This is a genomic window from Erythrobacter sp. HKB08, assembly GCF_004114695.1.
Lineage (GTDB): Bacteria > Pseudomonadota > Alphaproteobacteria > Sphingomonadales > Sphingomonadaceae > Parerythrobacter_A.
Map to the genome: position 1 here is coordinate 2,045,437 of NZ_CP035310.1, position 55,851 is coordinate 2,101,287.

56 protein-coding genes (2 of these 56 cut by a window edge) are annotated in these 55,851 nt (G+C 64.9%); 19 read left to right on the plus strand and 37 right to left on the minus strand.

Annotated features, from left to right (window positions below; translation table 11 throughout):
• The 4 genes from EO245_RS09855 to EO245_RS09870 all read right to left on the minus strand — a co-directional run.
• Positions 1–282 carry the 5' portion of a pyrophosphate--fructose-6-phosphate 1-phosphotransferase gene (locus EO245_RS09855; RefSeq protein WP_128892764.1) on the minus strand. Its footprint begins 918 nt before the window's first position, so 282 of the gene's 1,200 nt are visible here — the first part of the coding sequence; the start codon lies at positions 280–282; its stop codon lies off the left edge, out of view.
• Between the two features lie 64 nt (positions 283–346).
• Positions 347–781 carry a DUF1330 domain-containing protein gene (locus EO245_RS09860; RefSeq protein ID WP_128892765.1) on the minus strand — a complete coding sequence of 145 codons (435 nt, stop codon included), beginning with the start codon at positions 779–781 and terminating at the stop codon, positions 347–349.
• Positions 778–1,116, minus strand: coding sequence for a hypothetical protein (locus EO245_RS09865; RefSeq protein WP_128892766.1), 339 nt, complete (start codon positions 1,114–1,116; stop codon positions 778–780). Before EO245_RS09865 ends, EO245_RS09860 begins: the two co-directional genes overlap by 4 nt.
• Positions 1,113–2,723 carry a long-chain fatty acid--CoA ligase gene (locus EO245_RS09870; protein ID WP_128892767.1) on the minus strand — a complete coding sequence of 537 codons (1,611 nt, stop codon included), beginning with the start codon at positions 2,721–2,723 and terminating at the stop codon, positions 1,113–1,115. Before EO245_RS09870 ends, EO245_RS09865 begins: the two co-directional genes overlap by 4 nt.
• Positions 2,724–2,803: 80 nt before the next feature.
• Between EO245_RS09870 and EO245_RS09875 the strand changes: the two genes are divergently transcribed.
• A complete protein-coding gene (locus EO245_RS09875) occupies positions 2,804–3,145 on the plus strand; it encodes a hypothetical protein (protein WP_128892768.1) in 342 nt (113 codons plus the stop codon).
• Here EO245_RS09875 and dnaE read toward each other — a convergent pair.
• From dnaE to EO245_RS09910, 7 genes are all read right to left on the minus strand, one after another.
• Positions 3,128–6,601: a DNA polymerase III subunit alpha gene (dnaE, locus tag EO245_RS09880; RefSeq protein ID WP_128892769.1), complete on the minus strand. Its 3,474-nt coding sequence runs from the start codon at positions 6,599–6,601 to the stop codon at positions 3,128–3,130. The two genes, EO245_RS09875 and dnaE, sit on opposite strands and share 18 nt — an antisense overlap.
• 64 nt (positions 6,602–6,665) lie before the next feature.
• Entirely contained in the window at positions 6,666–7,016 is a 351-nt protein-coding gene (locus tag EO245_RS09885; RefSeq protein ID WP_128892770.1) for a hypothetical protein, read from the minus strand.
• 49 nt (positions 7,017–7,065) lie between these two features.
• Positions 7,066–7,545, minus strand: a complete 480-nt coding sequence (locus tag EO245_RS09890; protein ID WP_128892771.1) for a glutathione peroxidase — start codon at positions 7,543–7,545, stop codon at positions 7,066–7,068.
• Complete coding sequence (locus EO245_RS09895) at positions 7,542–8,075, minus strand: hypothetical protein (RefSeq protein WP_128892772.1); 534 nt, start codon at positions 8,073–8,075, stop codon at positions 7,542–7,544. The genes EO245_RS09890 and EO245_RS09895 overlap by 4 nt, the downstream gene beginning before the upstream one ends.
• A 94-nt stretch (positions 8,076–8,169) precedes the next feature.
• Complete coding sequence (locus EO245_RS09900) at positions 8,170–8,445, minus strand: hypothetical protein (protein ID WP_128892773.1); 276 nt, start codon at positions 8,443–8,445, stop codon at positions 8,170–8,172.
• Between the two features lie 51 nt (positions 8,446–8,496).
• A complete protein-coding gene (locus EO245_RS09905) occupies positions 8,497–9,171 on the minus strand; it encodes an ABC transporter ATP-binding protein (RefSeq protein WP_128892774.1) in 675 nt (224 codons plus the stop codon).
• On the minus strand, positions 9,164–10,405 hold the full coding sequence (locus EO245_RS09910; protein ID WP_128892775.1) for a lipoprotein-releasing ABC transporter permease subunit: 1,242 nt from the start codon (positions 10,403–10,405) through the stop codon (positions 9,164–9,166). Before EO245_RS09910 ends, EO245_RS09905 begins: the two co-directional genes overlap by 8 nt.
• A 176-nt stretch (positions 10,406–10,581) precedes the next feature.
• Here EO245_RS09910 and purF point away from each other — a divergent pair, with 176 nt between their 5' ends.
• The 3 genes from purF (at position 10,582) to EO245_RS09925 (ending at position 13,249) form a co-directional block, all read left to right on the plus strand.
• Positions 10,582–12,048, plus strand: coding sequence for an amidophosphoribosyltransferase (gene purF / locus EO245_RS09915; protein WP_128892776.1), 1,467 nt, complete (start codon positions 10,582–10,584; stop codon positions 12,046–12,048).
• A complete protein-coding gene (locus tag EO245_RS09920; protein ID WP_128892777.1) occupies positions 12,049–12,771 on the plus strand; it encodes an SDR family NAD(P)-dependent oxidoreductase in 723 nt (240 codons plus the stop codon). It abuts the gene before it with no gap.
• Positions 12,772–12,901: 130 nt separating this feature from the next.
• The gene (locus EO245_RS09925; RefSeq protein ID WP_128893533.1) at positions 12,902–13,249 is read left to right on the plus strand and encodes a PilZ domain-containing protein; all 348 of its coding nucleotides are present in this window, start codon (positions 12,902–12,904) and stop codon (positions 13,247–13,249) included.
• A 6-nt stretch (positions 13,250–13,255) separates the two neighbouring features.
• Here the strand turns inward: EO245_RS09925 and EO245_RS09930 are convergent, their stop codons facing one another.
• From EO245_RS09930 to EO245_RS09955, 6 genes are read right to left on the minus strand one after another with little or no spacing between them, the layout of a single operon-like run.
• Entirely contained in the window at positions 13,256–14,458 is a 1,203-nt protein-coding gene (locus EO245_RS09930; protein ID WP_128892778.1) for a serine hydrolase, read from the minus strand.
• A 10-nt stretch (positions 14,459–14,468) separates the two neighbouring features.
• On the minus strand, positions 14,469–15,707 hold the full coding sequence (locus EO245_RS09935; protein ID WP_128892779.1) for a cyclopropane-fatty-acyl-phospholipid synthase family protein: 1,239 nt from the start codon (positions 15,705–15,707) through the stop codon (positions 14,469–14,471).
• A 37-nt stretch (positions 15,708–15,744) separates the two neighbouring features.
• Positions 15,745–17,136 carry a deoxyribodipyrimidine photo-lyase gene (locus tag EO245_RS09940; RefSeq protein ID WP_128892780.1) on the minus strand — a complete coding sequence of 464 codons (1,392 nt, stop codon included), beginning with the start codon at positions 17,134–17,136 and terminating at the stop codon, positions 15,745–15,747.
• Positions 17,137–17,163: 27 nt separating this feature from the next.
• Positions 17,164–18,126 (minus strand): metal-dependent hydrolase, encoded by a 963-nt coding sequence (locus tag EO245_RS09945; RefSeq protein ID WP_128892781.1) that lies wholly within the window; start codon positions 18,124–18,126, stop codon positions 17,164–17,166.
• A gap of 25 nt (positions 18,127–18,151) precedes the next feature.
• Positions 18,152–19,186 (minus strand): 2-oxoacid:ferredoxin oxidoreductase subunit beta, encoded by a 1,035-nt coding sequence (locus EO245_RS09950; protein WP_128892782.1) that lies wholly within the window; start codon positions 19,184–19,186, stop codon positions 18,152–18,154.
• On the minus strand, positions 19,183–21,042 hold the full coding sequence (locus EO245_RS09955) for a 2-oxoacid:acceptor oxidoreductase subunit alpha (protein ID WP_234026871.1): 1,860 nt from the start codon (positions 21,040–21,042) through the stop codon (positions 19,183–19,185). Before EO245_RS09955 ends, EO245_RS09950 begins: the two co-directional genes overlap by 4 nt.
• 170 nt (positions 21,043–21,212) lie before the next feature.
• Between EO245_RS09955 and EO245_RS09960 the strand changes: the two genes are divergently transcribed.
• A complete protein-coding gene (locus EO245_RS09960) occupies positions 21,213–22,163 on the plus strand; it encodes an alpha/beta hydrolase (protein WP_128892784.1) in 951 nt (316 codons plus the stop codon).
• A gap of 14 nt (positions 22,164–22,177) precedes the next feature.
• Positions 22,178–22,651 (plus strand): RNA pyrophosphohydrolase, encoded by a 474-nt coding sequence (locus EO245_RS09965; RefSeq protein WP_128892785.1) that lies wholly within the window; start codon positions 22,178–22,180, stop codon positions 22,649–22,651.
• A gap of 4 nt (positions 22,652–22,655) precedes the next feature.
• Here EO245_RS09965 and EO245_RS09970 read toward each other — a convergent pair whose 3' ends face one another.
• The 4 genes from EO245_RS09970 to EO245_RS09990 form a co-directional block, all read right to left on the minus strand.
• Positions 22,656–23,207 (minus strand): tetratricopeptide repeat protein, encoded by a 552-nt coding sequence (locus EO245_RS09970; RefSeq protein ID WP_128892786.1) that lies wholly within the window; start codon positions 23,205–23,207, stop codon positions 22,656–22,658.
• An 11-nt stretch (positions 23,208–23,218) separates the two neighbouring features.
• Positions 23,219–24,400, minus strand: coding sequence for an RsmB/NOP family class I SAM-dependent RNA methyltransferase (locus tag EO245_RS09975; protein WP_128892787.1), 1,182 nt, complete (start codon positions 24,398–24,400; stop codon positions 23,219–23,221).
• A 120-nt stretch (positions 24,401–24,520) separates the two neighbouring features.
• Positions 24,521–25,975: an IMP dehydrogenase gene (gene guaB / locus EO245_RS09985; protein ID WP_128892789.1), complete on the minus strand. Its 1,455-nt coding sequence runs from the start codon at positions 25,973–25,975 to the stop codon at positions 24,521–24,523.
• 96 nt (positions 25,976–26,071) lie between these two features.
• Positions 26,072–26,827, minus strand: a complete 756-nt coding sequence (locus EO245_RS09990; protein WP_128892790.1) for a 3-hydroxybutyrate dehydrogenase — start codon at positions 26,825–26,827, stop codon at positions 26,072–26,074.
• A gap of 118 nt (positions 26,828–26,945) precedes the next feature.
• On the opposite strand from EO245_RS09990, the gene EO245_RS09995 reads away from it, so the two are divergent.
• Positions 26,946–27,821 carry a neutral zinc metallopeptidase gene (locus tag EO245_RS09995; RefSeq protein ID WP_128892791.1) on the plus strand — a complete coding sequence of 292 codons (876 nt, stop codon included), beginning with the start codon at positions 26,946–26,948 and terminating at the stop codon, positions 27,819–27,821.
• On the plus strand, positions 27,805–28,416 hold the full coding sequence (locus EO245_RS10000; protein ID WP_199798646.1) for a hypothetical protein: 612 nt from the start codon (positions 27,805–27,807) through the stop codon (positions 28,414–28,416). The genes EO245_RS09995 and EO245_RS10000 overlap by 17 nt, the downstream gene beginning before the upstream one ends.
• A gap of 36 nt (positions 28,417–28,452) precedes the next feature.
• On the opposite strand, the gene creD is transcribed toward EO245_RS10000, so the two are convergent.
• The 7 genes from creD to sdhC form a co-directional block, all read right to left on the minus strand.
• Positions 28,453–29,859 carry a cell envelope integrity protein CreD gene (creD, locus tag EO245_RS10005; RefSeq protein WP_234026872.1) on the minus strand — a complete coding sequence of 469 codons (1,407 nt, stop codon included), beginning with the start codon at positions 29,857–29,859 and terminating at the stop codon, positions 28,453–28,455.
• A gap of 194 nt (positions 29,860–30,053) precedes the next feature.
• A complete protein-coding gene (locus tag EO245_RS10010; protein WP_128892793.1) occupies positions 30,054–31,601 on the minus strand; it encodes a M56 family metallopeptidase in 1,548 nt (515 codons plus the stop codon).
• Positions 31,598–31,987 carry a BlaI/MecI/CopY family transcriptional regulator gene (locus EO245_RS10015; protein WP_128892794.1) on the minus strand — a complete coding sequence of 130 codons (390 nt, stop codon included), beginning with the start codon at positions 31,985–31,987 and terminating at the stop codon, positions 31,598–31,600. Before EO245_RS10015 ends, EO245_RS10010 begins: the two co-directional genes overlap by 4 nt.
• Before the next feature lie 132 nt (positions 31,988–32,119).
• Positions 32,120–32,650, minus strand: a complete 531-nt coding sequence (locus tag EO245_RS10020) for a hypothetical protein (RefSeq protein ID WP_128892795.1) — start codon at positions 32,648–32,650, stop codon at positions 32,120–32,122.
• 68 nt (positions 32,651–32,718) lie between these two features.
• Complete coding sequence (gene sdhA / locus EO245_RS10025; RefSeq protein ID WP_128892796.1) at positions 32,719–34,554, minus strand: succinate dehydrogenase flavoprotein subunit; 1,836 nt, start codon at positions 34,552–34,554, stop codon at positions 32,719–32,721.
• The gene (gene sdhD / locus EO245_RS10030; protein ID WP_128892797.1) at positions 34,554–34,940 is read right to left on the minus strand and encodes a succinate dehydrogenase, hydrophobic membrane anchor protein; all 387 of its coding nucleotides are present in this window, start codon (positions 34,938–34,940) and stop codon (positions 34,554–34,556) included. Before sdhD ends, sdhA begins: the two co-directional genes overlap by 1 nt.
• Before the next feature lie 11 nt (positions 34,941–34,951).
• A complete protein-coding gene (gene sdhC, locus EO245_RS10035) occupies positions 34,952–35,332 on the minus strand; it encodes a succinate dehydrogenase, cytochrome b556 subunit (RefSeq protein ID WP_128892798.1) in 381 nt (126 codons plus the stop codon).
• Positions 35,333–35,442: 110 nt separating this feature from the next.
• Here sdhC and EO245_RS10040 point away from each other — a divergent pair, with 110 nt between their 5' ends.
• The 6 genes from EO245_RS10040 to EO245_RS10065 all read left to right on the plus strand — a co-directional run bounded on the left by EO245_RS10040 (position 35,443) and on the right by EO245_RS10065 (position 40,218).
• Positions 35,443–36,153 carry an SDR family NAD(P)-dependent oxidoreductase gene (locus tag EO245_RS10040; RefSeq protein ID WP_128892799.1) on the plus strand — a complete coding sequence of 237 codons (711 nt, stop codon included), beginning with the start codon at positions 35,443–35,445 and terminating at the stop codon, positions 36,151–36,153.
• 49 nt (positions 36,154–36,202) lie between these two features.
• Positions 36,203–37,036, plus strand: coding sequence for a subclass B3 metallo-beta-lactamase (bla, locus tag EO245_RS10045; protein ID WP_199798647.1), 834 nt, complete (start codon positions 36,203–36,205; stop codon positions 37,034–37,036).
• A complete protein-coding gene (locus EO245_RS10050; protein ID WP_128892801.1) occupies positions 37,033–37,941 on the plus strand; it encodes a 50S ribosomal protein L11 methyltransferase in 909 nt (302 codons plus the stop codon). The genes bla and EO245_RS10050 overlap by 4 nt, the downstream gene beginning before the upstream one ends.
• Positions 37,938–38,609: a DUF2459 domain-containing protein gene (locus EO245_RS10055; RefSeq protein WP_128892802.1), complete on the plus strand. Its 672-nt coding sequence runs from the start codon at positions 37,938–37,940 to the stop codon at positions 38,607–38,609. The genes EO245_RS10050 and EO245_RS10055 overlap by 4 nt, the downstream gene beginning before the upstream one ends.
• A gap of 68 nt (positions 38,610–38,677) precedes the next feature.
• Positions 38,678–39,349, plus strand: coding sequence for an SDR family oxidoreductase (locus EO245_RS10060; protein WP_128892803.1), 672 nt, complete (start codon positions 38,678–38,680; stop codon positions 39,347–39,349).
• 65 nt (positions 39,350–39,414) lie between these two features.
• Positions 39,415–40,218 carry an enoyl-CoA hydratase/isomerase family protein gene (locus tag EO245_RS10065; RefSeq protein ID WP_128892804.1) on the plus strand — a complete coding sequence of 268 codons (804 nt, stop codon included), beginning with the start codon at positions 39,415–39,417 and terminating at the stop codon, positions 40,216–40,218.
• Here EO245_RS10065 and EO245_RS10070 read toward each other — a convergent pair.
• Genes EO245_RS10070 through ligA form a run of 3 tightly spaced genes read right to left on the minus strand, consistent with a single transcriptional unit; the run spans position 40,203 to position 43,449 of the window.
• Positions 40,203–40,718, minus strand: a complete 516-nt coding sequence (locus EO245_RS10070) for a CinA family protein (RefSeq protein ID WP_128892805.1) — start codon at positions 40,716–40,718, stop codon at positions 40,203–40,205. The genes EO245_RS10065 and EO245_RS10070 overlap by 16 nt on opposite strands.
• On the minus strand, positions 40,718–41,362 hold the full coding sequence (locus EO245_RS10075; protein ID WP_128892806.1) for a hypothetical protein: 645 nt from the start codon (positions 41,360–41,362) through the stop codon (positions 40,718–40,720). The genes EO245_RS10070 and EO245_RS10075 overlap by 1 nt, the downstream gene beginning before the upstream one ends.
• Positions 41,363–41,370: 8 nt before the next feature.
• A complete protein-coding gene (gene ligA, locus EO245_RS10080) occupies positions 41,371–43,449 on the minus strand; it encodes an NAD-dependent DNA ligase LigA (RefSeq protein ID WP_128892807.1) in 2,079 nt (692 codons plus the stop codon).
• A 77-nt stretch (positions 43,450–43,526) separates the two neighbouring features.
• Between ligA and EO245_RS10085 the strand changes: the two genes are divergently transcribed.
• Entirely contained in the window at positions 43,527–44,024 is a 498-nt protein-coding gene (locus tag EO245_RS10085) for a DUF2165 family protein (RefSeq protein WP_128892808.1), read from the plus strand.
• On the opposite strand, the gene EO245_RS10090 is transcribed toward EO245_RS10085, so the two are convergent.
• From EO245_RS10090 to EO245_RS10105, 4 genes are all read right to left on the minus strand, one after another.
• Positions 44,021–44,566, minus strand: coding sequence for a hypothetical protein (locus tag EO245_RS10090; protein WP_128892809.1), 546 nt, complete (start codon positions 44,564–44,566; stop codon positions 44,021–44,023). The two genes, EO245_RS10085 and EO245_RS10090, sit on opposite strands and share 4 nt — an antisense overlap.
• Before the next feature lie 38 nt (positions 44,567–44,604).
• Positions 44,605–46,269: a DNA repair protein RecN gene (gene recN / locus EO245_RS10095; protein WP_128892810.1), complete on the minus strand. Its 1,665-nt coding sequence runs from the start codon at positions 46,267–46,269 to the stop codon at positions 44,605–44,607.
• A 39-nt stretch (positions 46,270–46,308) separates the two neighbouring features.
• Positions 46,309–48,363 (minus strand): CapA family protein, encoded by a 2,055-nt coding sequence (locus EO245_RS10100; protein ID WP_128892811.1) that lies wholly within the window; start codon positions 48,361–48,363, stop codon positions 46,309–46,311.
• Between the two features lie 70 nt (positions 48,364–48,433).
• Entirely contained in the window at positions 48,434–49,231 is a 798-nt protein-coding gene (locus EO245_RS10105) for an outer membrane protein assembly factor BamD (RefSeq protein WP_128893534.1), read from the minus strand.
• Between the two features lie 126 nt (positions 49,232–49,357).
• Between EO245_RS10105 and EO245_RS10110 the strand changes: the two genes are divergently transcribed.
• Together EO245_RS10110 and EO245_RS10115 are read left to right on the plus strand one after the other, a co-directional pair.
• Entirely contained in the window at positions 49,358–50,638 is a 1,281-nt protein-coding gene (locus EO245_RS10110; protein ID WP_370246182.1) for a glutamate-5-semialdehyde dehydrogenase, read from the plus strand.
• Between the two features lie 122 nt (positions 50,639–50,760).
• Complete coding sequence (locus EO245_RS10115) at positions 50,761–50,931, plus strand: Flp family type IVb pilin (protein ID WP_128892813.1); 171 nt, start codon at positions 50,761–50,763, stop codon at positions 50,929–50,931.
• Between the two features lie 49 nt (positions 50,932–50,980).
• On the opposite strand, the gene EO245_RS10120 is transcribed toward EO245_RS10115, so the two are convergent.
• Positions 50,981–52,918 carry a lipoxygenase family protein gene (locus tag EO245_RS10120; protein ID WP_128892814.1) on the minus strand — a complete coding sequence of 646 codons (1,938 nt, stop codon included), beginning with the start codon at positions 52,916–52,918 and terminating at the stop codon, positions 50,981–50,983.
• Positions 52,919–53,120: 202 nt separating this feature from the next.
• Here EO245_RS10120 and EO245_RS10125 point away from each other — a divergent pair, with 202 nt between their 5' ends.
• Positions 53,121–54,236, plus strand: a complete 1,116-nt coding sequence (locus EO245_RS10125) for a diguanylate cyclase (RefSeq protein WP_164931302.1) — start codon at positions 53,121–53,123, stop codon at positions 54,234–54,236.
• 42 nt (positions 54,237–54,278) lie between these two features.
• The gene (locus EO245_RS10130) at positions 54,279–55,190 is read left to right on the plus strand and encodes a hypothetical protein (protein ID WP_128892816.1); all 912 of its coding nucleotides are present in this window, start codon (positions 54,279–54,281) and stop codon (positions 55,188–55,190) included.
• A 160-nt stretch (positions 55,191–55,350) separates the two neighbouring features.
• Here the strand turns inward: EO245_RS10130 and EO245_RS10135 are convergent, their stop codons facing one another.
• Positions 55,351–55,851 carry the 3' portion of an HNH endonuclease gene (locus EO245_RS10135; protein ID WP_128892817.1) on the minus strand. The gene runs 396 nt beyond the window's last position, so 501 of the gene's 897 nt are visible here — the last part of the coding sequence; the start codon falls outside the window, past its right edge; the stop codon is at positions 55,351–55,353.

Consider the following 55,851-nt stretch of genomic DNA (forward strand, 5'->3'; position numbering starts at 1 on the left):
GACCAAGCCGCGCTTCACGCAATCCTCGACATTGGTCAGCTTGACCCGGCTGTTGCCGATCGGACTGCCCCCGAAGGCGTGCAAGCGCCCCGCCTCGGCACGCACCTGCGGCGAGGCTTCGACCCAGTTGCCGGTGAGCAGCCCGGCATAGCCATTGCGGTAGGCGATGATGCGCACATCGGGCGCGACCGCCGTGTAACGCTCGATCAGCCCGCCCACGGCAGAGCTGAGGCAAGGCGCGAGGCCGCCGGCGGTAAGCATGGCAACGGTTTTCACTGGCATGGCGCGATAATGGACTTGCGAACGCGCCTTAGCCAGCGCGAGCGGCAAGCATACGTATGCCCGGTCAGCCGAAGCCTTCGCCCGCATCACCCGGCTTGAAGCGGATGAGGCGGCTGTCGACCAGCGCGGCTGTGCGGTTCACCACTGCCTTCTGGTAGTCAGGATCCTTGATCATCTCGAAGAAAGCGCCGCTGTTGGGATATTGCGCGACGAAGCCGTCGTGCCAGCGCTTGTCCTCCGGCCCGGTGACCATCGTCTGGAACGCCCCCCGCCAGACGATCGAGCCACCGACACGCCGGAAGATCGGCCCGCTCGTCTTGCCATATTCCTCGTAGGCGCGGCGCCCGCTCCAGCCATTGCCGTGATGCTCGTGCCCCTCGGGATATTCCGCGTGGTCGCGATAGAGCAGCAGGTTGAGCATGTGGATCGGCTCGTCGCGCGGCAGGTCCTTGAACGCCTCGAAATTGGCGCGGCTCGGATCGATATAGAAATTGCTCATGTCGGCGTCTCCTCAGGGCGGCGGATAATTGCGCTCAGTATCCTTGCGAGCAGCACAATGGGCAGCCCAGCAAGAAGTGGCAGTCCGATCGGCGAAAACAGCAAGAGGACGAAGCCGAATTGCTGCATCGGATCTTCCGGGTCATGCCCGTACATCTGCCAACCTGTCAGCCCGGATCCGTAAACGCCCGCGATACCGATTGCGGCGAGCAGGACGTAGACGGACAGGCTGGCAAATGGCGTCCGGGCCTTGATGACCCACCGCTTCAGCGCATACCTCCAAAGCGCTGCGACGGTGACGGCCCAGACGAACCAGAGGGCAATTTCCGCGCTCACGTTTCCAGCTTGTAGTCGGCGAACTGGTCGCGCAGGTCCTTCTTGCTGATCTTGCCGGTCGCGGTGTGCGGGATTTCGTCGATGAACTCGATCGCATCAGGCATCCACCACTTGGCGATCTGCGGACGCAGGTGGTCGAGGATGTCGTCGGCGGTCACGTCCGAGCCTTCCTTCTTGACCACGAACAGCACGGGGCGCTCATCCCACTTCGGGTGGTACATGCCGACGCAGGCCGCTTCGGCCACGCCTTCATGGCCGACCGCCGCGTTCTCCAGCTCGACCGAGCTGATCCACTCGCCGCCGGACTTGATCACGTCCTTGGTGCGGTCGGTCAGCTGCAGCGTGCCGTCGGGATGGATGATGCCGACATCGCCGGTGTCGAACCAGCCTTCGTTGTTCACCGCATCCTGTTCGGCCTTGAAGTAGCGCTTGATGATCCACGGACCGCGGATCTGCAGCGCACCCGAGCTTTCGCCGTCGCGCGGCAGTTCGGTCATCATGTCGTCGAGCGCGACCGTACGCAGTTCGACGCCGAATACCGGGCGGCCCTGCATCGCGGTCTTGTCGACCTTTTCCTCGAAGCTGAGCTGGTCCCAGTCCCAGGTCGGGCCGCCGACCGTGCCGATGGGCGAGGTTTCGGTCATGCCCCAGGCGTGCTGCACGCGCGTGCCGTTCTTCATCAGCCGCTCGATCATGAAGCGCGGACAGGCCGAGCCGCCGATCGTGGCAGCCTTGAGCGGCGGAAGGTCGATGCCTTCCTTGTCGCAATACTGGAAATGCGCGAGCCAGACGGTCGGGACGCCGGCGCTATCGGTCACGCCCTCGTCGATCATCAGCTTGTGCAGCACGGCCGGATCGTTGACCGCCGAGAAGACGAACTTGATGCCCGCCATCGCGCCTGCATAGGGCAGGCCCCAGCTGGCCGCGTGGAACATCGGGACCACCGGTAGCATGCAGGACGCCGAGCTGAAGTTGAACGCGGCGGGCTGGAGGCCGGCAAGCGCGTGCATCACGGTCGAGCGGTGCTCGTACTGGACACCCTTGGGATTGCCGGTCGTACCGGAAGTGTAGCAGATCATGCACGGATCGGTTTCGGCACCGGTGACCCATTCGAAATCGCCGTCCTGCTCGCCGATCCAGTCCTCGAAGGACTGAGAGTGCTCGCCGCTGTCGTAGCAGATGTAGTGTTCGACCGTGGTCCAGCGCTCTTTCATCCGGTCGATGATCGGCTGGAAAGCCGCATCGTACAGCATCACGCGGTCCTCGGCGTGGTTGACGATGTACTCGAGCTGGTCGTCGAACAGGCGCGGGTTCACCGTGTGGAGCACGCCGCCCATGCCGGCGACGCCGTACCAGCTGACGAGGTGGCGCGAGTGGTTCATCGCGAGGCTCGCGACGCGCTCACCCTTCTTGATGCCGAGCGCCTGCAACGCCTGCGCCATCTTCAGCGCGTCTGTACGAATACCGGCCCAGGTGGTGCGGGTTTCAGTCCCGTCGGCCCACCGCGTCACGATTTCGCGGGTGCCGGCTTCGCGGGCTGCGTGGTCGATCACGTGGGTCACGCGCATCGTCCATTCCTGCATCGCGCCCAAAGATCCTAGTGCCATTGTCATCCTCTCCGGTTGTTCTTTGCGACCTTTCATGCCCGCGCTTGCGCGCCAAGGCAATCGGTCTAAGGGCTTGGGAGATGGATTGGCTATATGATCTCAAGCTCCTCGCGGTCGATGTGACCGGGCTCGAGAAGGACGCGCTGCATATCTATGTCGGGGTGATCGTGCTCCTCGCGAGCGCATGGCTCTTTCGCTGGGGACTGGCGAGCTTCAAGGGGTTGCTGCTGGTCCTCGCAGTCGCGCTGGTGAACGAGTTTTTCGACGTGCGGCACAATCTCGAAATCGAGAAACAGCCTTACCTGCTGAGCAGCGTCCACGACATCGTCAACACCATGCTGCTGCCGACGGCGCTGGTCATGCTGGCGCGCTGGACAGGCCTTTTCGCCAAGCCAGAAACAGGTTCAGGCGACGAGGCGTAGGTGCGAGGAGCCCCTGCGGGTCGTCAGCGAGACTTTCGCCAGCCCTTCGATCGTCGACAGCCGTTCGGCAACATCCCCGTCGAGCGCGAAATCGCGGCCGAGCCTCAGCTTCGGTTCGATCTCGTCACCTGTCCGCAGGTGGATGACGACTTCGCCCTGACCCGGCGGGCCCGGTGCGAGTTCCATCTTGAGGTCGTTCAGCGCGGCAAGGTCGTGCACATCGAGCGTAAGCAGCATGCGCGCGCCGCCCTTCACCTCGTCGAGCGGACGCGCCCCGCGCACGGTCACGCGCGGCGGCTCGTCGGGACTGGGTGAGTCGAGTTCCACGGTCAGGAGGACGCAGGTCCCTTCCTCGGCCCATTTCTGGAAACTCTCGACCAGGGCTTCCTCGAAACAGGCGGCGCTGAACTGGCCCGTCTGGTCGGAGAAATCCGCGCGGATGAAGTCCTTCCCGCGGCGGGTCTTCCCCTTGTTCACCTTCTCGACCATCGCGGCCATGACCGCGCCCTGTCGTCCGCCGGGCGGAGCGCCGCCTTCCATCAGGCTCTGGAAGGTGCGTGCTCCATTGGCAGAGGCGACGGGCCAGAACTGCTGGACCGGATGGGCAGAGAAGTAGAAGCCGAAATTCTCGCGTTCCTTCGCCATCTTGTCGGCACGCGGCCATTCGTCGGCAGGCTTGAGGCGCAGCGTGTCTTGGCTCGCATCCTCGCCGCCGAACAGCCCGCCCTGCCCGCTCTCGCGCTCGCGCGCGGCGCTGTCGGCGATGGCGAGCAGCATGTCGACATTGGCGAGCAGCATCGCACGGTTCGGCTCAAGGGTATCGAGCGCACCGGCACAGATCAGCCCTTCGAGCTGGCGCGAATTCATGCTGCCCTTGGGCAAGCGCTCGAACATGTCCTTCAGGCTTTCGAATGGCCCCTTCGCCTCGCGCTCGGCGACAATCGCTTCCATCGCCTTCTCGCCGACGTTGCGGATGCCTGCGAGCGCATAGCGCACGGCATAGCCATGGTCGGTCCGTTCGACGGTGAACTCGGCTTCGGATGCATTCACGTCCGGCGGCGCGACCTCGATCCCGTGGCGGCGCGCATCGTCGACGAACAGCGCTAGCTTCTCCGACTGGTGCATGTCGAAGCACATCGAGGCGGCGTAGAATTCTTCCGGGTAATGCGCCTTCAGCCACGCCGTCTGGTAGGCGAGCAACGCATAGGCGGCGGCGTGCGACTTGTTGAAGCCGTAACCGGCGAACTTGTCGATCAAGTCGAACAGCTCGTTCGCCTTGGCCGCGTCGATACCGGAGACTTCCTTGCAGCCGTCGACGAAGCGCTGACGCTGCGCGTCCATTTCGGCCTGCACCTTCTTGCCCATCGCGCGGCGCAGCAGGTCTGCATCACCGAGCGAATATCCGGCGAGGATCTGCGCGGCCTGCATGACCTGTTCCTGGTAGACGAAAATGCCGTAGGTTTCCTCGAGAATGCCCTCCAGCTTGGGATGCGGATACTCGATCGCGACCTCGCCCGCCTTGCGCTTGCCGAACAGCGGGATGTTGTCCATCGGGCCCGGACGGTAGAGCGAGACGAGGGCAATGATGTCCTCGAACTTGGTCGGCTTCACCGCAGTAAGCGTGCGCCGCATGCCTTCCGATTCCAGCTGGAAGACGCCGACCGTGTTACCTTCCTTGAGCAGCTTGAAGACTGCCGGATCGTCCCACGCGAGCCCGCCGAGATCGACCTCGATCCCGCGCTTTTCGAGCAGTTTTACAGCCTTCTGCAGGACCGACAGCGTCTTGAGGCCGAGGAAGTCGAATTTGACGAGGCCGGAGCTTTCGACATTCTTCATGTCGTATTGCGTCACCGGCATGTCCGAGCGCGGATCGCGGTAGAGCGGGACGAGCTGGGCAAGCGGACGGTCGCCGATCACCACGCCCGCCGCGTGGGTCGAGCTGTTGCGCGGGAAACCTTCGAGCTGCATCGCGAGGTCAACGAGGCGCTTCACCTCGTTGTCGTTGTCATATTCGCGCTTGAAATCCGCTGCGCCATTGAGCGCGCGCGGGAGGGTCCACGGGTCGGTCGGATGGTTCGGGACCATCTTGCACAGCCGGTCGACGTGGCCGTAGCTCATCTGCAGGATACGTCCGCAATCGCGCAGCACTGCGCGGGCCTTCAGCTTACCGAAGGTGATGATCTGCGCGACGTGGTCGTGGCCGTATTTCTGCTGGACGTAGCGAATGACCTCGCCGCGGCGGGTTTCGCAGAAGTCGATATCGAAGTCGGGCATCGAGACGCGTTCCGGGTTGAGGAAGCGTTCGAACAGCAGGCCGAGCTTGATGGGGTCGAGATCGGTGATCGTCAGCGCCCATGCGACGAGGCTGCCTGCACCCGAACCACGGCCCGGGCCGACCGGGATATCGTGGTCCTTGGCCCATTTGATGAAGTCGGCGACGATCAGGAAGTAGCCGGGAAAGCCCATCTGGTTGATGATGCCGACTTCGTAGTCGAGCCGGTCGAAATAGACCTTGCGCTCTTCCTCCGACATCTCGCCATAGGGTTCGAGCCGCGCTTCGAGGCCCTTGCGCGCGTCCTCTTCAAGCATGCGCGCCTCGCCCTCGAGGTCGCCTGCAAGGCTGGGCAGGATCGGATCGCGGTAGGGCGGCGCATAGGCACAGCGCTGCGCGATGACGAGCGTGTTGGCGGTGGCTTCGGGAATGTCCGCAAAAGCCTCTTCCATCATCGAGGCGGGCTTGACCCAGGCTTCGGCGTTGGACTTCGCGCGGTCTTCGGCCTCGATATGGGTCGAGCCGGCAATGCACAGCATGGCGTCATGCGCCTTGTGCATATGCGCTTCGGCGAAGTTCGCGGGATTGGTCGCCACCAGCGGCAAGTCGCGCGCATAGGCGAGATCGATCAGCGCCTCTTCGGCGGCTTCCTCTTCCGCATTCCCGCGCCGGGCAAGCTCGAGATAGAGCCGCCCCGGAAAGAGCGCTTCCAGCTTCGTCAGCAGTGCCTCGGCAGCAGTCTGCTGGCCGTTGGCGAGAAGGTCGGTCAGCGCGCCCTCGCCCGCGCCAGTGAGCGCAATCAGCCCGTCGCTATGCCCCTCGATATCTTCCAGCCGGACATGCGGATCGAATTCCAGCGGGCGATCGAGATGCGCTTTCGAGACGAGGTGGCACAGATTGTCGTAGCCCTTCTCGTCCTGCGCGAAGAGGGGCAGGTAATCGACCTGCTTGCCCGCCTCGTCGCGCGCGACGCCGAGCAGCGTGCCGATGATGGGCTGCACCCCTTCGCCCATGCAGGCGCCGGCGAACATGACCGCGCCGTAGAGCCCGTTGCGGTCGCAAATCGCGATTGCCGGGTAGCCGCGCTCCTTCGCCAGCTTGGCGATCTGCTTCGGGTCGATCGCCCCTTCGAGCATCGAATAGGAAGACAGGACTCTTAAAGGGACGAAAGGCGCGTGCGGCATGCCGCCAAATTAGGATTTCACCCGCCCGAACGCAAAGGCTTGGGGAGCGAAATTCTCCACAGGGTCACTCCTGCGTCGGCTCGCCCGTTTCGGCCTTGGCATCGGCGATTTTCCTGCGCGTGTCGCGGATCGTCGACCACGCGCCGTAGACGACCAGCACGGCGAGGAAGAACCACACCCAGACCGGGATATTGCGCCCGGCAATCGCGAGGTAGAGATAGGCAGAAACGAAGCAGAAGCCCGCGCAAAGCGTCGGCACCACAGTCGAGCGCCCGTCCCTCGCGCGGCGGACCAGCCAGCCGATCGACAAGAGGAAGAACGGCACCGCACCCACGTAGATGCCGCCGAAGATATAGGGGTTCACCCCGTATTCCGCGCCGAGCGCGAGAAACCAGTCGTTGATCGAAGCGAGCATGCCGCCCTCCTAGGCTATGGCGGGCTATTCTGGAAATCGGGCTGCAGGGTTACAGCAGCTTCTCGATGTCCTTCTTGATGCGCGCGGGCGTATCCTGCGGGGCATAACGTTTCACGACATTGCCCTCGCGATCGATCAGGAACTTGGTGAAGTTCCACTTGATCGATTTCGAGCCCATCAGGCCCGGCGCCTCGCCCTTCATCCAGTCGAACAGCGGGCTGGCGTTGTCGCCGTTGACGTCGATCTTCTTCATCAGCGGGAAGGTGACGCCGAAATTGACCTTGCAGAACTGCTCGATCTCGTCGGCATCGCCCGGTTCCTGCCCGCCGAACTGGTTGCAGGGGAAGCCGAGCACCTCGAAGCCCTGCTCCTTGTATTCCTTGAACAGCTCTTCGAGCCCGTCGTACTGCGGCGTAAAGCCGCATTTGCTCGCGGTGTTCACGACGAGGAGGACCTTGCCCTTCTTCTCGGACAGGTCGACCGGCTGGCCGTTGGAAGCTTCGACGGTGAAATCGGCAATCGTGGTCATTCGCGAGTCTCTTTCGGACGGTAGATGAAATCGAACGATGTCTGCCACGTCAGGCCATGGTCCGTCGAGGCCTCTCCGTGTTGGCGGACGCTGCCGTCCTCATTTGGCGTGTAGCTCATGCGGATCAACTGGTGCGGTGCATTCGGGCTCGGCCAGTTGCCGGTCAGCACCATCTTTCCGTCGGTAAATCCGCCGGTGAACTCCACAGCGCCAGGTGCCGAGCCAACCCATTTCTGGTGCCAGATCCCGGTTTGAGGATCGACATGGTTGAGGCTGGTTCCGCCCAGTCCGCGCAGGGGCATCCATGTTTCGACGACCGCGCAGCCGCCGTGCTTCTTCTCGATTCTGCTATGCGCGACGAGCGTGTCGCGCCCGTTCGGCTCGACCTCCCACTCGCCGACCCAGAAGTCGAACTGGCCATGCAATTCGCTGGTGCAAGCCGGCGCGGGCGCCGGGTGTGGCGGTGTGGGTTCGGTCGGCGGAGCTTGCGCCGCCTGCTGCGCGAGAAGCGCGAGAATTGTCGTCAGCATGATTACCCCCTCTCGCTGCGCTTATCGCGCGCAAGCTCGCCTGCCCTCAAGCTGGCATCGACGAAGCGCGATCCTGCGCCGCCGACAGGGCCTGTCAGCCCGGGAAATCGTCCCGCTTGGAAAGCTGCGCGATCTCTTCGGCGGTGAACTTGCGGTCGCCCGCCTTCTGGATGACGTAGTCGCCCCGCTCGCTTTCCGGCATGGCCATGACGTGGTTGACCAGTTCGGCAAAACTGCCGCGGCGCAGGCCTTTCATCGCATCGAGAACCCCGCCGCCATCGTCTGCGCGGTGGAGCGAGGCGCGGTCGTCCCAGTCGAACTTGCCGTCGTCTTCGGGTTGGGCGTGAAACGTGCTCGGATGGTCGGTCATGAAGAAAAATCCTCCTGTTCCGACAACGCCGTGAAGCCGGTTTGGGTCCGGCTATTCGAGCACGCCTTCGTGCAGGCGCACCACGCGGTCCATCCTCGCAGCGAGCCGCTCGTTATGCGTCGCGACAAGCGCAGCGCTGCCTTCGCCGCGTACCAGTTCGAGGAACTGGGCGAGAACCGCATCGGAGGTATGCTCGTCGAGATTGCCGGTCGGCTCGTCCGCCAGCACCAGCTTGGGGCTGTTGGCGAGCGCGCGGGCCACGGCAACGCGCTGCTGCTCGCCGCCGGAGAGCTGGCTTGGGCGATGATCGAGGCGATGACCGAGGCCGAGGGCCGAGAGCAGGTCGCGCGAGCGTTCCTCCGCTTCCGGTGTCGATTTGCCGACAATCAACTGCGGCAGGTTCACGTTCTCGACCGCCGTGAAATCGGGCAGCAGGTGGTGGAACTGGTAGACGAAACCGAGATGGCTGCGGCGCAGTTCGGTCCGCCCGTCGGACGGCAGCTTGCTGGCCTCGTTCCCGTCGATCGCAATCGAGCCGCCGAAGCCGCCTTCGAGCAGGCCGACCGCCTGCAGCAAGGTCGATTTACCCGAACCGGACGGACCGAGAAGCGCGACGATCTCGCCCGGCTCGACGGTCAGGTCGACGCCGCGCAGGACGTCGATGGTTTCGCCGCCCTGCTTGAAGCTGCGGGTCAGCTTGGTGAGTTTGACGACCGGATTACTCATAGCGCAGCACCTGCACCGGATCGGTCTTGGACGCCTTGTAAGCCGGATAGAGCGTGGCGAGCAGGCTGAGGCCCAGGGCCAGGCCGACGATGCCGACCACCTCCCACGGATCGACCCGGGCCGGCAGCTCGGTGAGGATACGCACCTCCGGATTCCAGATCTGCGCGCCGGTCGTAAGCTGGATGAAGGAAACGATCGGCTGACGGAATGCGAGGATCAGGAAGCCGAGCGCCAGCCCCGCCCCAGATCCGATCGCGCCGACTGTGAAGCCGGTCGTCACGAAGATTTTCATCATGTTCTTCCGCGTCGCGCCCATCGTGCGCATGATCGCGATGTCGCGCGTCTTCGCCCGCACCAGCATGACCAGCGAGGACAGGATGTTGAACGCGGCAACCACGACGATGATCGATAGCGCGAAGAACATCGCGACGCGCTCGATCTCCAGCGCCTCGAATATCGAGCTGTTGATCTGCTTCCACGTCGAGATGACCGCCCTGCCCTCGAGCTTTTCCTCGATCGGAGCGATGATTTCCTCGACGTTCTCCGCATCCTCGGTCTTCAGCTCGATCATGCCGATCTTGTCACCTGTCAGCAGCAGGGTCTGCGCATCGGGGATCGGCATGATGACGAAGGCCTTGTCGAATTCGTAGACGCCGGTTTCGAACAGCGCCGAAACTTCGTAGCCGATCTGGCGCGGAACGGTTCCGAAAGGCGTCGAGCGGCCCTGCGGATTGATGATCGTGATGGTGTCGCCCACGCGAGCACCGATATTCTCGGCGAGCCGCGCGCCGATGGCGACCTTGCCCTCGTTCGGCTTGAGCTGCGAGAGATTGCCGACCACCAGCTCGTCGCTCAGTTCGGCGATGTCCTCGGCGGTATTGCCGCGCATCACCACGCCTTCGACCCGGCCATTGAAGCTCGCCAGCAGAGGCTGCTCGATCAACGGAGAGGCATCTGTGACGCCCTCGGTCTCGCGAATGTCTTTCAGCAGTTCCTGCCAGTTGTCGAGCCGCCCGCCATAGGCCTGCACGATCGCATGGCCGTTGAGGCCGACGATCCGGTCGAGAAGCTCGCCGCGAAAGCCGTTCATGACGCTCATCACCGTCACCAGCATGGCAACCGAGAGCATGACGACGACGACGCTGATCCCTGCGACTAGCGCGATGAAAGCCTCGCTCCTACCCGGGAGCAGGTAGCGTTTAACGATGGTGCGTTCGAAATTGGAAAGGAACAAGCTGCGTGAATCCGCTGTAACGTCCGGAGGTCGGGCGGGTTTAGGCAGGCTTTCCCTTCGCTGCAATGAATTCGGGCGCTCCCATCCACCGACGGGGACTGCGCGCCCTTGTAATCTGGCTGCAACATCGCCAATGACGCGCGCAGGGCAGGCGTTGGCATCGGGCGGTCGTGCATATGAACCTTACTCACCCCTATCGAGACGAGGACGGCGACAAGCTGCGCGAAGAGTGCGGCGTGTTCGGCGCTATCAATGCGCAGGACGCAGCGGCCGTTACCGCGCTAGGCCTCCACGCCTTGCAGCATCGCGGGCAGGAAGCTGCCGGCATCACCAGCTTCGACGGCACGACCTTCTTCACCCGCCGCGGCCTCGGCCATGTGGCGGAGAACTTCTCCTCGCAGGAACAACTCGCCGAACTGCCGGGCTTCATGGCGGCGGGCCACGTGCGCTATTCGACCACCGGCGGCGCGGGGCTTCGCAACGTGCAGCCGCTCTATGCCGATCTTGCGAGCGGCGGCTTCGCGGTTGCGCATAACGGTAATATTTCCAATGCGATGACGCTGCGAAACGATCTCGTCAGCCGCGGCGCGATCTTCCAGTCGACCTCCGATACCGAGGTCATCATCCACCTCGTCGCGACGAGCCGCTATCCGACGATGATCGACCGGCTGGTCGACGCGCTTCGCCTCGTCGAAGGTGCCTATTCGCTGATCGTCACCACGCCCGAAGGCATGATCGCCTGCCGCGATCCGCTCGGCATCCGCCCGCTCGTCATGGGCCGGATGGGCGATGCCGTGCTGTTCGCGAGCGAGAGCGTCGCCTTCGATGTCGTCGGCGCCGAATTCATCCGCCAGGTCGAGCCGGGCGAGATGGTCAAGGTCGGCTTCGACGGCGAGATCGAATCGCTCCACCCGTTCGGCCGCCATGCCGCGCGGCCCTGCATCTTCGAGCACGTCTATTTCAGCCGCCCGGATTCGATTTTCGACGGCCGCAGCGTCTACGCCGCGCGCAAGGCGATCGGCGAGCAGCTGGCGATCGAAAGCCCGTGCGACGTCGACCTCGTGGTGCCGGTACCCGACAGCGGCGTCCCGGCGGCAATCGGCTACGCCCAGCAATCGGGCGTACCCTTCGAGCTCGGCATCATTCGCTCGCACTATGTCGGGCGCACTTTCATCCAGCCTTCGGACGGCGCGCGCCATTCGGGCGTCAGGCGCAAGCACAATGCGAACCGCGGCCTCGTCGAAGGCAAGCGCATCGTCCTCATCGACGATTCCATCGTGCGCGGGACGACGAGCATGAAGATCGTCCAGATGATGCGCGATGCAGGGGCGAGCGAAGTGCATTTTCGCGTCGCCAGCCCGCCGACCGCGCATAGCTGCTTCTATGGCGTCGATACGCCGGAACGTTCCAAGCTGCTCGCCGCGCGCATGGACATCGAGCCGATGCGCGAGTTCATCAAGGCGGACAGCCTCGCCTTCGTCTCGATCGACGGCCTTTATCGCGCCGTCGGCCAGGAAAAGCGCAAGACCTCCTGCCCGCAATTCTGCGATGCCTGTTTCACGGGCGATTATCCGACGTCGCTGACCGATCTTTCGCAGCGCGAAGCAAGCGACGCACAACTTTCCTTCGACAAGGTAGCCTGAATGACTGACGCCAAACCGCTCGAGGGGCGCCTTGCGCTCGTCACCGGTGCGAGCAAGGGTATCGGGGCCGCGACCGCCAAGGCGCTCGCTGCTGCCGGTGCGCATGTCGTCCTCACCGCGCGCGACGTCCGCGCGCTGGAAGGGGTCGAAGACGAAATCCACGCGGCCGGCGGTCAATCCACTATCGCGCCGGTCGACCTGACCGAGGGCGATGGTATCGCCCGGCTTGCACAGGCTATTGCGGGCCGGTGGGACAAGCTCGATATTCTCGTGATTTCAGCGGCCTACCTGCCGACCCTCACACCGGTCACGCAGATCGATCCCAAGCAGTTCAACACCGCGCTGACGACCAATGTCCTTGCGACACAGGCTCTGCTCGCCGGGTTCGATGCGCTGCTCAAGCGCAGCGGCCAGGGCCGCGTCATTGGCCTGACCAGCTCGGTCGGGGCGAGCCCACGCGCCTACTGGTCGGCCTATGGCGCGAGCAAGGCGGCGTTCGAGAACCTGCTCGACAGCTATGCCGCCGAAGTCGAGAAAGTCGGCAATGTGAAGGTCGCCATTGTCGATCCGGGCGCCACCCGCACCGCCATGCGCGCCAAGGCCTATCCGGGCGAAGATCCCTCGACGGTCAAGGAGCCGGTCCGAGTCGCAGAGCGCCTCGTCGAGCTTCTCGCGGGCGATTTCGAAACCGGCCACCGCGAAAGGGTCGCGGAAACCGCCTGAGACGGTGGTAAATATTCCTTAGGCATCCTGCGAAACCAACCGGAAACCAGACATGGCGAGGCTGTGCAAAGCCTGACGCGTATGCGCGCGGCAGGGATTTGGTCAGTTTTGAACGGGGAATCGCACCATGATGGTCGACACGCACGAGAGCTATGACGTTGCAGCACAAGAAGATCGCTGCAGCCCGCGCACCAAGATCACCATTCCGGCGCAGCTGCGCGCCTCGGGTGGCCGCGCATTCCAGACCGTAGTCCACGACCTGTCGATTTCTGGCTTTTCGGCATCGGCCATCAGCCGCATGCATCCGGGCCAGATCTGCTGGATCAGCCTGCCCGGCCTCGAATCGCTCCAGGCCGAAGTCGTCTGGTGGGAAAACTCGATCGTCGGCTGCGCCTTCATGGAGCTGCTGAGCCCCATCGTGCACGACAACATCCTGCAGAATTACAGCCCTTCGTCGGTCTACCGCAGCGCCCTCTGACCGCGCTTATTCGGCTGCAGGCGCGCTCGCCTTGTCGACCGCTGCCTGCACCGATTTGTAGAACCGCTCACGCTCTGCGCCGACGCCGTCGTAATCCGTCGCCGTCGGCCAATTGCTGTTCGAGGCAATGACGAGCTTGCGGGCCGGGTCGATGAAGATGCCCTGCCCGAAGATGCCCTGGGCGGCGTAGCTGCCGTCGTCATTGGTCCACCATTGGTAGCCATAGCCGCGCCCGTCGATCCCGATGGGAGCCTGCTTCGTCGTGGCATCCGCGATCCAGCCTTCGGGCAGGATACTCACCCCGTCGATCTGCGCCCCGCCGAGCATGAACAGGCCGAAACGCGCGAAGTCGCGGGTCGATGCCTGGATGCAGCACCCGCTGATCTCGTGATCGGTCGCGCCGAGCAGCCAGGTCGCATCCTGCTGCATGCCAAAGGGCTTCCAGACCTTCTCCGAAAGGTACTCGGCAAGCGGCTTGCCCGTCGCCTCGCTCACCAGCACGCCGATGAGGTTCGTCTCACCGGTCTTGTAGACCCACTTCTCGCCAGCAGGCGCCTCGCGCGGGAGGGTGCGCATGTAGCTCACCGTCACGTCGAGGCCGTCCTCCGGTTGGTGTTCGTTGAACAAGGCCACATCGGAGTTCGGATCGGTATAATCCTCGTTCCATTTGACGCCCGACGTCATGGTGAGAAGCTGGCGAACCGTCACGTCGTCATAGGCAGAACCCTTCAGCCCCGCGATGTAGTCGGTCACCTTGTCGTCGAGGCTCCTGATCGCCCCGTCCTTCACCGCGGCGCCGACCATGGTCGAAGTCAGGCTCTTGGCGACCGAGAAGCTGGTCCACTTGCCGTCGGCATCGAAGCCGAGGCCGTATTTCTCGAACACCACCTTGCCGTCATGCACGATGACCAGCGCGGCAGTGCGCTGGCTGTCCATGTAGGCATCGATATCGGTATCGATCGCCAGCGGCTCGCCTGCGGGCAGCGGATACACGCTGTCGCCCGCTTCGATCACTCTCGCATCGGCGAGGATCGAAATCGCGTCGAGCGAGCGGAAGGCCGCATCGCGCTGTTCGGTCGACCAGAACAGGACATTGCGATCGGTCGGCATGTTCGCGAGCAGCGCCCGCTGGTCGTCGTCCAGCATAGCATAGGTCACGCCGCCCGCTGCCGCGATGGCGACCAAGCCGCCGATAATCCATTTCTTCATGTCCGTCCTCTCAACCTTCCTTCACCAGCGTCACCTGGTGGACGTCGATCCCGCCCCCGCGGAAGCCGCCTTCGCAATACATCAGGTAGTAGCGCCACAGCCGCTGGAAGCGCTCGTCGAAGCCTTTCGGCAGCCTACCGGCGGCAGCGGCCGCATCGAAATTCTCGCGCCAGGCCTTGAGCGTTTCGGCATAGTCGAGCCCGAAGTCAGAGCGATCGCGCCAGCGCAGTCCGCGCTCCTCCGCCAGTGCCTCGAACTCGCTGTTGCGGATCAGCAGGCCGCCGGGGAAGATGTAGGCCTGGATGAAATCCGCGCTCTTCGCATAGGCGTCGAACAGCGAATCCTTCATCGAGATATACTGGATCGCCGCCTTGCCGCCCGGCTTCAGGTTGCGCGCGATGCAGTCCATGAAGGTCGGCCAGTATTCGCGGCCCAATGCCTCGACCATTTCGACGCTGACGATCGCATCGAACTGCCCGTCGGTGTCGCGATAATCCTGCTTGAGGAAGGAGATCGAGGGATCGTGTCGCTCGCGCGCCCAGGCCAGCTGCTCGTCCGAGAGGCTGATGCCCGTGACGCTCGCCCCGCCCTTTGCGAAGTGATCCGACAGCCCGCCCCAGCCGCAGCCGATTTCGAGCAGGCTGTCGGGCGAGCCGAGCCGGTCGGCAAGCGCCTGCCACTTGCGACGCTGCGCTGCCTCGAGGTCGTCGCCCTCCTGCCAGATCGCGCTCGAATAGCTCATCGTCGCATCGAGCCACTGTGCGTAGAAATCGTTGCCGAGATCGTAATGCGCATGGATGTTCCGCGCAGAACCGGCGCGCGTGTTTCGGTTGAGCCAGTGGGCGAAGCGCGCCGCTATCCGAAACGGCCCCTGCGCCCTGCCCGTTTCGCCGAGCGCATCGCCGTTGGCCATGAACAGGGCAAACAGGGGCACGGGGTCCGGGCTTTCCCATTCACCCGCTTCCCATGCCTGGTACCAGCCGATCGAGCCATTGGTCGCCAGCCGCATCAACGCGCGCCAGTCGTTGAGCTTGACCTCCGCCTCGAAACCGGGCGCGCGGCCGCCGATCAGCCGCGTCGTGCCGTCGGGCAGGTGACCGAGAATGGAACCCTTCTCCATCCCCTCGTCCACCCGGTCGAGAATCTTGTGAAAACTCGGCGCGATCATGCGCGCCACGAAACCCGGCTTGCGTTCGAAACGCGCCGCGCCCTTGAGCAGGTCTGCTCCCCTGTCGAACCCCGCCGTCATGCCGCCATCTATGGCGCGGCGGGCGTGCCGGGGCAAGCTAGCCGGACTTCATGTCCCGATATGCTTCGAGCGCCCGTTCGCGCCCTTCCTTGTGGGCGATGATCTTGGACGGATAGTCGTCCGGCTTGCAGCCGTGTTCTTCCGGATCGTGGATCTTGTCGTCGGGCAGATCGGCCAGTTCGGGCACGTATTCGCGGATATAGCCCGCCGCATCGAATTTCTCCGACTGGGTGAGCGGCGCCATGATCCGGCTGAACATGTTGCTGTCGACGCCGGTGCCCGCGACCCACTGCCAGTTGGTGCCGTTGGAGGCGTAGTCAGCATCGACGAGGCAATCCCAGAACCATTTTTCGCCGTGGCGCCAGTCGATCAGCAGGTGCTTGATGAGGAAGCTCGCCGTGATCATCCGCACGCGGTTGTGCATCCAGCCGGTCTGCCACAGCTGGCGCATTCCGGCATCGACGATCGGGTAGCCGGTCTGCCCCTTCTGCCAGGCCTCCAGCTCTTCCTGGATCAGGTGCCCGCGATTGGGATTGCGCCACGCCATCTCGTCGAAACGGTCGCGGTAGCTTTCCTTCGGATAGGCGGGAAACTGGCAGATGACGTTCTGCGCATAGTCGCGCCAAATCAGCTCTTTCTCGAAGGTCTTCCAGCCCTGGCTGCGCTTGTCCTTGAAGCGGTGCCAGATCTGGACCGGAGTGATCTCGCCCCAGTGTAGGTGCGGCGACATCTGGCTGGTCTTGTCGACCGAGGGGAGGTTCCGCCCATCGTCATATTCGTCGACATGATCGGCCCACCAGTCGAGCCGCTCATGCGCCGCCGCTTCGCCTACCTCCCAGAAGTCCGCGATGCCGCCCGACCAGTCGGGTTTCGTCGGCAGGAGGTTCCAGTCGGATAGCTCGTCGCTCGCCGGCCAGTCATCGGGCGAGGAAAGCGTTTCCGGCTCCGGCAGTTCGTCGCGCGGCGGCATCTGCTCGAGCGTCGCCTTCGAGAACGGCGTGTAGATTTTGTAGGGATCGCCCGAACCGGTCGTGATGTGGCCGGGCGGGAAGAGGTAGTTGGCGTCGTAGAGTTCGAGCTCCAGCTTGTCCTTCAACTGCCCCTGCGCCTTGCGCCACCACGGCTCGTAGTGCCGATTGGCATGGACGGTGTCGGCACCCACGGCATGGGCGACCTTGGCCAGTTCCTCGACCGCATCGCCGCGCCGCAGAACGATGCGAGAATTGCGCGCGCCGAAGCTCTTGCCCAGGCTTTCGAGCGAATGGTGCAGCCACCAGCGCGATGCACCGCCATACTTGTGATCGCCCGCGCACTCGTCATCGAGAACATAGACCGCGACCACCGGCCCGGCCTGCGCGGCATGGTAGAGCGCCGGATTGTCCGCCATGCGCAGGTCGCGGCGGAGCCAGACGATTTGTGGTTTGGACATCGATACCCCTTTCACGGGGTAACGAGGTCACTCGCCGCTCGGTTCCACATCGTTCGGCTTCGCCAGCTTTACGGTGAAACGCCCGCGCGCCATCGGATCGTAGAACCGGCCATCGCGCAGCAGCAGTGCGCCGTCCTCGCAGGTTTCAAGGAACGGGACGCGGCTCCACAGGCGAAATGCGTCCTCTTCGCTTTGCGAGCCGACCGGCAGCGAGTTGCAGGCCGCCTGCGGTGCCGGACCGCCGAGCGATGTGCGGTCATCGCTGTACCCGCCGATTACCGACCAGTCGCTGCGGATCGGATAGGTCCAGCCGCCGGGATCCTTGCGGTAGCTGATCATCTCCCGCTCCCAGAAAACGAGTGGTTTCGGGGAAGCTATGATCTCGTCGCGAGCCTCTCCCTGGTACCCACGCTCGGCAGCGCCGGTGATGACGCCGTTGGCAAATATGTAAATGCCCGCAACGCTGAGCGCGACCTGTGCCGTGCGACGCCAGTTGCCGCCCCGTTTTTCCCGCCGCATCGAAAGCCAGGTCGCGACTATGAGGAGACCCCAGAGCCAAACGTCGATGATGAACAGCGTATCCCCGTAGAACCACTGGCTCGAGAACGGCTCCAGCAAGCGGATGCCATATACGTTCAGCCAATCGAGCGCCGGGTGGGTCAGGCAGCCGATGAAGGCGAGCAGGTAGAGCCATTTGAAATCGACCGGCATTCGACCCTCGGGCCGCTTCCCGCGCCCCGCCTGCCAGCGGTCGAAGGCCCACAGCAGCCCAGCCAGTATCAGCGGCAACAGCAGCAGTGCCGGTGGGCCATGGGTAATACCGCGGCGGAAACCGAGATGCTCGACGCCTTCGAGCCAGAAGAAGCACGCCGCATCGACATCGGGCAGGTTCGCCCCGATGATCAGCGCGGGCATGGCGAGCCCGGTCTTCTTCTTGAGCCCCGCCTGCCCGATCAGCGCGCCGACGAGGCTATGGGTGAGATTGTCCATCTAGGCTTCGCTCACCCTGACTAGGTCAGACCGGGTCCTGCGCCGTCCCGTCGACCGTCCAGGTCTGGCCCTTGGCGAGCAGCTTGGCGAGGCTCGTGTCCTTGCCTTCGCTCGAGCGCGCGCGCTCTTCGATGACCGCGCTCTCGAAAGTCGGGCGCGGATCGTCGTAGAGGACGCCGAGCGCCATCGGGAACGGGCCGAAGGGCATTTCGGCGAGCAGGTGCGCGATCATGCGGTTGGTCGCATCGTGGACCAGCACGCCGGCCGCCTTCCAATCGCCATCGACCACATCGACTACGGTGAGCGACAGCGCCTCGCGGTCGAGCGCGATGCCCATGGTGTCGCCGGCGAACAGCATCGGTTCGCCCGGCACCAGCCAGAGCTGGCGATCTTCCGCACCCTTGGGCGCGGCGAAATCGTCGAACACGTCCTTGTTGTAGACGATGCAGTTCTGGAAAATCTCGATAAAGGCCGCGCCCTGGTGGGCATGGGCTGCCTTGAGGACATCGGGCAGGTTCTTCGACACGTCGAAGCCGCGCCCGACGAAGCGTGCACCTGCACCGAGAGCGAAAGCCGCCGGATTGGCGGGCCGGTCGACCGAACCGATCGGGGTAGAGGGGCTGCGCGTACCGACGCGGCTGGTCGGCGAGTACTGGCCCTTGGTGAGACCGTAAATCTCGTTGTTGAACAGCATGATCTGCATGTTCACGTTGCGGCGCAGGACATGCAGCATGTGGTTGCCGCCGATCGACAGCCCGTCGCCGTCACCGGTAACGAGCCACACGTCGAGCTCCGGATTGGCGAGCTTTACGCCGGTTGCGAATGCAGGCGCGCGGCCGTGGATCGTGTGGAAGCCGTAGCTTTCCATGTAGTAGGGGAACCGGCTCGAGCAGCCGATGCCGCTGATGAAGCAGGTCTTCGCCGGATCCGCGCCGAGGTCGGGCAGCGTGCGCTGCACGGCCTTGAGGATCGCGTAGTCGCCGCAACCCGGGCACCAGCGGACCTCCTGGTCGGTGACCCAGTCCTTCAGCGTGGTTTCGATCTTGGCAGGTGCGTTCATGCCAGCGCTCCTTCGATCGCTGCTTCGAGTTCGGCAATGGTGAAAGGCTGGCCGCTGGTCTTGGTCAGCGGCTGTGCGTCGACGAGATACTGGTCGCGCAGCACGGTCTTGAACTGGCCGGTGTTCATCTCCGGCACGAGCACGCGTTCGTAGCTCTTGAGCAGGTCGCCGAGATTGGCCGGCAGCGGCCAGACATGGCGCACATGCACATGGCTCACGTCCATGCCCTTTGCACGGCAATTGTCGACGGCGCGGCGGATCGGGCCGAAGGTCGAGCCCCAACCCACGACGACCAGCTTGCCGCCCGGCTCGCCCGAGGCGACTTCCTGGTCGGGCACCGAAACACCCAGCACCTTGGACTTGCGCGCATCGGTCATCGCCTGGTGGTTCGAGGGCGAATAGTCGATGTGGCCGGTATCCTCGGCCTTCTCGATGCCGCCGATGCGGTGCATCAGGCCCGGCGTACCCGGCTTGATCCACGGCCGCGCGCCCTTCTCGTCGCGCTTGTAGGGCAGCAGTTCGCCGCCGCCGTTCTTCTCGGTCAGGAAGGTCGCCGGGAACGGCTCGTAGCTCGCCGGATCGGGCACTTTCCACGGTTCGGCTGCATTGGCGATGTAGCCATCGGTCAGCAGCATCACCGGGGTCATGTACTGGACTGCAATGCGGCAAGCCTCGATCGCGCATTCGAACGCGTCGCCCGGGCTGTTCGCCGCGATCACCGGCATCGGCGCATCGCCGTTGCGGCCATAGACGGCCTGGTAGAGATCGCTCTGCTCGGTCTTGGTCGGCAGGCCGGTCGAGGGGCCGCCGCGCTGCGAGTTGACGATGACCAGTGGAAGCTCGGTCATGATCGCAAGGCCCATCGCCTCGGTCTTGAGCGCGATGCCCGGACCGCTCGACGAAGTGACGCCGAGCTGCCCGGCGTAGCTTGCACCGATGGCAGCGCAGATCGCGGCAATCTCGTCTTCCGCCTGGAAGGTCGTGACGCCGAATTCCTTCAGCCGCGCAAGATGGTGCAGGATCGCCGAGGCGGGCGTGATCGGATAGCCGCCGAAGAACATCGGCAGTTCGGCAAGCTGCGCACCGGCAACGAGGCCGAGGCTGACGGCTTCCGCGCCCGTGATCGTGCGATAGAGGCCGGGATCGCTTTCGACCGGGTCGACATGCACCTGGCGCAGCGGGCCGGAAAGCTCCGCCGTTTCGCCATAGGCATGGCCCGCATCGAGCGCGGCGATGTTCGCATCGGCGATATCGGGCTTGGTCTTGAACTTGGCCTTGAGCCACTGGTGGATCGGCTCGCGCGGGCGGTCGAACATCCACAGCGCGAGGCCGAGGGTCCACATGTTCTTCGAGCGCAGCGCGTCCTTGTTGCCGAGGCCGAAGGGCTTCACCGCCTCGATCGTCTTCTCGCTGATGTCGAAGGCAAGCACGTCGTATTTCGCGAGGCTGTCGTCCTCCAGCGGGTTGCTGTCGTATTTCGCCTTTTCGAGGTTGCGCTTGGTGAAGGCGCCGGTGTCGGCAATGATCAGGCCGCCGGGCTTGAGCGCACCGACATTGGTCTTGAGCGCCGCGGGGTTCATCGCGACCAGCACGTCGGGCGCATCGCCCGCGGTGTTGATCTCGCGGCTGCCGAAATTGATCTGGAAGGCAGAGACGCCGAACAGCGTGCCCTGCGGCGCGCGGATTTCCGCCGGGAAGTCGGGGAAAGTCGCAAGGTCGTTGCCCGCGAGCGCGGTGGAGAGCGTGAACTGACCGCCCGTCAGCTGCATGCCGTCGCCGGAATCGCCGGCAAATCGGACCACTACGGCATCGGGAGATTGCGCCTCCTGCGGCGCGTCGGCGGCTTGGGTCGCCATGGACATTCCTTCGTCTCGCACCGTTAAAGCGGTGCTGTTTTCGGGCTGCGGCACCTATGAGCCGCAGCATCCTCTCGCAATCAAGTTTTTCTCCTACGTCACAAAAAGTCGAGTGGAAATAGCCGAAGGCTGCGCTAGGCTGATCGTTCAACAGGGAGAGAGACCGGAAAATGGCCGATACGGAACATTTCGTGCGCGACGATGTGAAAGCATTCCTTTCGATGCTCGAGCAGATGGGCGGACAGGGTGTCGAGGAAGTGGGGCACGAGGAAGGCCGCCAGCAGATGCGCGCGATGGGCGCAGTGGCGGAAGCCGATGCCAAGCCGCTGGCAGTCGTCAAGGACCTGACCTGCCCCGGACCGGCAGGCGATATCCCGCTGCGTCTCTACGACACCAAGGAAACGCGCGAACCCGGCCCCTGCGTGGTCTTCATCCACGGCGGCGGCTTCGTGATCGGCGACCTCGAGGTCTACAACAACCTTTGCACCGAGATTTCGCATTTCCTCGACTTGCCGGTGGTCTCGGTCGACTACCGCCTCGCGCCGGAGCACCCCTTCCCCGCCGCGCCCGACGATTGCGAGGCTGCCGCGCGCTGGATCGCGTCTTCGCCTGCGGCGCTGGGCCGCAAGATCACCGGCCTCGTCATCACCGGCGACAGTGCAGGCGGCAATTTGACCATCGTCACGACCAACCAGCTGGCCAACGATCCCGCCGACGTGCCGGTCGTGGTGCAGGCACCGATCTACCCGGTCGCGAGCGACGTCAGCGAGCACCAGAGCCTGAAGGACTTTTTCGACGGCTTCCTGCTCACCGGCGCGGCCATGGCATGGTTCACCGAGCAATATGGCGGCGACCCGAGCGACCCGCGCCACACGCCGATGGTCGGCGATTGCTCGAACACGCCGCCGACGGTGATCTGCACCGCCGGGCTCGATCCCTTACGCGATTCGGGACGCGAATATGCCGCGCACCTGATCCAGCAGGGCACCGAAGTGAGCTATTTCGAATTCCCGGGAATCATCCACGGCTTCACCACCTTGCGAAAGGCAATTCCCAGCGGTCAGGGCGATCTCGAGGCGTTCCTCGGCGCGATCAAGGTGAAGCTCTCGCGATACGGATAAGGACTGGTTTGGAAATGACAGAACTCGGCTACCGCCCCTGCGTCGGGGTGATGCTGGTCAATGCCGAAGGCCGCGCATTCGTCGGCCAGCGGATCGACAACAAGGATTCGGGTGCCTGGCAGATGCCGCAAGGCGGCGTCGATCCGGGCGAAGACCTGCGCGATGCTGCCCTGCGCGAGCTGGCGGAGGAAACCGGCGCGCGCGAACAGCATGTCGCTATCATCAGCCAGATGACCGAGACCGTGCGCTACGACCTGCCGGAAGAGCTGATCGGCAAGTTGTGGGGCGGAAAATATCGCGGGCAGGAGCAGTCGTGGTTCCTCGCCCGCTTCACCGGCGAAGATACGCATATCGACATCGAAGCGCACGATCCGCCCGAATTCTCGCAATGGATGTGGGTCGAGCCCGAGCGCCTGCCCGAGCTTATCGTGCCCTTCAAAAGGCGCGTCTATCGCACTGTATTGGAAGCGTTTCGCGACCTGATCTGAGCGATCAGTTCTGCGTCACCTGCGCGTCGGGAAGCACGTTTTCCGCGGCCAGGACGCGCGGCTGCGGGCCGCGCTGGATGGCCATGGCGAGGTCGCGCGTTTCGCTGCAATTGCTGCCGCACAGCGCCTCGAGCTTGGAGAGGTTCACGCGGGCCTTCTCGACCGCGCCCTTTTCCACCAGCGCCTCGCCCTCGCCCGAGATGGCGGCGAGATTTTCCGGCTCGCGTTCCAGCGCTTCGCGGTAATAGGTGATCGCCTTGCCCTGCAGCCCTTCGCGGCGCGCGGCTTCGGCAAGGTTGAGATAGATCGGCGTGTGCGCCGGATCGACCGCAAGTGCGGCCTCGAACGCATCGATCGCCTTCTGCGGCTGGCCCGCTTCGAGCGCAGCCTCGCCCTCGGCAATCAGCATCGCCGCGCGCGGAGCTGCTTCGCGTTCACCCGCAAGCCCCACACTCGAAGTCACCGCAAGGGCGAGCGAGAGGGCAGCTGCAATCGGGGTGTAGCGCATGATTAACTCCTTCACGGCAGGCAAATCGGGCGTGCGTAGCTTTGCCATAGACCGCGACGTTAACACGGCAAAACTAGACTCGCGATGAAAAATCCGTCCGTGCCATCGTGAAACGGGGTGAGCCGAATTCCTTCGCCTCGCGCCCTGCCGATGGGTAGCGCGGGCGTATCGGCCTGCCATGCGGGGTTCTCCGCGAGGAACGCCGCAACGCGGTCCGCGCCCTCGATATCAAGCACCGAGCACGTCACGAACACCAGCCTGCCGCCCGGTTTGACGAGCTTGGAAGCGATCTCGAGCAGCTTGGACTGAGTCTCGGCGAACTGGTCGAGTGCCTTGGCATCGAGCCGCCAGCGCGCCTCGGGCTTGCGGCGCCAGGTGCCGCTGCCCGAACAGGGCGCATCGACCAGTACCGCGTCCGCCTTGCCGTGGTAACCGGCCAGCGCCTCCAGTTCCTTGCCGGGATCGAGCAGGACGGTTTCGACCATCCCCGCCCCTGCCCGCTCGGCGCGCGGCGGCAGGTTTCCGAGACGGCGCTTGTCCGTGTCGCTGGCGATGAGCGTGCCGGTATTCTCCATCGCGGCTGCCAGGGCGAGTGTCTTGCCACCCGCTCCTGCGCACAGGTCGATGACCGTCTCGCCGGGCGTCGCGGACACGGCTGCGCAGGCCCACTGGCTGCCGTGATCCTGCACCTCGATCAGGCCGTCGCGATAGGCGGGCCATTGCTCGACCTGCGTGCCGGTCGCGAAACGCAGGGCTTGTGGCGCTGCCAGCTTCTCGCTGGATTCGGGCAGTTCGATGGTGTCGCGGCCGGACTTGAGCGTGTTCACGCGCACGTCGAGCGGCGCGCGGTCGAGAAGCGCAGTCGCCTCATCGCCCTCAATTCCCGAGGCGGCGAGAGCGGAAACCAGCCAGTCGGCAGCCACACCACCCTCGGCAGGCTTTTCCGACGAACCGATCGGTGCCGGCCCGAAGCGCGAGCCGTCGAACAGCTCGGAAATTGCCGCGTCCTCTTCGGCGAGCTGCAGCATCGCCGCGCGGCCATGCACCGGGATCGGTCCGCAAGCACGGATCGCGGAATATACCAGCTCGCGCACGGCGCGGCGGTCCTTCGATCCGGCATAGCGATTGGACCGTGCCCAATCGGCGATGATCCGGTCGGCCGGCGCGCCGCGGGTGCGTGCTGCCTCGATCACCGCATCGAGTATCTCGATTGCCGCCTGGACGCGTGCTGCGGGGGTCACAGGGCCTCCTCGAACATTTCGTCATTCCCGCGAAGGCGGGAATCCAGAGCCAAAACGAACCGCACCTGCCTCCCTGGATCCCCGCCTGCGCGGGGATGACGGAGGAGGGAACACATCAAGCTAGCGCGTCGGATAGTTCGGCGCCTCGCGGGTGATCGCAACGTCGTGGACATGGCTTTCGCTGAGGCCGGCATTGGTGATGCGCACGAACTTGCCGCGTTCCTTGAGGTCCGCGATGGTCGCGCTGCCGGTGTAGCCCATGGCCGCCTTGATGCCGCCGACGAGCTGGTGGATCACATCGGATGCCGGGCCCTTGAACGGGACCTGGCCCTCGATGCCTTCCGGAACGAGCTTCATCGCCGAGACGTCGGCCTGGAAATAGCGGTCGGCACTGCCGCGCGCCATCGCGCCGACGCTGCCCATGCCGCGATAGGCCTTGTAGCTGCGCCCCTGGTAGAGGAACGTCTCGCCCGGGCTTTCCGCCGTGCCTGCCAGCATCGAGCCGACCATGATGGTCGACGCGCCTGCCGCAAGCGCCTTGGCCGCATCGCCGCTGGTGCGAAGGCCGCCGTCGGCGATGATCGGAATGTCCGACTTCGCCGCTTCTTCGGCGCTTTCCATGATCGCGGTCAGCTGCGGGACGCCGACACCGGCGACGACGCGCGTGGTGCAGATCGAGCCCGGGCCGATGCCGACCTTGACCGCATCCGCACCCGCATCGATCAGCGCGCGGGTGGCTTCCGCCGTCGCGACATTGCCGGCGACGATCTGGACCGAGTTCGACAGCTTCTTCGCCCGTTCGACCGCCTTGGCAACGTCCTTGTTATGACCATGCGCCGTGTCGATGATGACGACGTCGACTTCGGCATCGACCAAAGCCTCGGTCCGCTCGAAGCCCTTGTCGCCGACGGTCGTAGCAGCTGCGACGCGCAGGCGCCCGGCGGCATCCTTGGTCGCTTCGGGATAGGTCACGGCCTTCTCGATGTCCTTCACCGTGATCAGGCCAATGCACTTGTAGTCGTCGTCGACCACCAGCAGCTTCTCGATCCGGCGCTGGTGGAGGAGGCGCTGGGCGTCTTCCTGGCTGGTGCCGAGCGGGACGGTCGCGAGGTTTTCGGTCGTCATCAGCTCGCGCACGGGCTGGTTCGGGTTCTCGGCAAAACGCACGTCGCGGTTGGTCAGGATACCGCACAGCTTGCCGTCACGGTCGGTGACCGGGATGCCGCTGATGCGGTTCTGCTGCATGATCGCCTGCGCCTCGCCCAAAGTCGCATCGGGTGCGATGGTGATCGGGTTGACCACCATGCCGCTTTCGAAACGCTTCACTGCGCGCACAGCCGCGCACTGTTCCGCGATGTCGAGATTGCGGTGGAGCACGCCGATACCGCCCAGCTGCGCCATGACGATCGCCATGTCGGCTTCGGTCACGGTGTCCATCGCTGCGGACAGGATCGGGATGTTGAGGCCGATCTCGCGCGTCAGCCGCGTCGAGGTATTCGCCATCGAAGGCAGAATGTCGCTCTCGGCCGGACGCAGCAATACGTCGTCGAATGTCAGGCCAAGGGGAATGTCCATAGGTGCCACTTTCGCGTCGGAAGATTCGTGGCGGCCCATGTAACCGCAGTTTGTGACACCCGCTAGGGGCGCGCTGCGATTTATTCGCGGGCGGCGTTACTCCGCCGTCCAGCCCCCGTCGATGCTCCAGTTCGCGCCGGTGACGTTGCCCATCTCCTCGCGGCACAGGAAAGTCGCCAGCGCGCCGATTTCCTCGACCTGGACGAACTTCTTGGTCGGCTGCTTGGCGAGCAGCACGTCGTTGATCACTTCGTCACGAGACAGGCCGCGCGCTTTCATCGTGTCGGGGATCTGCCCCTCGATAAGCGGGGTCCAGACATAGCCCGGGCTGATGCAATTCGCCGTCACGCCGGTCTGCGCCAGTTCGAGCGCGATGGTCTTGGTGAAGCCGTCGATCCCGTGCTTGCTGGCGTTGTAGGCGCTCTTGAAGGGCGATGCGGTCTTCGAATGGGCGCTGGCGGTGTTGATGATGCGGCCCCAGCCCTTCTGTTTCATATGCGGCACGGCAAGGCGCGTAGTGTGGAAAGCGGCCGTCAGGTTGAGCGCGATGATTGCGCTCCACTTGTCGACCGGGAAATCCTCGACCGGCGAGACGTGCTGCATGCCGGCATTGTTGACGAGGATGTCGACCGGACCGGCCTTTGCCATCAATTCCTCGCAGCCTTCCTGCGTCATCAGGTCGGCGCCGACATGGCTGGCCGAGAGTTCCTCGCACAGCTTGGCGATCTCTCCTTCGTCGCCGAAACCGTTCAGCACGACCTCTGCACCTTCGGCTGCCATTGCACGGGCGACGGCAAGGCCGATGCCCGAAGTGGAGCCGGTGACGAGGGCGCGCTTGCCTTTGAGGAACATGATTTTCTCCGAGAGGTTGTCCAGTTGCAGAGCGCGGTTGTTACGGGCATCACACCGGGTGTCCAGCCCTTCCGCAAAGGCTATTCTGCGATGGCAGGGCTGCAACCGGGGAGAGAGCATGCGCCTCAATCGATTCGATCCAAGCAATATCAAGGTCCGTTCGAGCCGCGGAGGCGGCGGCGGCTTCCCGATGGGTGGCGGCGGCAAGATGGGCTGCGGCGGCCTCGTCGTCCTGTTGCTCGTGGCCGTGCTGTTCGGCCCCGAGGCGCTGCAGAACTTCTCCGGCCCGACGACGGTCCAGCAGGGCCCCGGCGGACAGCAGGGCACTGCCTCGCAGGACGAGGTGGCGATCTGCACCGGCAGCGAATACGCCCTCGAGGCGTGCAATGCGCTCGATTCCCTCAACACGACGTGGGAGCGGACTTTTGCCGAGCAGAACGTCGGCTTCCGCCAGCCCGAGCTCGACCTGTTCCAGGATGGCCGCGTCGATACGCGCGGCTGCGGCAGCGCAACCTCGGCTGCGGGCCCGTTCTACTGCCCGGCGGACGAGACGATCTATATCGATACGAGCTTCTACGACCAGCTCGCCCGCATGGCCGGGACCGGCGGCGACTTCGCGCGCTACTACGTGATCGCGCACGAATATGGCCACCACATCCAGACGATCACCGGTGTCGCCGGCCAGATCCGCAGCGCGCAGCAGCGTAATCCGCGCCAGGCGAACCAGCTTCAGGTCCTCATGGAATTGCAGGCCGACTGCTATGCCGGCGTGTGGGCAGGCAAGAACCGCAACCTGATCGAGCCGGGCGACATGGAAGAGGGCCTGCGCGCGGCAAGCTCGATCGGCGACGACACGCTGCAACGAAATGCCGGCCAGCGCGTTAATCCGGAGAGTTTCACACATGGCACGAGCCAGCAGCGCATGCAGGCGCTGCGGCTCGGATTGGAGACGGGTGATGACAGGCAGTGCGACCGGATTGTCGAGATCGGCTAGGCTTATTGGCGCGGCGCTGCTGTTTTGCGGCAGCCCGCTCGCCGCGCAGGACCAGCCCGAGAGGGTGACCGACCGTGACCCGGACGCGATGGATGTCGCGACCACGCCGATCCAGGACCTGAACCTTTCGAGCGATCCGATCCCGGAGGCGCTGCAGGACGCCGTCGTCGCCCCCTATGCGAGCGAGACGCTTGTCGGATGCGACGACCTCAATCGCGAGATCGAGCGGCTCAACGTCGTGCTTGGCCCCGACCTCGATATCGACACCGAGGAACGGCGGGACATCACCATCGGCAAGGTCGCCAAGAGCGCGGTCGGATCGCTAATCCCCTTCCGCGGGGTGATTCGCGAGATTTCCGGCGCCGCCGATCGCGAGCGCGATTTCCAGGAAGCCATCCTCGCAGGCGCGGTGCGGCGCGGCTATCTCAAGGGCCTCGGCGAACAGCGCGGCTGTGCCTACCCGGCGCGCCCCGCCGACGTGAAGATCACGATTTCCGATGATGACGAGGTCGAGATGACCGAAAACGAAGACGCCGGATCCGAGGATGACGGCGAAGTCACCTTCGTCTCCGGCGAAGTCGTCCAGGGCGACTGAACGGGAGCCTCGGAAAGAGGCCCCCGCCCGTCCTCATCAACCGGCGTAACCGGTTTCCTCACGCTCGTTCTGGCCGATCGACCACTCGACATTGCGCGTTGCGTACATCACAGCTGCGAGTGCTGCGAAGAGCAGGATCGAGCCAATCATCAGCGACCATGCCTCGAGGCTGAGCAGCACGTAGATCGCGGCATAAAGGCCGACCAGCATTCCGCCGATCATCCCTGCCCTGCGCCACCCGCCGAGCACGGCCGCGCTATAGGCCGTCAGCAGCCCGATAATTGCGCCGCTCGCGATGAGGTAGGCAAGCGTGAAGCCGACCACCTCGGCGAAGGCGAGCAGCATTACGAAGAACAGGATCAGGCCGACCCCGGTCAGCAGGTACTCCGCCGATGCCACACGCGCGCCTCCGACCACGTCGAACATGAAATAGGCGAGGAAGGTGAAGCCGATGAACAGGAAGCCGTATTTCACCGAACGATCGACCTGGCTGTAAAGATCGACCGGCTCGACGAGACGGATCGCAGCGAGCTTGCTGCCACCGCCGGGCATGGTTTCGGCCGCGCTGTAGCGATCGATCGGCACTTCCATGCCGAAGGACGGCGGAGGACCGGCCTCATTGGTCGAAACCAGCGCCTCGCCCAGCGCGAGATTGGTGATCCCTTCGTATTTGGCAGTGAAGCCGTCGCTGCCGATTTCGCGGTTGTCGTTGTCGGGCAGGAAGCTGCCGACGAAACTGGGATGCTGCCACGGCGAGGTGATGGTCCATTCGGTCTCGCCGCCGCGCGGGATCAGCGCGAAGCTCTTGCTGCCGCGCAGGCCATAGGTCCACGCGACCGGAAGCTCGCCCTCGCCGTCCCATTCGACCGAGGTGGAGAACCCCGCACCGCCGGTGCTGCGCGGGCCGTTGCCGGGCTTCAATGCCAACTGCTCGCCCGCCACGCGCACGCTCGTCCCGTCGGTCAGGCCGCGCGGATCGGAAATGCCGAAGCGCAGTTCCGCCTGGTCGAACTGGAGTGCCGAGCGTTCGACATCGATGCGTGAAAGATCGTCCGGCAGCGTGAAGGTCGCCTCGCCGCTCGTGTCGGAATCGTAGATCACCGAACGGTAGATCGAATATTCCTTGTAGTCGGGCTGCAGCTCGGTCCGCACGACCTGCTTCTGCGGCGAGACGAACAGCTCGCGCCGCTGGGTCACGGTACGGCAGCGGTTCTGGCCGTTGACGGTTTCCGTCTCGGTCACTTCGGCTTCGAAGGGGATGACCAGCATCGGCCCGGCAATCGTCTGCTCCCCGCCCCAGCCTGCGGTGATCGCCTCCTGCGCGGTTTCCGACTGGCTCTCGCGGTCGCTGACGAGCAGGTAGACCATGGCGAGCGGCACGATCAGCATGAAGCCGATCACGCACATGAAAAGGAGCTTCAGCCCCGGGCTGCGATTTTGCACTTGAACCTCCCTTGCTGCGGTGAACCGTGCAATACGAGCGACGAATGAATGCGCTGTGAATGTGCGGGAGGATGGTTTCGCGTGGCATCCCATAGGCTTGGCATACGCTCGGCCACAGGTGCCGGAATTGAGAGAGGGCGGGAGCGGTCCAAGCCACTCCCGCCCTCAAGGCCGGTCAGAACCTCGGGAAAAGTCTAGTTCCGGCTTTTCATTTCAGCGATCTTCTCGTCGAGGGCGGAAAGCACCTCGGCGCGGATGTCGCTGTCCATTTCCTTGCTCTTGGCGATCTCGGCACGGGCCGTCTTGAGGCCTTCGAGCGCGCTCGCCATGATTTCGCTGGTGCACAGGCGGGTGACCTTCTTGCCGTCGCCATCGCGGAATTCGGCACCCTTGCTGCCGTCGCGGCAGGTCACGCTGACCTTGGTCAGGCCGTGCTTGCCGTCGTCGAATTCGAGCATGGCGACGCGGGCTTCTTCCATCGCCTCGTCGATCTCGATGTCCATTTCGGCGAGTTCCTTGCGGACTTCGGCGAGCATCTTCTGGCGCTCTTCCCTGGACATCTTCTCGTCGCCGTGGATCACGACCTTGCGTTCGCGCCGGACGGTGCGCTTTTCGCCGTCCTCGTCCTTGTCCTCGATACGGATGACGCGGACTTCGCGCTCTTCCTGCTGGTCGACATCGGCTTCTTCCCACTGGTCCACTTCGGGAGCGACCTGGACTGCGAGCGGGAGCGGCGGAGCGGGCGGCGCCGGCGGTGCGGGCACCGTCGTCGGAGCAGCCGGTGCTGCGGGCGGAGCGGGCACGGGCGCGGCTGCATAGCTGATCGTAGCGGTCAGCGGCAGCGCGATCAGGCCGGCGGCCAGCAGGGCGCGCCCGGTATTCCGGCGACGCGGTGAGTGGTTCGACATTGTGAGACTCCTCAAACGGTGAATAATCGACTTGTCCCCCAGCACCGGGCACGCCATCGGCGCTGCCAGGGCGACATGCGGTCCGGTCGCGAAACCGGCGATTACGGAGGCGTAGGCCCCCTTCTGTTCAGTCCCACGCGCTGCGATAACCCGGGCATCGCAGGCGGCTTCCTGGTCGCGCCGCATTGCGCGCCAGCCAACCCACCCCAACGGATTGAACCAGTGCATCGCGAAAAGCGGCTGGACGAGAAAATTGGCGAGCAAATCTTGCCCGCGGTGATGGGCAAGCTCGTGCTCGAGCGCGAGATCGCGCGTCGCGCGGTCGGTCAGCGCCATGAAGCCGATCGGCAGGGCGATGACCTTGTCCTGCACCCCGAAGGCGATCGGCGCTTCGGTCGCGGGCGTCTCGAGCAGGCGGATCTTGCCCGCCTCGCCCATCGGACGCGCTTCGGACAAAAGCTCGCGGCGCATTTCGAAATACTGTTGGAAACGCCGCACCATGAAGGCAGCTGCGCCAAGCGCCCAGACGGCGAGCGCGACGAGCAGCCAGTCGATTGCCGGCGCGGCAGCGGCGGCGGCAGGTGCAGCAGCCTCTCCGTTAAAGTCGAAAGCGAAAGCCATCGGCTCGACGGCGGCAGGCGCATCGGAGACCGGCTCCTGCGGGGCCATCCAGCTCGGCAGGGTGATCGGCGGCATGACGAGCCGCGCCATGGGCAGCGCCCACAGCATGTAGGCGACTTGCGGGCCGAAGCGGCGGGCGACCGGGCGGCGAAGGACCAGGACGAGCGCAATCAGCACGCCGGTCCACAGGATCGTGTCGAGGAGCATGCTCATTTGCGCAGCTCCTTCACCAGGGCCTCGATTTCCGAAAGGTCGTCATCGGTCAGCGCCTCGTTTTCCGCGAGATGCGCGAAGAGCGGGGCTGCACGGCCACCGAACAGGCGGTCAACCAGGCGGCGGCTTTCGGTGCCGACATAGGATGAGCGTTCGAGAACGGGCTGGTAGAGGAAACGGCGACCGTCGGGCCGGGTCGCAAGGGCACCCTTGCCGACCAGGCGCGACAGCAGCGTCTTGACCGTGGCGAGGCTCCAGTCGCGATCTTCGCACACCGCCTCGCAAACTTCGGCGGCGGTGAGCGGGCTGCGGTCCCACAGGACCTCCATCACAGCATGCTCAGCCTCGCTGATGCGTTCCGGTTTATCGTCTTCGCCGCGTGCCACAGCCGACCTCCCACGTTTCGACTACAGGTGTAGGCACATCGACTACGGCTGTAAACATGAAGCCTGTATGAACACGCGTTCAGCTTCGACGAACGACATGGGAAGGCTGCCGAACGGCGAGCGGGCGGACGGTCAGGCGGATGCGGAAATCGCTGCGATGTCCTTGCGCGCTTCGATCTCGCGGCAGAGCAGTTCGAAATCGCGCTCATCCTTGAACGTATGGGCGGAGAGCTGCACTTTCTTGCCGCCCTTCCCCCGCACCGCAATCGCCGGCAGGGTCTGGATGCGAAAGCGGTCGAGCCGGGTGATCTCGTCCCAGCGAATGCCGATGTCCTTCGCCATCGGCCGATCGCGCACTTCGAGGCGCTTTGCACCGATGTGGACGTAGGGCTTGCTGCCGCGCAGCAGCCCGAGAAGGATGAACATCCCGGGCCCGAGCATCGCAAGCATGCCGAGCAGGAACAGAGCGTCCCAGATTATCGGATCGAGGCTGAAGCCGAGGTCGAGCCCGCGATACACAACATCGCTCGCGTCTTCGAAAAGCAGCCCGTAGGCGAACATGAAGCCGAAGCCGAAGAACAGCAACATGACGAACACGCTAGCCGCCAGCGGCACATGCATGCGCAGGATCAGCGATCCGTCGGGCCGTTCTTCGAGTGCCATTCAAACCTCGGATGCGACTGTGCCCGTCCAGGCGGGCACAGCCTTCAATAGCATCCGAAGCTTGGCGGTTAGTAAACCCGCTTCTTCGGCTTGATGTACTCGATGTCGTCGGTGAGCGTGTATTCGTGGACCGGACGGTAGTCGATCTTCACGTCGCCGCCCTTGCCGCCCCAGCCTTCGAACCAGGCCGCGGTGTGCTTCATCCAGTTCTTGTCGTCACGATCCGGGAAATCCTCGTGCGCGTGGGCGCCGCGGCTTTCCTTGCGGTTTTCCGCGCTCGACATGGTCACGACGGCCTGCGCCATGAGGTTGTCGAGCTCGAGCGTCTCGAGCAGGTCGGTGTTCCAGATCAGCGAACGGTCGGAGACGTGGATGTCCTGCATCCGCTTGTTCTCCTGCGCGAGCAGCTTGACGCCTTCCGACATCAGCGCGCTGTCGCGGAAGACCGCCGCGTGCTTCTGCATCGTCTTCTGCATGTCCGCACGGATCGCCGCGGTCGGCGAGCCGCCCTTGGCATTGCGGAAATGATCGACGCGGCTGAGCGCGAAATCGGCGCTGTCGGCCGGGAGTTCGGCCTGGCTCACACCGCCCTTGAGGATATCGCGCAGGCGATGGCCGGTCGCACGGCCGAATACGACGAGGTCGATCAACGAGTTCGAGCCGAGGCGGTTCGCGCCGTGGACCGACACGCAGGCAGCCTCGCCGACGGCGAACAGGCCAGGGACCACGTGGTCCGGATTGCCGTCCGGCCCGATGGTCACGACTTCGCCGTGATAGTTACAGGGGATGCCGCCCATGTTGTAGTGGACGGTCGGGGTCACGGGCAGCGGCTGGCGGGTCAGGTCGACGCCCGCGAAGATCTTGCCGCTCTCGGTGATGCCCGGCAGGCGTTCTGCCAGCACATTCGGGTCGATGTGGTCGAGGTGCAGGTAGATGTGGTCGCCATCCGGCCCCACACCGCGCCCTTCGCGCATTTCCAGCGCCATCGAACGGCTGACGACGTCGCGCGAGGCAAGGTCCTTCGCGCTCGGCGCATAGCGTTCCATGAAACGCTCGCCTTCCGAGTTGGTGAGGTAACCGCCCTCGCCGCGCGCACCCTCGGTGATGAGGACGCCTGCGCCGTAGATGCCGGTCGGGTGGAACTGGACGAATTCCATATCCTGCAGCGGAAGCCCTGCACGCAGCACCATGCCGCCGCCGTCGCCGGTGCAGGTATGGGCCGAGGTCGCGGTGTAGTAGCAACGGCCGTAGCCGCCGGTTGCGAGCACCACGGCCTGCGCGCGGAACCGGTGCATCACACCGTCTTCCATGCACATCGCCATGACGCCGACGCAGCGCTTCTCGCCGTCGACTTCGTTCATGATCAGGTCGAGCGCGAAATACTCGATGAAGAAGTCCGCATCGTACTTCAGGCTCTGCTGGTAGAGCGCGTGCAGCATGGCATGGCCGGTACGGTCCGCCGCCGCGCAAGTGCGCTGGACGGGCGGGCCTTCGCCCATGTTCTGCATGTGGCCGCCGAACGGGCGCTGGTAGATCGTGCCGTCCTCGTTGCGGCTGAAGGGCACGCCTGCGTGCTCCAGCTCGTAAACGGCGGCGGGCGCTTCACGCGCGAGATATTCGATCGCGTCCTGGTCGCCGAGCCAGTCGGAGCCCTTGACGGTATCGTACATGTGCCACGTCCAGTGGTCGGGCGTGTTGTTGCCGAGCGAGGCGGCGATACCGCCCTGCGCTGCAACGGTGTGCGAACGGGTCGGGAAGACCTTCGAAATATTCGCGGTCTTCAGGCCCGCTTCGGCCGCACCCATGGTGGCACGCAGGCCCGAACCGCCGGCACCCACGACGACCACGTCATAGGTGTGGTCGATGATCTTGTAGGCAGGCTGGGTGGAAGAATTGTCAGCCATCAGGCGGCTCCTCCAAGAGCAAGGCGGGCGACGCAGAAGATGCCGAATGCGGCACCGCCGAGCGTCGCGAGATTGAGAAGTGCGATAAGGGCAAACTTGTTGCCCGGGGTGTGGACGTAGTCTTCGACCAGCACCTGCAGGCCGAGGCGTGCGTGCCAGAAGACGCTGACGATCAGCAGGGCCATCGCGACAGCCGGGACGGGCTTCGCGAGATAGCCGGCCATGGTGGCGTAGCTGAGGTCGGGCAGCAGGATGAAGCTGGCGACAAGCCAGAGCATCAGCACCAGGTTGCCGATGGCGGTGAAGCGCTGCACCAGCCAGTGATGCGCGCCCTCGTGCGCCGAGCCGAGCCCGCGCACCTTCCCGATCGAGGTTCCGTTACCCATGGTTCAAATCCTCAGAGATAGAGCACCGCGGCCCAGAAGCCGGCGGTCAGCAGGATGGCGATGATCGGCGAGGCGATCGACCACATGCGGTTGGTATCGAGTTCGTAGCCCGCACCGATGTCGAGCACGAAGTGGCGCAGCCCGCTCATCATGTGGGTGAAGAAAGCCCAGGACAGGCCGACCAGCACGACATAGCCGACCGGCGAAGTCGCGAGCGTCACGAAGTCTTCATAGGCTGCGGGACCGGACGCGAGCGCGCCGAGCCACCAGAGCAGGACGGCAAGACCGACCAGCGCCATCCCGTCCCCGGTAACCCGGTGCAGGATCGAGACCAGCATGTGCGGTCCCCATTTCCAGATCTGAAGGTGCGGCGATAGCGGTCGGTTGCTCATAAGCTTGTGTCCGGTGGTGTCCCCTGTGAAGCCGCCCTCTTAGCGCAATGGCGAGGCGAGACAAGGCGTGGACGCTCGACATAGGGTGCAAATTTTCGGATAGGGTTTGCATGGGAAGCATTCTGGTTACCGGGTCGAGCCGCGGCATAGGCGCCGCAATCCGTAAACAGCTCGAATCACGCGGACAGCTGGTCATCGGCCACGGCTCTGCCGATCACGACGCACAGACCATCGGCGCGGACTTCACCGAACCGCAGGCACCGGCGATGCTGTGGCAGGAAGCGCTCAAGCGCTCGGCCGGCGAGATCGACGTGCTGGTGAACAACGCCGGCCTGTTCGATCCCAATCCTATCGACCGATCCGACATCGAGTGGCTCGACGCGTGGGAAGACACCATGCGCATCAACCTCACCTCCGCCGCGCAGCTCAGCCGTTTCGCGGTGAGGCACTGGCAGGAACGCGGGGTGGAAGGGCGTATCGTCCATGTCGCAAGCCGCGCAGGGCATCGCGGGGATTCGCCCGCGCACTGGCACTACGCCGCGGCGAAGGGCGGGATGCTCGCCATGCACAAGACCATCGCGCGGCAATATGCGAAGGACGGCATCGTCAGCTTTGCGATCACGCCGGGCTTCACCGATACCGCGATGGCCGGCGACTATCTCGCCAGCCGCGGCGGGCCGGGGCTGCTCGCCGACATCCCGCTCGGCCGGGTGGCGGAGCCGGAAGAGATCGCGACCATCGCCGTATTCTGCGCGCTCGATGCGCCCGCCTCCATGACCGGCGCGACGATCGACGCGAATGGCGCGAGCTATGTTCGCTAGGGCGATTGCCGCGTCGCTGGCGGCATTCCTGAGCTTGTCCTTTTCGCCCATGGCGAGTGCGCAGCCGGTCGACGAGGCTCGTGAAGCATGGCTCGCGGCGTGCGAAGACTGGGACGACTGGAACAAGCCCGCCCCGCCCTTCAGGATCTACGGCAACAGCTGGTATGTCGGGACCTGCGGCATCGCTGCGATCCTTATCGTCGGCCCGACGACCCATGTACTGATCGACACCGGGACCGAAGAAGGCGCCGAGGTCGTGCGCGCCAATATCGAACAGCTCGGTTACGACATGAAGGATGTCACCGTCCTCCTCCAGAGCCACGAGCATTTCGACCACGTCGGCGGCCTTGCGAAAATGAAAGAATGGACCGGCGGCGCGGTCGTCGCTTCGAAAAGGGCGCTGCTCGTACTGGAAACCGGCATGAGCGATCCCGCCGATCCGCAGCACGGCATGCATGCTCCCATGACGCCGGTCCCTGCGCTGCGCGGCCTGACCGATGGCGATACCGTCCTTGGCGCCGGCAAGCAGTTCAACGCGATCGAAACACCGGGCCACACGCCGGGCGCGCTGAGCTGGCGCTGGCTCGATTGCGAGGGAATTGTCTGCGCGTGGATCGTCTATGCCGACAGCCTCTCGCCCGTCAGCGCAGACGAGTACCGCTTCTCCGACCATCCAGAATATGTCGAAGAATACCGCGCCGGGCTCGCACGCCTTGCAGAAACAGAATGCAGCATTCTCGTAACCCCCCACCCCTCCGCCAGCCGCATGCTTCACCGTATGCGCGGCGACGAGCCGTGGCTCGATCCAAAAGGTTGCGCGAATTATGCCGAAGCCGTCGGCAAGCGCCTCGATGAACGGCTGGCAAGGGAGCGCGGCGAGTGAGCGCCTGGAAAATCTCCGCCTTTGCGCCCAAGCCTGTCGTGCAGGACGCATTGCTCGCGCATGAGGAGGCGTGGGACTGGGATCCGGAAGTCGTGCTGTCGGGCCGCGAGGTGGCCGAGGAGCGGCCGCAGGACTGGGTGCTCGAAGCATGGCTCTCGCGCAAGCCGGGCAAGAGCGACACGCAGGCCGTGCAGCAGCTCTTTTCAGGACGGGCGCCCAACCTCGTCATCGAGAAGCTGCCGGACGAGGACTGGCTGACGCTCAGCCAGCAGGGTGTCGAGCCGATCGACGCGGGCAAGTTCCACGTCCACACGCCCGATTATCCGCCGCTCGACACTCCCGGTGTGCGATCCTTTGCCATTCCCGCGAGCCAGGCTTTCGGGACCGGCCAGCACGAAACGACCGCCGGTTGCCTCGAAATGCTGACGACGATGAAGCGCCGCGGCGTCACCGCGCGCAATCTCGCGGATATCGGGACCGGGACGGGCCTGCTCGCCTTCGCCGCGCTCGACCTGTGGCCGCGCGCGCTCGCCACCGCGAGCGATATCGACGACGTCTGCGTCGAGGTGGTCGAATACAATGCCGCGCAGAACGGCTTCCCCATGGGTGCAGGCGCGGGCGAATTGACGATGGTCGTTGCCGACGGGATGGACCACCCGCTGCTGCAGGCGCGCGGGCCCTACGATTTGCTGATCGCCAACATCCTCGCCGGTCCGCTGGTCGAGCTCGCGCCCTCCTTTGCCAGGAGCACGGTTGCCGGAGGCAGCCTGCTGCTTGCCGGATTGCTCGAAACGCAGGAGGCCAGCGTGCGCCGGGCCTATCGCCGCGAGGGCTTCCGCCTTGCCGCGAAGATCGTGAATGGCGACTGGTCGATCCTCTGGCTGCGCAAGCGGAATACCAGATGAGAACCGCCAAGCGGGTCGTCCTGTGGCCCATCGCGGCGCTGCTTGCTGCGACGCTGCTCTATTTCCTCGCTGCATGGGTCGGCAGTTCGATCCCGCGCAATTCGGGCTGGACCGAGCCGTCCACCGGTGTCGAGATCATGGTCGAGGACAATGGCGTCCACACCGCCATCATCATGCCCTTGGTGAGCGAGCAGGTGGACTGGCGCGCGCATTTCCCGCTCACCGACCTCGCCCGTCCCGACGCAGGCTACACGCATGTCTCGGTCAGCTGGGGCGAGCACAATGTCTTCCTCAACACGCCGACCTGGGCCGACCTGTCGCTGTCGACAGCGCTGGGTGCAGCTACGGGAGGCGACGTGCTGACCCATGCGGCGTTCTATGTGCGCCCCGCGGCCTCGCCATCCCATCGCAGGCTGACGATCAGCGAGGAAACCTATGCGCGGCTGGTCGAAGCCGTGCTGAAACGCTCGCAGACCGGAGGTGAGAAACGCGCCCTCCCGGGCTATGCCGCCTACGACGCGTTCTACCCCGCCCCCGGCACCTATCACCTCGGCAATACCTGCAACCAGTTCGTCAGCGACGCGCTGGCGGAGGCAGGCATCCGCACCGGCTGGTGGACGCCGATGGCGGGCGGCGTGATGAAGTGGGTCCCGCTGCCGCCTGAATAATCCGCGCGGAACCCACGCCAGCGCGGCGCTTTGGTTGGGAAACCCCCAACGACAAGGCGAGACATCCCATGGCCCAGACCCTCCTCATCACCGGCGCATCGACCGGCATCGGCGAAGCGACCGCCCGCGCGGCAGCGAAAGCGGGGTGGAACGTCGCCCTGCTCGCCCGATCGAAGGACAAGCTCGACAAGCTGGCCGACGAGATCGGCGACGGCGCGCTCGCGATCGAATGCGACGTGACCGACCGGGAGCAGGTCGCCTCCGCAGTCTCGCAGACGGTCGAGAAGTTCGGCGGCCTCGACGGCGTGTTCGCAAACGCCGGCAAGGGCGTGAGCAATCCCGGCGTGGAAGACGGCGACCCGGACGAGTGGCACGACATGATCCACCTCAACATCCTCGCCGTGCTCTATACCGCGCATGCGACCCTGCCCGAACTGAAGAAGACCAAGGGCCACTTCATCGTCACCGGATCGAAGGCCGGGCGCGAACACTTCAAGGGGTCGATCTACAGCGCGACCAAGTGGTTCGTGCATGGCTTTGCGGGCAATCTCGCCGAGGAAATGCGCGAATGGCAGGGCCGCTGCACGGTAATTTCGCCCGGCATGGTCGACACGCCCTTTTTCGACGAAGCCAAGCCGACCAAGCTGCAACCGCAGGACGTTGCCGACGCGGTCGTATTCGCGCTCGAGCAGCGCGATACCTCCTGCATCCGTGAAATCCACCTAATGCCCAACGACTAGGCTCGCCCCCACCCCTTGCGCTTGCCCCGACATGCCGACAAGCATGGCGGCGAGAGGAGCATGGAATGGGGCAGGACTACAGCACGATCACGGTCGAAAAGCGCGGCGAGGTCGACTGGCTGACGCTCGACCGGCCCGATTCGCTCAACGCGATTTCGCTGCGCATGGTCGAGGAGCTGAACGACTATTTCGGCCGCCTCTACAACGACGGTTCGGTCCGCGTCGTCGTGATGCGCGGTGCCGGCAAGGCGTTCTGCGCCGGGCTCGACATCAAGGAACGCAGCGAGGATCGCGGGGAGATACCCTTCGGCGGCGGCTTCGGATTCCAGGGCTACCTCGCCGATGTCTATCTGAAGATGCGGCGCTGCCCGCAGCCGATCCTCGCGCTGGTGCACGGCGCGGCATGTGGCGGCGGGTTCGCTTTCGCACTCGCGTCCGACATTCGCATCGCAGGCGAGAGCGCGCGGATGAACAGCGCTTTCATCAAGCTCGGCCTGTCGTCCTGCGACATGGGGGTGAGCTATTTCCTGCCGCGCCTCGTCGGCCAGTCGCTCGCCTCCGAACTCATGCTGACGGGTCGCTTCATCACGGCCCAGCGCGCGCTGGCCGCCAATCTCGTGAGCGAAGTCGTGCCCGACGATCAGCTGGAAAGCGCCGCGCAGGGCTGGATCGACGACCTGCTGGCCGCATCGCCGATGGGCCTGCGCATGACCAAGGAAGGGCTGCAGATGGCGACCGATGCGGGCAGCCTCGAAGCCGCCATGGCGATCGAGAACCGCAACCAGATCATGACCAGCGCGAGCCCGAATTTCCACGAGGGAATGACCGCCTTCCTCGAAAAGCGGCGTCCCGACTACACGCCCGACTGAGCTTCCAGCACCGCCTCGAGATGGTCGAGCGCGGCGCGGGTGAAAGCTTCCATGTTCGCGATCCGGTCGTCGCTGCCGGTCTCGGTCACTTGCGTCCATTCGCCGTGCGGCCCGACGACGGCGGCGACGCTGCGCCCGGCAGGAGCGCCGGTCGGATGACTCGACCCGCCGACCGATCCGCTCTCGGCAATGCCCCATTCGGCGCCGAAATTGTCGCGGATCGCGCGCGCCTGCAGCAGAGCGTAGTCCTCGCTCGCCCCGCGCATCCCGCGATAGGCCTCGCGCGGCAGGTCGAACAACACGTCGCGGGCGCGCAGCGAATAGACCACCCCGCCCCCGACGAAGAAATCGAGCGCTCCCGGCACGGTGAGCAAGGCGGCCGCCATCATCCCGCCTGTCGCGCCATCGGCCACCGCGATCTTCTCGCCGCGTTCGCGCAACAGGGCCGCAATGCGGAGAGCCCGGTGGTTGAGCGCCTGGAGGTCGAGCTGTGCGGCCATCAAGCGGCCCGCTTTCGAAACGCGACGAAGGCTCCGAACACGGCGACCGAAATGAAACCCAGCAGCCCCACGGGACCGACGAGTGGCAGCGGGATGCCGAGACCGGCGTGCAGCGCGGCAAACCCCAGTGCAGCCAGGCCGTTGGAAACAGCCGCGATGATCACGACCCAACGCGGGACCGGCGACGGCTCGCTGGACCACTCAAGCCAGAACGCCATCGCAAGTCCGGCGCATGTCAACAAATTGCCGACGAAGAACAGTTCGGTCGTGATGCCGTTGATTAGGTTGAAGCTGTTGGCCCCGATTTCGCCGCCTGCAAAGGCCGAAGGATAGCCTCCGATCATGAGCGGATACATCGGCAGCACCGCGGCGACCCCGATCGCTGCAAGCGCCCAACCGGCTCGTCCTGTGGTTTTCAGCCGCACCAATGCCCCCGCTCCGATGAGGGCCATTGCGAGAACCTCGAAATGCCATCCCCTCGAAAGAGCGGCAAAATTCTCCTCGTAGTAGACGAGCCTTGCAGCAATGTCGGTCGGAGCGGCGCTCGTGATCATCAGGTACTCGGCGATGATGAAAGGCATGGAGCCCGCGCCGAGCAACAGGAAAAGGCCGCCTATGCGCTCCGATCTTCCGTCTGCGATCATTCGTCCTCCTAACCGGCGGCTGCGACGATCTCTGCCCAGCCTGCCTCGTCTACTACCTCTATACCCAATTCCTGCGCTTTCTTGAGCTTGCTGCCCGCGCCGGGTCCGGCGACCAGCAAGTCGGTCTTGGCGCTGACCGATCCGGCGGCTTTCGCCCCGAGGCGTTCGGCCTGGGCCTTCGCCTCGTCGCGGCTCATGGTTTCGAGCTTGCCGGTGAAGACCACGGTCTTGCCCGCCACCGGGCTGTCGAGCGTTTCGACCTCGTAGCGCGGCGGCGAGACTTCGGAGAGCAGGTCGTCCCACACCTGCTTGTTGTGATCCTCGTGGAAGAAGTCGCCCAGCGCCTCGACCACGGCTGAACCGATGCCATCGATACTGGTAAGCATGGCCGCCGCATCCTCGTCGCCTGCGTGCGCTTTCTCGGCCGCTTCGCGCAGGGCGGGAAGCTCGTGGAAGTTCTTCATCAGGTCGCGCGCGGTAACCGCGCCGACATGCCTGATGCCCAGCCCGAAGAGTAGCCGCGCGGCATCGGGCTCGCGCTTGCTTTCCACGGAGGCCAACAGGTTATCCACAGACTTGTCCTTCCACCCCTCGAGCGCAAGGATCTCCTCGCGGCGCTGGCGCAGGCGGAAGATATCGGCCGGGCTTTCGAGCCAGCCGAGCGCGAAGAACTGGTCGATCGTCTTCTCGCCCAGCCCCTCGATATCGAGCGCGGCGCGGCTGACGAAATGCTTCAGCCTTTCAGTGCGTTGTGCCGGACAGATGAGACCGCCCGTGCAGCGCACATCGACCTCGCCCTCCTCGCTCACCGCCTCGCTGCCGCATTCCGGGCAGTGGTCGGGAAAGACGAAGGGTTCGCGGTCCTCGTCGGGCGTCACATTGCGCACCACCTGCGGGATCACGTCGCCTGCACGCTGGACGACGACCCTGTCTCCGGGACGCACGCCAAGCCGCTGGATTTCATCGCGATTGTGGAGCGTGACATTGGTCACCGTCACCCCGCCGACGAGCACGGGCGCGAGCCGCCCGACCGGGGTCAGCTTGCCGGTGCGGCCGACCTGGATATCGATGCTTTCCAGCGTGGTTTCCGCCTGCTCGGCAGGGAACTTGCGCGCGATGGCCCAGCGCGGTGCCTTGGCGACGAAACCGAGGCGCTGCTGCCAGTCGAGCCGGTCGACCTTGTAGACGACGCCATCGATTTCATAGGCAAGATCATCGCGTTGCTCGAGAATCTTCGCATAATGCGCGAGCATCTCGTCGAGGTCCTCGACCCGGGTGAAGAGCGGCGAGATGGGAAAACCCCACTCCTCGATACACGCGACCACATCGGCCTGCGTCTCTCCCGGAATGTCCGACGCGGCGCCCCAGCCATGTGCCCAGAACCTGAGCTTGCGCTCGGCAGTGACGTTGGCGTCCTTCTGGCGCAGCGATCCGGCGGCGGCATTGCGCGGATTTGCGAAGAGTTTGCCGCCTGCTTCCTCCTGCCGGGCATTGAGCTCGGCAAAGGCGCTGCGCTCCATATAGACCTCGCCGCGCACCTCGAAGATGTCGGGCGCGCCATCGGGCAGCGCCTGCGGGATGTCGGCGATATGCGCGACATTCGCCGTCACATCCTCGCCCACCTGCCCGTCGCCGCGCGTTGCCGCGCGCACCAGTCTGCCCTGCTCGTAGCGCAGCGAGCAGGACAGGCCGTCGATCTTGTCCTCCGCGGTGAAGGCGACCGGCTCGTCTTGCGCCAGGTTCAGGAAGCGCCGCACCCGCCCGACGAAGTCTGCGACCTCCTCGTCGTTGAAGGCGTTGTCGAGGCTCATCATGCGAACCTCGTGCGTCACCTTGCTGAGCGGCGAGGCGGCGATTTCGTGCCCGACCTGCCGCGACGGGGAATCGTCGCGGACGAGGTGCGGGAATGCCGCTTCCAGTTCCGCATTGCGGCGGACCAGCGCGTCGAATTCCGGGTCGGAGATCTCCGGCGCATCGTCGGCGTGGTAGAGCCGGTTGTGATGCGCGATCTGTTTCGCGAGCCGCATCAATTCGTTGGCGGCATCGGCGTCGGTCATGTCCACAGGGGCGGATTGCTTGATTCCCATGGCCCACGCTATGCATGAGCCAGGGCACGGGGAAAAGTGCCGCCAGCGTGGGTCGCTCAATCGGAAGGGGGAAACCGATGATCGACCGCGTTCTCAAAGCCATCATCACCGCGAGCGTAGGCCTCATGGCGCTGCTCTACGTCGCGCATAATATCGCCAACCTGCCACAGGCGTTCGACTTCTTCGTCTACACGACCAGCCATACCGACCAGGAGGCCTATCCGGTCACCATCCTGCCGGTGCCGCCGAAGTTCCTGATCGTCGCCGGGATGATCGTAGTCTTCGGCCTCGAATTCCTTGCCGGCCTCGGCGGATTGTTCGGTGCGTGGAAATTGTGGGGCATGCGCAATGCGAGCGCCGCGGAGTTCGAAGCGGCCAAGAAATGGGCCAAGATCGCCATGGGCGCGGCAGTGCTCAACTGGTGGGGCCTGTTCCAGGGCGTCGCGATCGCAGGATACCAGCTATGGCAGATGCCGCTCGGGCAAGGTCCGTTCGACGGATCGTGGGTCTATGGCGGGATGGCGATGATGACGCTGATCTACCTCGGCCAGCGCGAAAGCGAACTTGCGAGCTAGCTGCCCGTAACCTGGATATCGAGCTCCTCGCGCCGGATGCGCCATTCGCCGCGCTGGAAACGCACGCGGTAGTAGCTCCAGCCGTGCTGGCCGTTCGCGTAATAGCCCGCCCAGCCGAGGCAGTTGTCGGGCGTCTCGCAGGAGAAGTCGTGCACGTCGAAGATCGCCGCGGGCTGGCCCGTATCCGAGGCGACGACATCGCGCGGGCCCTCTCGCTCGCATCGCGAGATCGGCGATAGCGCGGGAAAGCGCGCGATAAGGGTCCGTTCGATTTCCGGGTCGAGGGCTTCGGAGCGTGACCACGGTTCGTGAACCGTCAGTCTCGTGGAAGCGGCACACACGACCTCATAGGGGCGCTCGTCCCGCGCAAAATACTCCGCCAGCCGGTATTCGAGCAGCGCGAGGCGCGGTGTATCGATATCGGAGTAGAAGCCGGTCTCCACCTCGGGAAGGACCGTCGCATAGCGTTCGAGATACGGGGAACAGGCCGACAGCAATGTCGCCGTCCCCAACAAACCGAATGTGAGCGAACGCTTCGTCATCCCGGTCGAACGCCCGGAATTGCAATAAGTGCCTGAGCTTACGCCTTTTCGAGCAGCCGGTCGGCCTGCGCACGCGCTTCCGGCGTGACTTCCGCGCCCGACAGCATGCGGGCGATTTCTTCCTGCCGCCCGCTCTCGTCGAGCAGGACGACGCTCGTCTTCGTGACCGTGCCTTCGGAGGACTTGGCGATCATGTAATGCGTGGCGCCGCGCGCCGCGACCTGCGGGCTGTGTGTGACGGCGAGAAGCTGGCCATCGGCTGCGAGCCTTGCGAGCCGCTCGCCGATCGCGCTGGCGACTGCGCCGCCGACACCGCGGTCGATCTCGTCGAAGATCACCGTCGCCGCCCCGCCCTGTTCGGCCAGCGCGACCTTCAGCGCGAGGATGAAGCGCGACAGCTCGCCGCCGCTCGCAATCTTGTTGAGCGGCGCGAAGTCGGCACCCGGGTTGGTCGCGATGAGGAATTCGACCGCGTCCATCCCGCCTGCGCCCCATTTCTCTTCCGGCAGTTCGGCAATCGCGGTCTGGAAGCGCGCGGCATCGAGCTTGAGCGGCGCGAGTTCGGCGGCAACCGCCTCGTCCAGCTTCTTCGCTGCCGTCACCCGGTCGGCATGGAGCTTCTCGGCCGCATTGCGATAAGTGACCGCCGCTTCCTTCGCGGCGATTTCGAGCGCGTCGATTTCAGCTTCGCCGCCTTCGATGGCATCGAGCGCTGCGCGCATTTCGCGCATCTTCTCCGGCAGTTCGTCGACCTGGCAATTGTGCTTGCGGGCCAGCGCACGCAATTCGAACAGGCGCGTTTCCGCCGCATCGAGCGCCGCCGGGTCGTGGACCAGCGCCTCTGCCGCCGCTTCGAGCTTTTCCTCCGCCTCGCCCGCTTCGATCACCGCGCGGTCGAGCGCCTCGAGCGCTTCGGCCAGCAGCGGGTGTTCGCCGCCGATCCGGTCAAGCTTGCGCGCCGCGACACGCAGCGCGGCGAGCGGGCTGTCGGAGCCTTCCCACACCTGCCGCAGTTCCTCGAGATCGCCGGCCAGCTTCTCGCCCTTCTGCATGTCGGCACGGGCACCGGCGAGCCGCTCTTCCTCGCCCGCCTGCGGCTCGAGATTGGTGAGTTCGGCAAGATGCGCGAGCAGCAGGTCCTGGTCGGCCTTCGCCTGCTCGATCGAGGCCTTCGCCGCATCGAGCCGCTCGCGCGCTTCGGACCAGCCGCGCCAGGCAGTCGCAACCGCATCGACATCCGCGCCCGCATAGCGATCGAGCAGCGCGCGGTGTCCGCGCGGGTTCACCAGGCCGCGATCGTCATGCTGACCGTGCAGTTCGACCAGCGCGCCGGAAATCTCGCGCAGCATGGCGACGCCGACGGGCTGGTCGTTTATCCACGCCTTCGAGCCGCCGTCGGCCTTCAACTGCCGGCGGATGATGAGAGGTTCGCCCGGCTCGCGCTCCAGCTCCGCATCGTCGAGCGCTTCGCGGATCGCCTCGGGCAGCGTGGCGAATTCGAAAGTCGCGGTGACGCTCGCCTTCTCCTCGCCCGCGCGGACAAGCCCGCTATCGGCGCGGTTGCCGAGGACGAGGCCCAAAGCGTCGAGCAGGATCGACTTGCCCGCACCGGTCTCGCCCGTCAGCACGCCGAGACCGCGCCCGAAATCCAGGTCGAGCGCCTCGATCAATACGATGTTGCGGATGGCGAGATGGGTCAGCATGAGCGTTGGTCGATTCCCTAGCCCAAGCCGCGAGGCGCGTCACCGTTCCCCGTATGAGCTTTCCGCAAGAGAGGAATTGCGGCGGATGGCGGAGAAGCGCCAGTCGGCCTTCGATCCGGGTTCTACACCGTCGTGCCATTCGACGAGGGAGAAGTCGTCGATCGCGACAGGTTCTATCCCTGCGCCCGCTGCGGGATGGATGCGCAAGGCTGGACGGAATTCGCGCGGGTCACCCGAGGCGCTGCGTGGCTGGTCGAAGTGGAACTCGACCTGCTGCCAATCTGCGCCGCCTGTTAGTTCGATCGAGCCGACGCTCTGCCCTCGCCAACGAGCGCTGGGTGCATCGCCCTTCTCCGGGCGCGGTTTCACGAGCAGTTCGATGCGCGCATCCTGCGGGATGCGGACCAAAAGGCGCGCGGTGAAGCTGCCGCCCTCGCCGCTCCGCAGATAAGGCATCGGATATGTCGCAAACGGCTTCCCGGCGACTTCCGGACGCAGGACCATCCGGCGATTGCCTTGCTCGTCCGCGAATTCGAGACCCGCGCCGCTCGCACCCCAGAACCGGTCGCGCGCCTCGCCCATGACCGCGCTCTCGAAATCGCCGCGCGAGAGGTGTTCGACGCCGAAGCGCGCACTCGCCATGCCAGCACAAAGCGGCGCGAGATCGCGCAGCAGTGTCGAGGTATTGCGGACGCACAGGTCGTCGCGGTCCTCCTGCTTCGCGCGGATCACGGCGTGGCCGCCGCTCATGTCGAAGCGCGTGCCGCGTTCTGCCGAAAGCGAGAGGATGCGTCGCAGCGCCGTTTCGCGGGCGCGCCCGACGGCCGGGACCGGTCGGTAGTCGACCACGGCAAGCGGCACGACTTCGGCCCGGTGGAACTTCCCCTTGTCGAGCCAGACCTTGAGCGCGAAGCCCGACTGGGTCTCGTGAAAGTCCTGGTCGAACATGAAATTGCCGATCGACCATGCGATCAGCCCGCCGCGATAGACTTCGAGGCCTTGTGCGACATGCGGGTGGTGACCGACGGCAACCGGCGCGCCATGTTCGATGGCGGCGCGCAGGCGGCCGGTGGTGGTCGTGCCGGGGCGGTCCCAGTACTCGCCGCCGCCGTGATACTGGACGATCGGCACGCGACCATCGCCGCGCTCCGCGCTGACGCTGCGGCGGATCTGGCCCTTGGTGCCGAATGCCGCCCCGCCCTTCGCCTCGGTCGCGACCTGGTTCGGGGTCCAGCTCCCCTCCCATCCGACGAAGGACAGCATGGAGAGCCTGTTGCGCGGCAAGTCGATCTGCGCGGCCACTTCGGCTTCCTCCTCCTCGAGCCCGGCGCCTGCATGGAGCAGCCCGCCCGCCTCGACCGCCTGCCGCGTCGCGAGGACGCCGGCGTCGGAATAGTCGTTGATGTGGTTGTTGCCGAGCGCGACGAAATCGACCCCTGCGCGCTTCAGGGCCGGCGCGAGTTCGGGCGTCGAATGAAACACGATCCGCTTCGGCGCCGGCGCGCCCGGCGCATTATCGGCCAAGACCGTCTCGAGATTGACTGAAGCGACATCGGCGCCCTCGATATAGGGCCGCATCGGGGCGAGCAGCCGGTCGAGATCGCTCGCCGCGCTCTCCGGCCTGATCAGCACACGCTCGTCGCGCTTGGGCGCGAAATAGCGGCGTCCGGCCATGGTATCGCCGCCGAAGAACAGCTCGACCCGTCCCTTCTTGCGGCCGACCAGTTCGATCGCCGGGATTTGCAGGCAGGCGCAGTCGTCATGCTCGATCTCGGGCCGCGCGAAGGTCTGGACCGCGCGGAAGATATCGCCCCCGTCGACCCTAAGCCGGACCAGCGCGTCTTCGGGGATGTGCGCGACGAAATGTCCGTCTTCGGACAGCTCGGCCGCTACGCCGTTGATCGCGACCGAGACCTGCGAAAAATCGACCCGGTCGCGCCTGCCGTCGAGCACACCGCTGACGAGGAGCTCGCCTTCGCCCGCCACCTCGCCGCCGACCAGCTCATGCGCCGGATGCGCGCTTGCGGCCCCCGGCAGCGCCAGCGCGGCTGCAAGGGATGCGAAGAGACGGATACGGAAAGGCCCCCGGAACATTCCGGAGGCCCTGCCAAATCAATCACAATATCGCGTTAACTACGCCCGCATTGGCGCGAGCGCTGCGCAATCAGCTGACGGTAACGCCTGCCGCGTGGTCCTGCACCAGCTCGTATGCCTTCTCGTACCACTCGCTGCCCGGGTAGTTCGCGCCGAGGACGGCCGCATATTTCTTCGCTTCTTCCGGCACGCCGAGCGCGAGGCTCGATTCGGTCAGGCGATAGAGCGCTTCGGGCGCGTGGCTGGTGGTCTGGTATTCGTCGATCACGTTCTGGAAACGGATCTGCGCGGCGAGCCAGCGGCCCGAACGCTGGTAGAAACGCCCGATCTCCATCTCCTTGCCTGCAAGGTGGTCGTTCACCAGGTCGAGCTTGAGACGCGCATCGGCGGCATATTCGCTGTTCGGGAAGCGACGGTTCACTTCCTGCAGCGAAGCGAGCGCCTGTTCGGTGATCTTCTGGTCGCGCGTCACGTCGCTGATCTGCTCGTAGTAGCTGAGCGCGATCAGGTAATAGGCGTAAGGCGCGTCCTTGTTGCCCGGGTGGATCGACAGGAAGCGCTGCGCGCTCTGGATCGTCTTGTTGTAGTCGCGTGCGACGTAATAGCTGAATGCGCTCATCAGCTGTGCGCGGCGGGCCCAGGGCGAATAGGGGTGCTGGCGCTCGACCTCGTCGAACAGCGCGGCGGCGAGCGGCGCGTTGCCGCGATCGAGCCGGTCCTTGGCCGAAGCGTAGAGCGTCTCCACGTCGCGGGCGACGTAGGCGGTGTCACGAGGGCCACCGCCGCTGCCGGCACAGGCGGTCAGCAGGAGGGTCGAGGCGCAACCGGCTGCGAGCAGCACGGACTTGGGCGAAACGCGCGAGAACATGGTCATGGGCGGAGCCTATAACCCTCGCCTCGCTGAACGCCAAGTGAAGTTGCGCCCGTTTGCCCACAGTCAGGCTTGGCCGCGCAGATACATTCGTTTCTCGCCAAGATACCGCGAGCCGCTAGACTGCAGGAAACAAGGAGTCTTGATCCGATGAGCGAATCCGCTTCGCACATTGCCGAACTTGGACAGCGCGCCCGCATTGCCGCGCGCAAGCTGCTGACCGCGACGACCGAGCAGAAGAACCGCGCGCTGATCGAGGCGGCCTCGGCGCTGCGCAAGGCGACCCCCGCCCTGCTCGAGGCCAATGCCAAGGACGTCGCCAGCATCGAGGGCGAGAAACCCGACAGCTTCATCGACCGGCTGCGGCTGACTGAAGACCGCGTCGAAGGCATGGCGCAGGCGCTCGAACAGATTGCCGAACTGCCCGACCCGGTCGGCCGCACACTTGCAAGCTTCGAGCGCCCCAACGGCCTCAAGATCGACCGTGTCGCGGTACCGATCGGCGTTATCGGCATGATCTACGAATCGCGTCCCAATGTCGGGGCCGATGCGTCGGCCCTGTGTCTCAAATCCGGCAATGCAGTGATCCTGCGCGGTGGTTCGGAAAGCCGCCATTCGACCCGCGAGATCGTCGCCTGCATGCGCGCAGGGCTCACCGCTGCGGGCCTGCCCGAAGATGCGGTGCAGGCCGTCGGCACGACCGACCGCGATGCGGTGGCAGAACTGCTCAAGGCGGACGAATATCTCGACCTCGTGATCCCGCGCGGTGGCCGCGGGCTCGTCGAACTGGTGCGCGACCAGGCGAGCGTGCCGACGCTGCTGCACCTCGATGGCAACTGCCACAGCTACGTCCATGAAGCCGCCGATCTCGACAAGGCCGTCACGGTCATCGCCAATGCGAAGATGCGCCGCACCGGCATCTGCGGCGCGACCGAGAGCATCGTCGTCGATCGCGCGGTAGCCGGCGAATTCATCCCCAAGCTGGCCGATGCGCTGACGCCGGATTGCGAAATGCGCGGCGATGCGGAGGCCGTCGCAGCCGACAGCCGCCTCGTTCCCGCCACCGAGGAAGACTGGGACACCGAATATCTCGACCCCATCGCGTCGGTGAAAGTCGTCGACGGGCTCGACGAGGGGATCGCGTGGGTCGATGCGCATAGCTCGCACCACACCGATGCGATCATGACCGAGGACGAGGACGCCGCCCGCCGTTTCATGACCGAGCTCGACAGCGCGATCCTGATGCACAACGCCTCGACCCAGTTCGCCGATGGCGGCGAATTCGGCATGGGCGCGGAAATCGGCATCGCGACGGGCAAGATGCATGCTCGCGGGCCCGTCGGGCTGGAGCAGCTGACGAGCTTCAAATATCTCGTCCATGGCAACGGCCAGGCGCGCCCCTGATCCCAATGCACTCCGGCCAATTCCCTAAGGAAACCCCGAAAGCCGTTAACTTTCCGGCTTAGGTCCGCTGCAACTATCGGCGGTGTTAAAGCATCAGGCATTCAATTCGGGGAGCAGACAGAATGTTTGCACGGCTCGTCAGTGACGAGAATGGCGCTACCGCCATCGAGTACGGCCTTCTGGTCGCGCTACTTGCTATCGCGATGATTGTCGCGTTGCAGAGCACTGGCACAGAGCTGGCGACGACCATGACCACGGTCGACACCACTCTGGCCGGAAGCAACACGGTCTGATCAAAACAATGGGCGGGCACCCGGTCTCCAGGTGCCCGCCCCATTCTTTCTAGATATTGGTGCTGCTCGGGATCAGGCTCGGCAGCAGGAAAGTGTACGGGCGGCGACGCTCTGCATTGCGCTGCACGATCTGCGCTTCGACCTCTTCAAGAGACTGCTGGAACCGGTCGAGCGGCCCGCCCTCGCCGACGATCCGCTCGTCGCGGAACCACTGCGGATAGGGGAAATTCGGCGAGAGATAGGTACCAAGCGGCCGGTAGTAGAGCGAGCCGAGCAGGAACAGCACCTTGAGCTGTTCGAGCGCGAGCGCCTGCGGCGGCATCATCTCGATCCACTCGGATTTCGTCGCGCCATCTTGCGTATCGGGGGCCTGCTGCCACAGGGCGCCGGTCACGGCAGGCGCAAATTCCATAATCGCCTTCTGCGGGAAGTTGACCGATGCGTGCTGCGCGCTGCCGGTGAAGATCGTCATGGTGCAGATCTGGACCAGATCCTCGATCGTCTGCGGCGCGGTGAAGCCTTTCAGCTGGCCGTGACCAGCGATTGCCGCGGCCCAGGCGGATAGTTCGGTATCGCCGGTCACGTCGCTGTCCGCATCGTAATAGACCGCGAGATAATCGCGCACCCAGCTTTCGATCGCGCTCCACACCAGCAGCCCGTCGTCGCGATAGGGGTAATTGGCGAGCGCCGAGTTGGCATCCACACCGCGCCTTGCGAGATCGTTGGGCAGCATCCCGTCGGTGAAATCGAAGGTCAGCCGCGCCTCGACTGCCGCCTGCTGGCTGCTCGCGATGGTCCCGGCAAAGATATGGTCGATCGGGCCGCCCTTGGTGATGAGGCTCGTCGCAGCCGCCTCGTTGATGAACATGGTGCCTTCGTAGTGGCGCACCAGCAGTGCCCAGACGGGATGCTGGTCGGACAGGTGGCGATGGGTCGCGACCGCAATCGCCTCGATCACGAGATGCGTGCGCGCGAGGTGCGCGAAGAGTTCATGGTAATTGCCGTCGGCGACCTGCACGACGAGTTTCGCCATCTCCCAGCCCCACTGCTTCTCGTCGGAGAGCGAAGGCGTCATCACCGGGCTGGCCGGATCGGACGGGTCGCAATTGATCGCCACCGGGACGAGCGAGCTGGCTCCCGGCGGCACTGCGAACAGCGCGACCGGGCAGGTCAGGTATTTGTCGACACCTTCCCATTCGCCCGGCTCGATGATCTTGAGGTCGTCGAAGTCGCACTGGAACAGGCGGCCTTGTGCGACGGCGGCTTCCAGCGTGTCGCCCGGCACGACGGCCGCATATTGCTCGGCAGTGACGGCGCACCTGGCGGGCACGGCATCGACCGCTTCGATCAGGACACTGTTCGGCCCGGCAACGCGCAGGTTTGCGAATTCGAGGTCGTCCTGGAAGGTGTAGGCGATTTCCGGGCAGGCGATCGATTTGAACAACCCGCGATAGTTCTCGAGCGAGCGATCCTGCTTGCCGAGCGCTTCCTTCGTCGCGCCGCGCATCTCGATGATGCCCTGCAGCTTGGTCGCATGGTTCTTGAGATCGGCAATCGCGACTTCGGCGGAGACGAGTTCGACCGCTTCCTTCGCTTCCTCGACCAGGCTGTGCTTGCCCAGCGGATTGATGGCGAGCTTCAATTCGAGGCCGACGACATCCTTTTCGATCGCGCCGATCACCAGGCGATCGGCTGCGAGGAGCGCGGGATCGAGCGAGGAAAGCTTCTGCTCGATCAGGTCTGCTTCGACCTCGACCTGGTTCTTCGCCAGCTCGAGCACGATGCGCACCAGCTTGAGCCACCATTCCAGCGTCGGGTCCTCGGCCTTGGGCAGCGTCTTGACCACCGGCACACCCTCGAGCGCGGGGACCGCATCGGTCCATTGGTATTCCGCCTGGCTCGCTGCGATCTGCGCCTTGCGGGCCGCCTGCTGACCGGCATCGTCGTTTTGCGGGAGCGTCGGTTTTACTGGTGCCTGATGGGCCATGGGCAAGTATTCCTTTCGTGAATTACTGCGCAGTGGCTAAATCGAATATGGTTAATGCCGTCCTTCGATCGGGAAATTATTTGGCCCTCGCGTAATTCGCATGCGGGTAAGAGTTGTTTAGGGCTTTTCCCTTATCCCGGTCGCCATGAGGGGTCTCGCCAAAGCTCTGAACCGGCTCGCAATTCCGGATTTGCCGCACGACGTGCGCCAGGACTTTGTCGTGTCCGCTGCGACGCAGGTGCAGAAGCAGGCCTTCTGGCTGTTCGTCGCCCTCCTCATCACCACGCCCTTTGCCGTGATCATCACGCCGCCCGAAGCGGGCTGGCTGGTGCGCTGGGGCCTGCCGGGCGCAATGGCGGCCTACTGCCTGTTCGGCATGTTCAAGCTGAGCCGCGACAACGCGTTCGCCGAAAAGCCGTGGCGGGCGGAGAAATTCGTGGTCGAGGCGTCGGTCTCCTCCTGCGTCGGCGCGCTAATCTGCACCAGCTGGGCGGTTCTCAGCTGGCTCGGCGCGGAAGGGGGCGAGCGGCTGCACTTCCCGGTCATCCTCGTGATGGGCGCGCTGGCGACTGCCTACTGCCTTGCGAGCGTGCGCATCGGGGCGATCACGCACCTCGTCATCGACATCACGCCGATCGCGCTACTGCTGATGTTCTCCGGCTCGGTGCTGGACTTCGCCGTCGGCCTCAGCCTTGCGCTGGCCGGGCTGTTCCAGTGGAACATGATCAACGTCCACCACCGCCACGTGATCGAGCTGCTCATGCTCAAGCGGCACAACCAGCAGCTTGCGCTGACCGATCCGCTGACCGGCCTGCTCAACCGCCGCGCGCTGCTCGACTTTGCCGAGGCGCTGGGCTGCGATGGCACGGATTCGCGCCTCATCCTGATCGATATCGACCGCTTCAAGGCGATCAACGACAGCTTCGGCCACGACACCGGCGACGAGGTGCTGCGCGAGATCGCGGCCATCGTCGACAAGCGCAGCGGCAACAACATCAGCGCCGCGCGGCTCGGGGGCGAGGAATTCGCGCTGCTCGGCACGCCCGAGGCGCTGCCAGCCGCGACCGCCCTCGCCCTGCTGACCGAGATCCGCGAGGCGGCAATGCCGCATGGCGGGCAAGTCACCGTCAGTCTCGGCATCGCGGAAGGGCCGCTCGACGACGAACGCGCCTGGCGCCGGCTCTACGGCCGCGCGGACGAGGCGCTCTACGAAGCCAAGCGCACGGGCCGCAATCGCTATTGCCATGCCGACGATGTGCGCTCCGACACGCCGCAGCGCCGCGCGGGCGATGCGCAAGCGGGCCGCGCCGCCGCCTGAGGCATTTTCCTACTCGCCCCAAAATGTGCATCAGCCTTGCGGATGACCCGCAAAGCCGATCCCGCCACCACCCGCCTCCCCGCCACCGCGGGCGAGCTGCCCGCCTTCACCCCCGTCCCGCGCAAGTCGAAGCGCCACGACGGCTGGACCGAGGAGCGGCAGCAGCGCTTCATCGAGGCGCTCGCTAGCACCGGCAGCGTCAAGGCCGCCGCGCGCGCGGTCGATATGAGCGCGGAGGGCGCCTACCACCTGCGCCGCCAGCCCGGCGCGGAGAGCTTCGCCGCCGCCTGGCAGGCCGCGCTCGACCACGGGGTGCAGCGGATCGAGGACGTCGCGATGGAGCGCGCGCTCAACGGGGTGGAGGTGCCGGTCTATTCCTACGGCAAGCTCGTCGGCAGCCGCACCGCCTATAACGACCGGCTGCTGATGTTCATGCTGCGCAACCGCGCGCCCGAGCGCTTCGCGAACGGCAAGTCCGACCTCAAGGGCCTCAACGCGGTCGGCAAGATGGAGAAGCGGCGGCTCAAGAAGAAATGGCGCCGCAAGTGGGAGAAGGAGCAGGCGCGCAAAACCGGCCGCAAGCACCTCAGCGCCCCGGAGGCGCGCAAGGTGATCGATGCCAAGCTGGAGGAACTGCGCCAGCGCGTGCTCGCCCGCAAGGGGATGGAATGGTGCACCCTCTCCCCCGAAACCCGCGAGGCCTACCGCCACTACGAAACCCTGCGCGCCCGCGACCTCGGCCGCGATTTCAAGATGCCCTCCCACCTGCCGGACGAGGCCACCATCGCCGAGGAACGGGAAGAAGAGGAACGCCGCATCCGCGAAGCCCGCGAACGAGCGCAGCGCGAAGCGCCTCCCACCCTACCCCCGCCGGGCTACATCTACCCGAAGCCGAAACCCGAACCGGACGACGGGCCGAGGGTCAGGCGGTTGAAGGATGACACTTGGCGCTAACAAACAGGGGGAGCGCCATACCGGTCGGCGACTAGCCGACCGCAAGGCCGACCGGCCGCCCGAGCTTATGCGAGGCAGCAAGCGAGCCGGATGGCTCGCGCCCGCAGGGGCCAAACAAAAGACTCGAACCTCGAAATGACTTCGTCAGACAACACTGGGGCTACGCGTCGAACCCGTGAAACTCTCGATGCCAAGACAAGAACTTGGGATGCGGCTTGTAGGATTCGATTTCAGGAGCCTTGAGCTTCCCAGTCGGATTGATGATCGCCTCGACACCCTCGCGGTCATTGACCTTGCGGTGCACAATGATCTCAAGATCATCCTTGAAACCGATTAGCCCACGGTCGAACATCCAATGCGCGGTTCCTGAGAGAGCAAGGCCATTTCGCACGCTGTCAGGCCCGCCGTGTTCGACTGGCCGGATATGTGCAGCCTGCGCTTCTAGGCGGCCACCGCCATTGACCAGCTTCCAGCCTGTTACCGCGCAGCGGCCGTCATAGGCGTGCATCACAGCACGACGGAAGGCGCGGTCGCGGAAGGGCTTGGAAACGAGCGACTGGACGATGGGCCGCTCGATTTCGAACGGGCTCTGATGCTCGCGGACACGGTTGTCCTCGACTAATTCGTCATCGCTACGAGGCAGAAAGTCCTCATCCGGCAA

Bases quoted from the DNA above. Each gene is read 5' to 3' on its own strand.
- EO245_RS09860 (WP_128892765.1), bottom strand. From the start codon at position 781: ATGAGCAATTTCTATATCGATCCGAGCCGCGCCAATTTCGAGGCGTTC.
- EO245_RS09870 (WP_128892767.1), bottom strand. From the start codon at position 2,723: ATGGCACTAGGATCTTTGGGCGCGATGCAGGAATGGACGATGCGCGTG.
- EO245_RS09875 (WP_128892768.1), top strand. From the start codon at position 2,804: ATGGATTGGCTATATGATCTCAAGCTCCTCGCGGTCGATGTGACCGGG.
- dnaE (WP_128892769.1), bottom strand. From the start codon at position 6,601: ATGCCGCACGCGCCTTTCGTCCCTTTAAGAGTCCTGTCTTCCTATTCG.
- EO245_RS09885 (WP_128892770.1), bottom strand. From the start codon at position 7,016: ATGCTCGCTTCGATCAACGACTGGTTTCTCGCGCTCGGCGCGGAATAC.
- EO245_RS09890 (WP_128892771.1), bottom strand. From the start codon at position 7,545: ATGACCACGATTGCCGATTTCACCGTCGAAGCTTCCAACGGCCAGCCG.
- EO245_RS09895 (WP_128892772.1), bottom strand. From the start codon at position 8,075: ATGCTGACGACAATTCTCGCGCTTCTCGCGCAGCAGGCGGCGCAAGCT.
- EO245_RS09900 (WP_128892773.1), bottom strand. From the start codon at position 8,445: ATGACCGACCATCCGAGCACGTTTCACGCCCAACCCGAAGACGACGGC.
- EO245_RS09905 (WP_128892774.1), bottom strand. From the start codon at position 9,171: ATGAGTAATCCGGTCGTCAAACTCACCAAGCTGACCCGCAGCTTCAAG.
- purF (WP_128892776.1), top strand. From the start codon at position 10,582: ATGAACCTTACTCACCCCTATCGAGACGAGGACGGCGACAAGCTGCGC.
- EO245_RS09920 (WP_128892777.1), top strand. From the start codon at position 12,049: ATGACTGACGCCAAACCGCTCGAGGGGCGCCTTGCGCTCGTCACCGGT.
- EO245_RS09925 (WP_128893533.1), top strand. From the start codon at position 12,902: ATGGTCGACACGCACGAGAGCTATGACGTTGCAGCACAAGAAGATCGC.
- EO245_RS09930 (WP_128892778.1), bottom strand. From the start codon at position 14,458: ATGAAGAAATGGATTATCGGCGGCTTGGTCGCCATCGCGGCAGCGGGC.
- EO245_RS09935 (WP_128892779.1), bottom strand. From the start codon at position 15,707: ATGACGGCGGGGTTCGACAGGGGAGCAGACCTGCTCAAGGGCGCGGCG.
- EO245_RS09940 (WP_128892780.1), bottom strand. From the start codon at position 17,136: ATGTCCAAACCACAAATCGTCTGGCTCCGCCGCGACCTGCGCATGGCG.
- EO245_RS09945 (WP_128892781.1), bottom strand. From the start codon at position 18,126: ATGGACAATCTCACCCATAGCCTCGTCGGCGCGCTGATCGGGCAGGCG.
- EO245_RS09950 (WP_128892782.1), bottom strand. From the start codon at position 19,186: ATGAACGCACCTGCCAAGATCGAAACCACGCTGAAGGACTGGGTCACC.
- EO245_RS09955 (WP_234026871.1), bottom strand. From the start codon at position 21,042: ATGGCGACCCAAGCCGCCGACGCGCCGCAGGAGGCGCAATCTCCCGAT.
- EO245_RS09960 (WP_128892784.1), top strand. From the start codon at position 21,213: ATGGCCGATACGGAACATTTCGTGCGCGACGATGTGAAAGCATTCCTT.
- EO245_RS09965 (WP_128892785.1), top strand. From the start codon at position 22,178: ATGACAGAACTCGGCTACCGCCCCTGCGTCGGGGTGATGCTGGTCAAT.
- EO245_RS09970 (WP_128892786.1), bottom strand. From the start codon at position 23,207: ATGGCAAAGCTACGCACGCCCGATTTGCCTGCCGTGAAGGAGTTAATC.
- guaB (WP_128892789.1), bottom strand. From the start codon at position 25,975: ATGGACATTCCCCTTGGCCTGACATTCGACGACGTATTGCTGCGTCCG.
- EO245_RS09990 (WP_128892790.1), bottom strand. From the start codon at position 26,827: ATGTTCCTCAAAGGCAAGCGCGCCCTCGTCACCGGCTCCACTTCGGGC.
- EO245_RS09995 (WP_128892791.1), top strand. From the start codon at position 26,946: ATGCGCCTCAATCGATTCGATCCAAGCAATATCAAGGTCCGTTCGAGC.
- EO245_RS10010 (WP_128892793.1), bottom strand. From the start codon at position 31,601: ATGAGCATGCTCCTCGACACGATCCTGTGGACCGGCGTGCTGATTGCG.
- EO245_RS10020 (WP_128892795.1), bottom strand. From the start codon at position 32,650: ATGGCACTCGAAGAACGGCCCGACGGATCGCTGATCCTGCGCATGCAT.
- sdhA (WP_128892796.1), bottom strand. From the start codon at position 34,554: ATGGCTGACAATTCTTCCACCCAGCCTGCCTACAAGATCATCGACCAC.
- sdhD (WP_128892797.1), bottom strand. From the start codon at position 34,940: ATGGGTAACGGAACCTCGATCGGGAAGGTGCGCGGGCTCGGCTCGGCG.
- sdhC (WP_128892798.1), bottom strand. From the start codon at position 35,332: ATGAGCAACCGACCGCTATCGCCGCACCTTCAGATCTGGAAATGGGGA.
- EO245_RS10040 (WP_128892799.1), top strand. From the start codon at position 35,443: ATGGGAAGCATTCTGGTTACCGGGTCGAGCCGCGGCATAGGCGCCGCA.
- bla (WP_199798647.1), top strand. From the start codon at position 36,203: ATGGCGAGTGCGCAGCCGGTCGACGAGGCTCGTGAAGCATGGCTCGCG.
- EO245_RS10055 (WP_128892802.1), top strand. From the start codon at position 37,938: ATGAGAACCGCCAAGCGGGTCGTCCTGTGGCCCATCGCGGCGCTGCTT.
- EO245_RS10060 (WP_128892803.1), top strand. From the start codon at position 38,678: ATGGCCCAGACCCTCCTCATCACCGGCGCATCGACCGGCATCGGCGAA.
- EO245_RS10065 (WP_128892804.1), top strand. From the start codon at position 39,415: ATGGGGCAGGACTACAGCACGATCACGGTCGAAAAGCGCGGCGAGGTC.
- EO245_RS10070 (WP_128892805.1), bottom strand. From the start codon at position 40,718: ATGGCCGCACAGCTCGACCTCCAGGCGCTCAACCACCGGGCTCTCCGC.
- EO245_RS10075 (WP_128892806.1), bottom strand. From the start codon at position 41,362: ATGATCGCAGACGGAAGATCGGAGCGCATAGGCGGCCTTTTCCTGTTG.
- ligA (WP_128892807.1), bottom strand. From the start codon at position 43,449: ATGGGAATCAAGCAATCCGCCCCTGTGGACATGACCGACGCCGATGCC.
- EO245_RS10085 (WP_128892808.1), top strand. From the start codon at position 43,527: ATGATCGACCGCGTTCTCAAAGCCATCATCACCGCGAGCGTAGGCCTC.
- EO245_RS10090 (WP_128892809.1), bottom strand. From the start codon at position 44,566: ATGACGAAGCGTTCGCTCACATTCGGTTTGTTGGGGACGGCGACATTG.
- recN (WP_128892810.1), bottom strand. From the start codon at position 46,269: ATGCTGACCCATCTCGCCATCCGCAACATCGTATTGATCGAGGCGCTC.
- EO245_RS10100 (WP_128892811.1), bottom strand. From the start codon at position 48,363: ATGTTCCGGGGGCCTTTCCGTATCCGTCTCTTCGCATCCCTTGCAGCC.
- EO245_RS10105 (WP_128893534.1), bottom strand. From the start codon at position 49,231: ATGTTCTCGCGCGTTTCGCCCAAGTCCGTGCTGCTCGCAGCCGGTTGC.
- EO245_RS10115 (WP_128892813.1), top strand. From the start codon at position 50,761: ATGTTTGCACGGCTCGTCAGTGACGAGAATGGCGCTACCGCCATCGAG.
- EO245_RS10120 (WP_128892814.1), bottom strand. From the start codon at position 52,918: ATGGCCCATCAGGCACCAGTAAAACCGACGCTCCCGCAAAACGACGAT.
- EO245_RS10130 (WP_128892816.1), top strand. From the start codon at position 54,279: ATGACCCGCAAAGCCGATCCCGCCACCACCCGCCTCCCCGCCACCGCG.